Origin of the sequence: Streptomyces sp. NPDC006372 (assembly GCF_040612515.1) — a bacterium.
GTDB lineage: Bacteria > Actinomycetota > Actinomycetes > Streptomycetales > Streptomycetaceae > Streptomyces.
This window is the reverse complement of record NZ_JBEXQJ010000007.1, coordinates 228754-272812: the sequence shown is the minus strand read 5'-3', so window position 1 is coordinate 272812 and position 44059 is coordinate 228754. Positions and strand designations below refer to the sequence as shown.

Sequence of the window (44059 nt, the reverse complement as noted above, 5' to 3'; positions counted from 1 at the left end):
AGGACGGACACCCCCCGGCGCGGCCCCGACCCACCGCACCCCGGAAGGCGCTACGCGCACCCCCACCGAAGCAGCCACAGGCCGCCGCAGGCATCAGCGCCAGCGATGCCCGTGCTGCTGCTGCCGCCTCCGCAACACCCCGACAGCCACCACCGCAGCCCCCGCGGCCGCCCCGGCGACCAGCACCGGCCCCGGATGCCGCATCCCGGCCCGCACGGCACCCCGCACCGGCCGAGGCCCCGCATGCGTCGCCTTGTCCTGCACCGTGTGCCCGGCCTGCGCCGCGTTGCTCCGCAACTGCACCGTCATCGCCCCGGCCTTGTCCCGGAGATCGGCCGCCCGGGCCCGCGCACGCCCCTTCACATCAGCTTTCCCCGCCAACTCCTCCACCGTGTCCCCGAGTTCACTCCGAGTCCGCTCGATCTGCTGCCGCAGCTCGTCGGGCCCCTTGGCCCCACCCGTCGCTTCCGTCATCGATGCGCCCTTCCCTTGATCTCCTCCACGTCCGCCCTGACACTGCCGAGAGCCTCCTCAGGCGTGGGAGGCGTGGCCCGCCGCAGCTGTCCCCGGCCGACCGCGGCCAGCACACCCGCGATCACGAACAGCACCCCCGTCACGATGAGCGCCGCGGCCCAGACGGACAGCACGAGCGAGAGCGCGGCGATGCCCGTACCGGCCAGCGCGAGGAACCCGGCGTAGGCGACCGCACCCGCCGCGCCGAGCAACCCACCGCCACGCCCCGCACGCCGCCCCTTCTCGGCCAGCTCCTCCTTGGCAAGAGCCACTTCCTGCCGCACGAGCCGGGAGAGCTGCTCCGCGGCTTGTGAGACGAGCTCGCCCACGGAGTGGTGCTCGTCGCGCACGGCCCGTTGATCCATGGTCCCGGTCACGGTGTTCCGCCTCCTCTCGACGTAGGGACCCCCGAGTACCCGGCCCACCCCCTGCTACCCCTGCGGCGCTCCGCCGTCCCCCCGCTCCCCCAGCCGGGCCAGCTGAGCCTGAAACCAGTCAAGCCGCGCCTGCAACAACGCAGCCTCAGCGACAAGTTCGGACACCCCCACCCCGGCCCCCTCCAACCCGGCCAGGGCCACACCACCCGCACCCACACCCCCGGCCATGTCCCAGGCCCCGGCCCCGGCCACAGCCCCGGCCCCGGCCCCAACCCGCACCCCACCCCCCGCCAACCGAGCGAACCCGGCGAGCGACAGAGCCGGCCGCCGCCCCCGCCCACACCCCCGACAGCACGGCACGAGCCCCCGCCACCCCGGCCGCCCCCACCCGGCCTCGGTCAACGCGTCCGCCAAGGCCCCGCACGCACAGGCCCCCACGGTCACGACCCGCACCCGCTGCCGGGCATAACGGAACCCGCGCTCGAACCTGATGTAGGCCCCGAGGACGGAGACCTCCAGCAGCACGGCCGTCCGGTGCTCGGCGGTGCACAGCAACGCCTCGGCCGCGGCCCGGTCGTGCACACAGTGGAACCCGCAGTCACAGCGACGATGCGGCGCCCGGTGCCGCAGCCCGTACACACAGGACGCTTCGGCCAGCACCCCGTACGGCAGCGCCCCGCCCAGCGACACACCGGTGAACCCGGCCCGGGTGCCGTCCTGGGACAGCATCGGCTGGGCGATCTTGTATCCGGTCGGCGGCTCCGCCGGACGCTCCGCCGGAAGCCGCATCCTCATCGTGTGACCGGAGCTTCCGCCTCTTCCAGGGCAGCCTCCTCGGCCTCCTGGAGGTCGGGAAGTTCGATCTCCTCGTCCCGGTTCTGCGGCAGTTCCTCCGCGACCCCGGTGGCCAGTGCCTTGCCGAGTTTCATGACGCCTCCCTCAGATGCCTGAGATGTAGGGCACTCCACCACGGAAACCCGGAAGCACCCCCGCGGCAACCTGAGCAGGGAGGAGCGGAAACCCGAAAGCATCGCTTACACATACCGAGAAGGAAAATTAACTAGAGCTACACTGTCGTCCCGCCGACACTACTCAGCATGACGACCCCCTTCGGCCGCGCCCTGTGCGCCATGGTCACCCCGTTCACCCGCTCCGGCGCACTGGACCTCGACGGCGCTCAGCACCTGGCCGCCCACCTGGTCACACAGGGCTGCGACGGCTTCGTCCTGTCCGGCACCACGGGCGAGTCACCGACCACCACGGACGCCGAGAAGTCGGCCCTGATCACGGCCGTCCGGGAGGCCGTCGCCGACCGCGCGTCGATCGTCGCGGGCGTCGGCACCGCAGACACCCGGCACACCGTGGACCTCGCCAGGGAGGCCGAGAAGGCGGGCGCGGACGGCCTGCTGGTGACGGCGCCGTACTACAGCAGGCCCCCGCAGGACGCGATCGAGGCCCACCTCCGCGAGATCGCGGACGCGACCGAGCTCCCGCTCATGCTCTACGACATCCCGGTCCGCACCGGCGTCCGCATCGAACCCGAGACGATCCTCCGCCTCTCCGAACACCGCGCGGTCGTCGCGGTCAAGGACTGCTCCAACGACTTCCTCGCCGCCCAGAAGGTGCTGGCCCGCACGGACCTGGCGTACTACGCGGGCTGCGACGAGCACAACCTCGCCCTGTACGCGGTGGGCGGGGCGGGTTACGTCAGCACGGTCGCGAACGTGATCCCGAGCCACCTGCGAGAGGTCCTGGCCGCCTTCGACGCGGGCGACACGACCCGGGCCGCCCGCCTCCAGCAACAGGCCACCCCCCTCATCGAGGCGATCATGTCGGCGGGACTGCCGGGCACCGTCACGACGAAGGCACTGCTGAACACCCTGAGCCTCCCCGCGGGCCCGGTCCGCGCACCCCTGCGACCCGCGGACCGCGGAACGACCCTCGCGCTGCACTCCCTCCACGAGGACCTGACCACCTGATCCACCCGCCTCGGCCGACGGGCCGGCAGGAACGGGCCGGGGCCGTACCGCACCCACGTGCGGCACGTGCGGCACGGCCCCCGGGCGAACCCGCCGTCAGCTCACCTCAGTTCCAGGCGTACCCGTCCCCGAACAGCAGCGTGTGCTCCAGCACGTCCTCCGCCGGGTCGTCGATCTGGCCGACGTGGACGTTGAACAGACCGAACCGGTGACCGTTGTGGGAGCCCGTGCTGGTCTCGTCGGCGTGCGCGGCCCCCGCCGGAAGCCAGCACACCGCCAGTGCCGCGACCACCCCGGCCAGACAGCGCGCCACGGCCCGCCTCCGCTCGTTCCTCATGTCCCGCTCCTCGTTTCGTCGGTTCGGCGTCTGATCGGACACTGCGTCCACCCGTTCATCTGCCGAGGCGGCCGAGAGGTCACGCCGGACAACTCGTACGTGGCCGGTTCGAGCAGAAGGCGTGAAGGGTCAGCGCCCCTTCCCGGCCTCGGGTGACGTGATGCCCTGGCTGGCACGAAGCATGGCCTGGTAGAGGGCGGCGTCCTCCGGCGGGTCCGGAAGCGGGCCACGGGCGGGGGCCCGGAAGGACTGGATCATCCACGCGACGAGGCGGCGCCAGGCGTCGGGGGCGGCGTCGCCGGTGGCGTTGACGACGCCGGCGTTGGCCATGAGCAGCAGCACCAGGTCCCGGCTCGTGAAGTCGTCACGCAGGTGCCCGCTGTCCTGGGCCCGGGCGATGAGGTCGAGGAAGCCGCTGTACGCCTCGGCGCGGCGCGCCTCCAGAGCCTCGGCGGCGGGGAAGGTCATGGTCAGGATGTCCGCGAAGCCGCGGTCGGCGGCCTGCATCGCGCAGACCGTCTCGATGTAGCCGGTGAAGCCGCGCCAGGGGTCCGGATCGGCGAGGGCTTCGGCGGTGGCCCGCGCATAGGCGTCCATCCGGTCCGCGAAGACGGCGGCGACCAGGTCCTCCTTGGTGGGGAAGCGTCGGAACATCGTGGCGATTCCCACCCCCGCCTCCCGCGCGACCGAGGCCATCGACGCGTTCAGTCCGTCGCGCCCGAACACCGTACGTGCGGCGGCGATGATCCGTGCCCTGTTGCGCTCCGCATCGCTGCGCAGTGGCTGTGCCTGGGAGTTCATGCCACCAAGCTAGCAAACTGGAACACCCTATCCAGTTCCCGTGTTACGCTCACCATAACCGGATAGGCCTTTCCGGATCAGAATCGGAAAGCCCTATCCACATCAGTCACCGACCATCGACCACCAACCACCACGAAGGGTTCCCCATGTCCTCCATCGCCATCGTCGGAGCCGGCCCCCAACTGGGCCTGGCCATCGCGCGCACGTTCGGCTCCCGCGGCTACGACGTCGCCCTGATCGCCCGCGACCGGGCCAAGCTCGACGACCTGGTCGGCAAGCTGGCCGCGGACGGCGTCACCGCCGCAGCCTTCCCCGCCGACGTACTGGACCGCGACGCGCTCACCGCGGCGCTCCAGGACGCCGCCACGCATTTCGGTGGCATCGACGTCCTGGAGTACTCACCGGTCGGCTCTTTCCAGTCGACCGTCCTCACCACGCCGGCCACGACCGACCCGTCACATGTGCAGCACGAGATGGAGTTCCACGGCGATCGCCGCCACACAGGCGGTGCTGCCGGCGATGCGCGCGGCCGGCGCGGGCACCCTGCTGTACACCACCGGGGCAGGATCCATCGACCCCGTGCCGCAGGTCGGCAACGTCAACGCAGCCGCCGCGGCATTGCGCAACTGGGCGGTCAACCTGCACAAGGAACTGGCAGGCACCGGCATCCAGGCCGCCCACGTCGGCATCGACGTCTCCATCGGCATGTCGGTCGTCCCCGGATTCCCGACGGCCGAGCCCGAGCAGATCTCCCCCGTCTACTGGGAACTGCACACCACCCACCGCGACGAGGCCGAGCGCGTTTTCAGCCTCTGACACGACACCTGTGGCTCGCCGACGAACACCGAAAGCGCCCTTCCCGGACCTGCTTCGGGAAGGGCGCTCAGATGACCACGGGACATGGCCGCCGATGATCAGTTGTGGCTGTGCAGGACCTCGTTCAGCCCACCCCAGACAGCGTTGTTCGGCCGGGCCTCGACCGCGCCGGTGACCGAGTTGCGGCGGAAGAGGATGTTGGACGCGCCGGAGAGCTCGCGGGCCTTGACGATCTGGCCGTCGGGCATGGTGACGCGGGTGCCGGCGGTGACGTAGAGACCGGCCTCGACCACGCACTCGTCGCCGAGGGCGATGCCGACGCCCGCCTCGGCGCCGATCAGGCAGCGCTCGCCGATGGAGATGATGACGTTGCCGCCGCCGGACAGGGTGCCCATCGTCGAGGCGCCGCCGCCGATGTCCGAGCCGTCGCCGATCACGACACCCGCGGAGATGCGGCCCTCGACCATCGACGTGCCGAGCGTGCCGGCGTTGAAGTTGACGAAGCCCTCGTGCATCACGGTGGTGCCCTCGGAGAGGTGCGCACCGAGGCGGACCCGGTCGGCGTCGGCGATGCGGACGCCCTTCGGGGCCACGTAGTCCGTCATGCGCGGGAACTTGTCGACGGAGGTCACCTGGAGGTGCAGGCCCTCGGCGCGCGCGTTCAGCCGCACCTTCTCGATGTCGTCGACGGCGACCGGGCCGAGCGAGGTCCAGGCGACGTTGGCGAGGAAGCCGAAGATGCCGTCCAGGCTCTGGCCGTGCGGCTTGACCAGACGGTGAGAGAGCAGGTGCAGGCGCAGGTAGACGTCGTGCGCGTCGATCGGCTTCTCGTCGAGCGAGGCGATGACCGTGCGGACCGCGACCACCTCGACGCCGCGGCGGGCGTCCGGGCCGATCGCCGCGGTGGCGCCACCGCCGAGCAGTTCCGCGGCCTGTTCGGCGGAGAGCCGCTCGGTGCCGGACGGGCCGGGCTCGCCCGCCAGTTCGGGCGCGGGGAACCAGGTGTCGAGGACGGTGCCGTCGGCGGCGATCGTGGCGAGGCCGGCGGCCACGGCGCCGGTGGTGCGAGGAGCAGTCGTGTCGGTCATACCGGCAACCTAACCGGCGGACACCGGTCGATGCGAACCGGTGCGGGGGCGTCTCACGGGACGGGCGGTATTCGCCCCACCGAGGCGCCCCTCAACAGCGCGAACGGCCTCACCACAGGCCTCCCGTCGGGTCCCGCCCCAGCAGCACGGACGCCTCACCACAAGCGCCGCATCGGGTCCGCCCAGCAACGCGGACGACCTCACCACAGGCCTCCCCTCGGGCCCCGTCGGCATCACTCCGGGGCCCCGGCGAGTACCCGTTCCAGCACCTCCCGCGCATACGCCTCGTCGTACGGCACGCCCGTAAGAAGCACCTGGAGACAGATGCCGTCCACGACCGCCACCAGCGCCCGCGCGGTCACCGGATCCGTGCGCCGGGACAGCAGCTCGGCGACCCCCTCGGCCCACTCGGCGGCGACCGGCCGCAGGGCGGGCCGGCGCAGGGCGGCGAGGTACAGCTCGTACTCCAGCTCGACCCCCGTACGGTCACCCGCGAGCCACTCCCCCATCCATCCGGCGAGTTCGGCCGCCAGGTCGGTCCGGGGATCCTCCAGACCGCCCCGCGAGGCGACCACCTTGGCGAAGCCTTCGTTGGCCTGCCGCAGCGCGGCCACCAGCAGCTCGTCGAGGGTCTTGAAGTGGTACGTCGTCGAGCCGAGCGGCACGTCGGCCTCGGCGGCGGCGGTGCGGTGGCTCAGCCCTGCGATGCCTTTCGCCCCGACGACCCTGATCGCCGCGTCGATGATCCGCTGCCGCCGCTCGGGGTCGTGGCGCCGGGGCATCAGTGGGCACCCCCCAGGTTCAGCACCACGACCCCGACGATGATCAGCGCGATACCGGCGGCCTTGGCGGCGTTCATCCCCTCTCCCATGAAGACGATCCCGATCGTCGCGATGGCGGCGGTGCCGACACCGGCCCAGATCGCGTAGGCCGTGCCGACGGAGACGGTCTTCAGTGTCTGGGCGAGCAGCGCGAAGGAGACGAGGTACCCGAGGAGCGTGAGCACCGAGGGCCCGAGCCGGCTGAAGCCCTCGCTGTACTTCATGGCGGTGGTCGCGCCCACTTCGGCGGCGATGGCCGCGGAGAGCAGCAGATAACCCATATGTACAAGCGTACTCAACATCTGTACATGCGTACACAACGGAAGTCCGGAAACCGCTCTCTCCAAACGGCTCCCAGAGATCCACGACCTCCACTACGGTGTCACCGATCACACACCGGGCCACCACAACTGCGCCGCCGTCAAGGGTGCCCGTCGGAGGAAAACAGCGCATGTCAGAAGAGAAGTCCCGGCCCCCGCAGGACCGCCCGTGGGAGAACGGCTGGGCCCCGGACACCACCCGGGCACCGGGAACCCGTCGGCTGTGGCTGGCGGGAGCCCTCGCGGTGGCCACCGTCACCGCGTGCGTGACGGCGATCACGGTGATGGACAGCCGGCCGGGCGAGCCGACCCCAGCGGCGGCGCAGCCGTCGACCCTCAGCAGCTCGGCCCCGGGCGGCCTGATCTCGTTCGCGACGCCCTCCGAGAAGGGCACGGACAAGCCCCGCAAGGAGCACGGCCGCCCGTCGCCGACGCCCACGACGAGCGCGCCGCCCAGCCCTGACGCCAAGCCCGAGCACCATGAGAAGAAGCCCTCGTCGCCGGCGCCCGGCCGCACGTCGAAGCCGCCGAAGCCCCCGGCCACGCACGGGACGTCCATACGCTCGGTCAACTACCCCGACCGCTACTGGCAGATCAGCGGCGGCTACGTCACCCTCGCCGCGCCCGGCTCGGCCTCGGACCGCGGCGACGCCACCTTCGAGCGGGTGGCGGGCCTGGCCGACTCCTCCTGCTACTCCTTCACCACGGCCGACGGCGGCTACCTCCGCCACCGCAACTTCGTCCTGCGCGCGGAACGCAGCGACGGCTCCTCCCTGTTCGGCAAGGACGCCACGTTCTGCCCCCGCCCGGCGTCCCACTCCGGCGCGGTCATGCTGGAGTCGGTGAACTACCCGGGCCGCTTCCTGCGCCACCGCAACTTCCAGCTCCGTCTGGAGCCGTACCAGCACGACGGCCTGTACCGCGCGGACTCGGCGTTCCGGCTGGTGGCCGGCCTCGGCTGAGCATGGACAAAGGGGCGGCACCCGGGAGGGTGCCGCCCCTTTCGTCCGTCGGTGATCTCAGACGTTGAAGCCGAGAGCCCGAAGCTGCTCCCGCCCGTCGTCCGTGATCTTGTCGGGGCCCCACGGCGGCATCCAGACCCAGTTGATGCGCAGTTCGCTGACGAGGCCGTCCGTGGCGGACTTGGCCTGGTCCTCGATGACGTCCGTCAGCGGGCAGGCCGCCGACGTCAGGGTCATGTCGACGGTCGCGATGTTCGACTCGTCGACGTGGATGCCGTAGATGAGGCCGAGATTGACGACGTCGATGCCCAGCTCGGGGTCGACGACGTCCATCAGGGCCTCACGGAGTTCCTCCTCCGAGGCCGGCTTCATCTCCACGGTCTCGCTCATGCCGTCGTCTCCTTCTCGGCGTCGGCTCCGCCCAGCACCTGGGCCGTCGCGTCCTTCCAGGCCATCCAGCTCAGCAGGGCACACTTGACCCGGGCCGGGTACTTGGACACCCCGGCGAACGCGACCGCGTCCTCCAGGATCTCCTCCATCGCGTCGTCGGGCTCCAGCTTCCCCTTGGACTGCATCAGCTCCAGGAAGGTCTCCTGGATCTTCCGCGCGTCCGAGAGGTCCTTGCCGACGAGGAGGTCGTTCAGGACGGACGCGCTCGCCTGGCTGATCGAGCAGCCCTGGCCCTCGTACGAGACGTCCTCGATCGTCGTGCCGTCGTACTTCACGCGCAGCGTGATCTCGTCACCGCACGTCGGGTTGACGTGGTGCACCTCGGCGTCGCCATCCCGCAAGCCCCGGCCGTGCGGGTGCTTGTAGTGGTCCAGGATGACTTCCTGGTACATCGAATCCAGCTTCACGGTTTCCGCACGCCTCTCAGCCGAAGAAGTTCCGTACGTGCTCCAGGCCGTCGACCAGTGCGTCGATCTCGGCCGGCGTGGAGTACAGATAGAACGACGCTCGCGTGGTCGCAGGAATTCCGTAGCGCAGGCAGACCGGCCGCGCGCAGTGGTGACCGACCCGGACCGCGATGCCCTGCTCGTCGAGGACCTGGCCCACGTCGTGCGGGTGGATGTCCCCGAGGGTGAAGGAGATCGCCGCGCCGCGCTCCTCGGCCGTCGTGGGGCCGATGATCCTGAGGTCCGGGACCTCCAGCAGCCGCTTCACCGCGTACTCGGTGAGCGCGTGCTCGTGAGCGAGGACCTTGTCCATGCCGATCGAGTTGAGGTAGTCGATCGCCGCGCCGAGCCCGACCGCCTGGGCGATCGGCGGCGTGCCCGCCTCGAACTTGTGGGGGGCCGGGGCGTAGGTCGAGGAGTGCATCGACACCGTCTCGATCATCTCGCCGCCGCCGAGGAAGGGGGGCAGGTCCTCCAGGAGCTCCTGGCGGCCCCAGAGGACGCCTATGCCGGTCGGGCCACACATCTTGTGGCCGGTGAAGGCCACGAAGTCGGCCTGGAGGGCCTGCACGTCCAGCGGCATGTGCGGCGCGGCCTGGGAGGCGTCGACGCAGACCAGGGCGCCGACCTCCTGGGCGCGGCGCACGATCGCCTCGACCGGGTTCTGGGTGCCCAGGATGTTGGAGACCAGCACGAAGGAGACGATCTTCGTCTTCTCGGTGATGACCTGGTCGATGTTCGACAGGTCCAGGCGGCCGTCGTCGGTCAGGCCGAACCACTTCAGCTTCGCGCCCGTGCGCTGCGCGAGCAGCTGCCACGGCACGATGTTGGAGTGGTGCTCCATCTCCGTGATGACGATCTCGGTCTCGGAGTCCACGCGGTAGGGCTCGTCGGCCCAGCCCAGCATGTTCGCCACGAGGTTCAGCGACTCCGAGGCGTTCTTGGTGAAGATCACCTCGTCACGGCTGGGCGCGTTGATGAAATCCGCGACCTTGTCGCGCGCGCCCTCGTACAGCGCCGTGGCCTCCTCGGCGAGCACATGCACACCGCGGTGGACGTTGGCGTTGTAGCGCTCGTAGTACTCGCTCAGGGCGTCCAGTACCTGGCGCGGCTTCTGGCTGGTCGCCGCGTTGTCCAGGTACACGAGCTTCTGACCGTCGTGGACCTGGCGGTCCAGGATGGGGAAGTCCTTGCGGATCGCCTCGGTGTCGAGGAGGCCCGGCAGCTGTGTCACGCGGATGCGCCACCCTTCTGGTATGCCTCGTAGCCCTCGTTCTCCAGCTTGTCGGCGAGCTCGGCGCCGCCGGACTCGACGATCCGGCCGCCGGAGAAGACGTGCACGTGGTCGGGCTTGATGTAGCGGAGGATGCGCGTGTAGTGGGTGATCAGCAGGGTGCCGACCTCGCCCGTCTCGCGGACGCGGTTCACACCCTCCGACACGACGCGCAGGGCGTCGACGTCCAGACCGGAGTCGGTCTCGTCGAGGATGGCGACCTTCGGCTTGAGCAGCTCCAGCTGGAGGATCTCGTGGCGCTTCTTCTCACCGCCGGAGAAGCCCTCGTTGACGTTGCGCTCGGCGAAGGCCGGGTCCATGTTGAGGCGCTGCATGGCCTCCTTGACCTCCTTCACCCAGGTGCGCAGCTTGGGGGCCTCGCCGCGGACGGCGGTGGCGGAGGTGCGCAGGAAGTTGGAGACGGAGACGCCGGGGACCTCGACCGGGTACTGCATGGCGAGGAACAGGCCGGCGCGGGCGCGCTCGTCGACGGACATCTCCAGGACGTCCTCGCCGTCGAGGGTGACGGTGCCGCCGGTGATCGTGTACTTCGGGTGACCCGCGAGGGAGTAGGCGAGGGTCGACTTGCCCGAGCCGTTGGGGCCCATGATGGCGTGCGTCTCGCCCTGCTTCACGGTGAGGTCGACGCCCTTGAGGATCTCCTTCGTGGCGTTGTCGGCCTCGACGGTGACGTGCAGGTCTCGGATTTCAAGCGTTGCCATGGGTGCCTCAGGACTCCTGGGTGAGGGAGACGAGCACGTCGTCCCCTTCGATCTTTACGGGGTATACGGGGACGGGGCGCGTCGCCGGAAGGGCGTCGGGCTTGCCGGAGCGGAGGTCGAAGCGCGAGCCGTGCAGCCAGCACTCGATGTGGCAGTCGTCGACCTCGCCCTCCGCCAGGGAGACGTTCGCGTGCGAGCAGATGTCGTGGATCGCGAACACCTCGCCCTCGGTCTGCACGATGGACAGGGGCGTGCCGTCGAGTTCCACCCGCTTCGGGGTGTCCTCCTCCAGTTCGCCCAGCCCACAGACGCGTACGAATGCGGTCATCCGACCGACGCCTCCAGCTCCTCCTCGATCTTGGCGATCAGGCGCTCCTCGATGTCGGGGAGGCCGATCTGCTGGACCAGCTCGGCGAAGAAGCCGCGGACCACCAGTCGGCGGGCCTCGAACTCCGGGATGCCGCGGGCCATGAGGTAGAAGAGCTGCTCGTCGTCGAAGCGGCCGGTCGCCGAGGCGTGGCCGGCGCCGACGATCTCGCCGGTCTCGATCTCGAGGTTCGGTACGGAGTCCACGCGCGCGCCGTCCGTGAGGACCAGGTTGCGGTTCATCTCGTACGTGTCGGTGCCCTCGGCCGCGGCCTCGATGAGCACGTCGCCGATCCACACCGCGTGCGCGTCGTCGCCCTGGAGCGCGCCCTTGTAGACGACGTTCGACTTGCAGTGCGGGACGTTGTGGTCGACCAGGAGGCGGTGCTCCTGGTGCTGGCCCTGGTCGGTGAAGTACAGGCCGAACAGCTCGGCCTCGCCGCCGGGGCCGGCGTACTGCACGCGCGGGTGCAGCCGGACGACGTCGCCGCCGAAGGTGACGACGACCGACTTGAAGGAGGCGTCGCGGCCGACGAGGGCGTTGTGCTGGGCGATGTGGACGGCCTTGTCGTCCCAGTCCTGGACGGAGACGACGGTGAGCTTGGCGCCGTCGCCCAGGAGGTAGTCGACGTTGGCGGCGAGCACCGCGTCACCGGTGTGGTCGATGACCACGACGGCCTCGGCGAAGGCGCCCAGCTCGATCACCTGGTGGCCGAAGGCGGTGCCGCCCTCGCCGTGCACCGAGATGCGGATCGGCTCGGTGAGGACGGTCTCCTTGGGGACGGTCACGACCCCGGCCTTCTCGAACGCCGAGTAGGCCTGGGCGGCGACGCGGTCCACCGGGGTGCCCGCCTTGCCGATCCGCGCGTCGTCACGGCCGACGGTCTGGACGGTGACGCCCTCGGGGGCCTGGACGTCGACCTTCACGCCGTTGCCGCCCGCGACGGCGGTGCCGTCGTGCAGCCCGCGCAGGCGCTCCAGCGGGGTGAACCGCCATTCCTCCTCCCGGCCGTGCGGGACGGGGAAGTCCGCGACGTCGAAGGAGGGCGGGGCGCTCATGCGTGTGGCGACGGTCGACTCGGCCGCCACCGCGATCGAGCCGGTGGTGGTGGAGCCCACCGGGGTGTTCTGGGCCTCAGCCATGGCTGTCGTAGTGCTCGCTTTCCGTTGCGTAAGGGGCTTGATGGGGCTGCGGACCGGAATTAACCGACCGCGCCTTCCATCTGCAGCTCGATCAGCCGGTTGAGCTCCAGCGCGTACTCCATGGGGAGTTCCTTGGCGATGGGCTCGACGAAGCCGCGCACGATCATCGCCATGGCCTCGTCAACGCTCAGGCCGCGGCTCATCAGGTAGAAGAGCTGATCCTCGGAGACCTTGGAGACGGTCGCCTCGTGGCCCATGGACACGTCGTCCTCGCGGACGTCCACGTAGGGGTAGGTGTCCGAGCGGGAGATGGTGTCCACCAGCAGCGCGTCGCACAGCACGTTCGACTTGGAGCCCGGGGCGCCCTCGCCGATCTCGATGAGACCGCGGTAGGAGGTGCGGCCGCCGCCTCGCGCCACCGACTTGGAGACGATGTTCGAGGACGTGTTGGGGGCCATGTGGACCATCTTGGCGCCCGCGTCCTGGTGCTGGCCCTCGCCGGCGAAGGCGATGGACAGGGTCTCGCCCTTGGCGTGCTCGCCCATCAGGTAGACGGCCGGGTACTTCATCGTCACCTTGGAGCCGATGTTGCCGTCGACCCACTCCATGGTCGCGCCCTCGTAGGCCACGGCGCGCTTGGTGACCAGGTTGTAGACGTTGTTCGACCAGTTCTGGATGGTCGTGTAGCGGCAGCGGGCGTTCTTCTTGACGATGATCTCGACGACCGCGGAGTGCAGCGAGTCCGACTTGTAGATCGGGGCGGTGCAGCCCTCGACGTAGTGCACGTAGGCACCCTCGTCGACGATGATCAGGGTCCGCTCGAACTGGCCCATGTTCTCCGTGTTGATGCGGAAGTAGGCCTGGAGCGGGATCTCCACGTGGACGCCCGGCGGCACGTAGATGAAGGAGCCGCCCGACCACACGGCGGAGTTCAGCGACGCGAACTTGTTGTCGCCGACGGGGATGACGGTCCCGAAGTACTCCTTGAAGAGCTCCGGGTGCTCCTTCAGGGCCGTGTCGGTGTCGAGGAAGATGACGCCCTGCTCCTCCAGGTCCTCGCGGATCTGGTGGTAGACGACCTCGGACTCGTACTGGGCGGCGACACCGGCGACGAGGCGCTGCTTCTCCGCCTCGGGGATGCCGAGCTTGTCGTACGTGGCCTTGATGTCCTCGGGCAGGTCCTCCCAGGACGCCGCCTGCTTCTCCGTGGAGCGCACGAAGTACTTGATGTTGTCGAAGTCGATCCCCGACAGGTCCGAGCCCCAGTTCGGCATGGGCTTCTTCTCGAAGAGGCGCAGGCCCTTGAGGCGGAGCTTGGTCATCCACTCCGGCTCGCTCTTCTTGTCGGAGATGTCCCGGACGACGTCCTCGTTGATGCCGCGCTTCGCGGAGGCGCCGGCCGTGTCGGAGTCGGCCCAGCCGTACTCGTACTTGCCCAGGCCCTCGAGCTCAGGGTGGGCAGTCTCCGTGGGGAGAGTCATGCGGGGTTCCTCCCGGCCGTGCTTGCAGATGCGTTGTGGGAAATCTTGGGGATGAACGTCGTGCAGACGCCGTCGCCGTGCGCGATGGTGGCGAGCCGCTGTACATGCGTACCGAGCAGCTCGGCGAAAAATTCCGTCTCCGCCTCGCACAGCTGGGGGAACTGCTCGGCGACATGGGCGACCGGGCAGTGGTGCTGGCAGAGCTGCTCACCCTTCTGGGGGTGGGGCGCGCTGCGCGCCGTAGCAGCGTACCCGTCCGCGCTCAGGGCCTTGGCCAGCGCTTCGGTCCGCTCTTCGGGCGTGGCGGCCTCGACCGCCTTGCGGTACGCGCCGGCCTGCGCGGCGATCCTGGCGCGGGCGAAGGCGGCGATCGCCTCGTTGCCTCCCTCGCGGTCGGCGATCCAGCGCAGGGCGTCCGCGGCGAGCTTGTCGTACGACTGGTCGAAGGCGTCCCGGCCGCAGTCCGTCAGGGCGAACACCTTGGCCGGGCGGCCGCGGGTGCGCGCGCCGTAGACCCTTCGCTCGCGTGCCTCGACGACACCGTCGCCCGCGAGGGCGTCGAGGTGCCGGCGTACGGCCGCCTGGGTGAGACCCAGGCGCTCGGCGAGCTCGGCGACGGTCGACGGGCCGTGGTCCAGGATGGACCGCGCGACTCGGTTGCGGGTGGACCGCTCCCCGGTCGCGAGCTCCTCCTGCGGGGTCCCCGTGGGGGTCTCCCGAGCCTCGCCGACGTTTTTCACAACGCCATTGTTGCGTAATTCTTCGGGGACGGGCAAGCCACGTCCGTCCGGCTCGACGGTGCCCTACGTCACTTAGGTATACCTAATCTGACCTGCGGAAACGATCTCTGATCGATCAAACGGGTGGCATGCCGAGGTCACTTCGGGGAGACTCCCGAACCATGTCCACACCCCCTCCGACCGGCCCACTTGTCACTCGGGACACGCTGCGCACGCAGCTGTGCGAGCTGGGCGTGCGGCCCGGTGAGACCCTCCTCGTGCACTCCTCGCTCAGCTCGCTCGGCTGGGTCAACGGCGGGGCCGTCGCGGTGGTGCGAGGACTGCTCGACGCGGTCGGCCCGGAGGGCACGCTGGTGGTTCCGACCCAGACCGGCGACCTGTCGGACCCGGCGCTGTGGAGCAATCCGCCCGTGCCCCCGCAGTGGTGGCCGGCGATCCGCGCCACGATGCCCGCCTACGACCCGCGCACCACGCCCTCCCGCGGGGTCGGCGTCGTCCCCGAGACCGTGCGCACCTGGCCCGGCGCGGTGCGCAGCGCGCACCCGCAGACCTCGTTCGCGGCGCTCGGCCGGCGTGCGGCGGAGGTCGTCGACGGGCACGCCTCGGACTGCCGGCTCGGCGAGCGCAGCCCGCTCGCGAAGCTGGAGGCGATGGGCGCCCGGGTGCTGCTGCTCGGTGCCGGCTACGCCTCCTGCACCAGCTTCCACCTCGCCGAGTACCGGATACCGTCCCCGCGCGTCGCCGTCGGCAGGCCGGGCCCCGAGGGCTGGGAGACCGTGGTCGAGGTGTCCATCAGCTCCGACCGCTTCGACGAGCTGGGCTACGACTTCGAACGGGACCGGCCGGTCGTCCGCGGGAAGGTGGGGGCCGCCGAGGCGCGCCTCTTCCCGGTGACGGACGCCGTGGCCTACGCCGAACGGTGGCTGGCGGTCCACCGCCCCCGCGAGGAGGAGTTCCAGCACCCCCCGGTCTGAGGCCCGTCCGGCCTACCTAGACTCTGGACTCATGCGAAGTGAGCCCGTGGTCCAGGTCCAGGCCCTGGTGAAGCGGTACGGCACGAAGACCGCGGTGGACGGGCTCGACCTGGTGGCCCGGGAGGGCGTGACCGCCGTGCTCGGCCCCAACGGGGCGGGCAAGACGACCACGGTCGAGACCTGCGAGGGGTACCGGAAGCCGGACTCCGGCACGGTGCGCGTCCTGGGCCTCGACCCGGTCAGACAGTCCCGGGACCTGCGGCCCCGCGTCGGCGTGATGCTCCAGTCCGGCGGCGTCTACTCGGGCTCCCGTGCCGACGAGATGCTCCGCCACGTGGCCAGGCTGCACGCGCACCCGCTGGACGTGGACGCGCTGATCGAGCGCCTGGGCCTCGGCTCCTGCGGCCGTACGGCGTACCGGCGGCTGTCGGGCGGGCAGCAGCAGCGGCTCGCCCTCGGGATGGCCGTGGTCGGACGCCCCGAGCTGGTGTTCCTGGACGAGCCGACCGCCGGCCTCGACCCGCAGGCCCGCCACGCCACCTGGGACCTGGTCCGGGACCTGCGCGCCGACGGCGTCTCGGTCATCCTCACCACCCACTACATGGACGAGGCGGAGCAGCTCGCCGACGACGTGGCGATCATCGACGCGGGCCGGGTCATCGCCCAGGGGTCGCCGGAGGAGCTGTGCCGCGGCGGCGCCGAGAACACGCTCCGCTTCTCCGGCCGCCCCGGACTGGACGTCGGCTCGCTGCTGAAGGCCCTCCCCGCCGACTGCTCGGCCGCGGAGCTGACCCCGGGTTCGTACCGGGTGATCGGCAAGGTCGACCCCCAGCTGCTCGCGACCGTCACCTCCTGGTGCGCCCAGCACGGGGTGATGCCGGAGAAGATCTCGGTGGAACGGCACACCTTGGAAGACGTCTTCTTGGAGCTCACGGGTAAGGAGCTGCGTTCGTGACCGCCACCGGCACCTATGCGCCGAAGCCGGGGGCCGCGCCCCTCCCCCGCATGATCGCAGCGCAGGCCGCGCTCGAGACGAAGATGCTGCTGCGCAACGGCGAGCAGCTGCTGCTGACCGTCGTCATCCCGACCCTGCTCCTGGTGCTCTTCAGCACCGTGGACATCGTCGACACGGGTGCGGGTGAGGCGGTCGACTTTCTCGCGCCCGGCATCCTCGCGCTCGCGGTGATGTCGACCGCCTTCACCGGGCAGGCGATCGCGACCGGTTTCGAGCGCCGCTACGGCGTCCTGAAGCGGCTCGCCTCCTCGCCCCTGCCCCGCTGGGGCCTGATGACGGCGAAGACGCTGTCCGTCCTGGTCACCGAGGTGCTCCAGGTGGTGCTGCTGACGGTGATCGCCTTCGCACTCGGATGGGAGCCGCACGGCAACCCGTTCGCCGTCCTGCTGCTCCTGGTCCTCGGCACGGCCGCCTTCTCGGGCCTCGGCCTGCTGATGGCCGGGACACTGAAGGCCGAGGCGACGCTCGCCGCCGCCAACCTGGTGTTCCTGCTGCTGCTCGTGGGCGGCGGGGTCGTCGTCCCGCTCGACAAGTTCCCCTCCGGCGCGCAGGACGTGCTCGGCCTGCTGCCCGTCTCCGCGCTCTCCGACGGCCTGCGGGACGTCCTCCAGCACGGCGCCGCCATGCCCTGGGGCGACGTGGGGATCCTCGGCGTCTGGGCAGTCCTGGGACTGGCTGCGGCCGGCCGGTTCTTCCGCTGGGAGTGAGCCCATGACCGACCCTCGTGAAAGCGTGCACAAGCGGCGTCCTACGATGGGACGCGTGCCAAAAGTGACCCGCGCCGACGCCAGGGCGGCCGTGCGCAACCCGCTCGCCTTCATCGCCGACCGCTGGACCCCGGAACCCCGGACGGTCCAGCGCGCGGCTCTGTCCGCCATCATGATGTCGGTGCTCATCGTGGTCACCGGCGGTGCCGTCCGGCTGACCGGCTCGGGCCTCGGCTGCCCGACCTGGCCCAAGTGCACCACCGACTCGCTCACCACCACGAGCGCGATGGGCTTCCACGGCGCCCTCGAGTTCGGCAACCGCATGCTGACGTACGTGCTGTGCGCCGCGGTCGGCTGGGCGATCATCGCCGCGCGTTCGCAGAAGCCGTACCGGCGCGGCCTGGTCCGGCTGGGCTGGGCGCAGTTCTGGATCGTGATGAGCAACGCGGTGCTCGGCGGCATCGTGGTGCTGGTCGGTCTCAACCCGTACACGGTCGCGGCCCACTTCGTGGCGACCTCGGCGCTGATCGCGGTGGCGACGGTGATGTGGCAGCGCGTCCGGGAGGGCGATGCCCCGCCGCGCCCGCTGGTCGGCAAGGCCGTGCAGCAGCTGGTCTGGTTCCTGGTCGCGGCGGCCGTCCTGCTCATCCTGGTCGGCACGGTGGTCACCGGGGCGGGCCCGCACGCCGGTGACTCCAGCGAGGTCGAGCGGATGCCGGTCGACTGGGAGACGGTGAGCAAGCTGCACGCCGTGCTGGCGTGGATCGTGGTGACGCTGACGTTCGCCCTGTGGTTCGTCCTCAAGGCGGTCGACGCGCCGCGCGGCCCGCTCCACCGCACCCGTGAGCTGTTCCTGGTCCTGCTCGCACAGGGCGTCATCGGCTACGTCCAGTACTTCACGGACCTGCCCGAGGTCCTGGTCGGCCTGCACATGCTGGGCTCGGCCGTGATGTGGATCTGGGTGCTGCGGGTGGTGCTGTCGCTGCGCGAACGGCCGGAGACCGTGGCCGACCTCCCCGGCCCCGCCACCGAGGCGACCCTCACCAAGGCCTAGTCAAGCCCGTACACCCGGCGCGCGTTCCCCGACGCCAGCATCCGCGCGACCCGCTGCGCGTCGGAGAGTGACCAGGCGCCCTCGGCGACCCAGGTGCCGAGCACCCGGCCGAGAGCCTCGCGGAACAGCCGGGCGCCCACCACATGGAGCTCGGGCAAGCCCTGGGCGCCGCTGGAGAAGAGGATCTTGCCGAACGGCGCCAGCTCCAGGATCTCCCCGAGGACGGTCGCGGCCCGGGCGCCGGTGCGGACCAGGGCGGCTCCGCAGTCGACGTAGACGTGCGGGAAGACACCGGCGAGATGGGCCGCGTGCCGGTGGTACGGGTAGCCGTGCAGCAGGACCAGGTCGGTACCGAGACCGGCCGTGGCCCGCACGAAGTCGGTCAGCAGCACCGGATCCGTACGGTCGATCCGCAGGCCCGGCGCGCCGAGCCCCGCGTGCAGCTGCAGCGGCAGCCCCGAGGCGACGGCGCTCCACAGCAGGTGCCGCAGCAGCACGGGATCACTCAGCTCCCCGCCGACCCGGCGCCCCGCGAGCCAGCGGCCGGCAGCCCCCCGCACCTCCCCCGGCCCGGGCGGTTCCGGCGCGAGCGCGAGGCCGTGCCGTACGCCCGCGACGGAGGTGAAGGCGACGGCGTTCGCGGCGGCGACGTGCACGGACTCGGCGAGGTTGGCGAGGAAGGAGTCGACGGTCCCCGAGGTGTCGGCGACCTGCTCGGCGAGCAGTTCCAGGCGCACGATCTCGTGGGCCTCGGCGGCTCCGGCGGAGGCCAGCTCGCGGGGCTCTGTGAGGTCGCCGGGCAGGCCGGTGTCGACGAGGTACGTCGTGATGCCGCTGCCGCGCAGGAGCCGGCGGCCGGACTCCAGGACGCCCAGTTCGCGGCGGCGGGCCAGGTAGCGGGCGGGTGTGCAGTGCGGTTCGAGGCCGAGCAGGGGTGGGCACCAGCGCCGCACGGCGAAGCCCGTCTGGGTGTCGAAGAGGGTGGTGCCGGGGGCGGGTGGGCCCTCGGTGCGGCTGAGGTGGGCCTCGAAGGTGCCGAGGCCCAGCTCTGTGCGGAGTACTCCGTGGCAGTACTGGTCCACCAGTGACGGCGTTTCGATCATCCGGGCCTCCCGGTGTGGACCCTGTTGTTCTCAAGGGTCCTAACGGGTGAACCAGGTTCGAGGTCGCGGTCCCGGAGGGGGGTGCGGGTGATTCGGCGGCTGCGGGCGGAGTGTGGCGTGTCGCGCAGTTCCCCGCGCCCCTGAAAAGGTCAGTCGTTCCTGGGGCCGCCGACCTGGATGCCCGCCATGCGGGACCACTCGTAGCGGCCCGTCTTGACCTTGGCCGCGAAGTCGCCGTCGAAGGACTCGTGGGCCGTGATGCCCGACTTCTCCACGGCCTTCTCGGCGATCTCGTACGACGGGGCCACCAGGTCGCCCCAGTTGCCGTCCTCGCCGACCAGGACGATGCGGGCGCCGCGCTCGCCGAGGTAGGCGACCTGGCCCTCGGCGCCGCCGTGGGCCTTGGAGAAGGAGGTGATCTGCTGGGCGAGCCGGGCGACCTTGCGCTCGGCCTTCGGGTCAACCTGCTGCGTGTCTGCCATGACCAGGATGCTACTCACGAGTAGATCGACTGGCGAGGGCAGGGCCCTGTGACGTACACCCGTGCGTCAGCGCAGGAAGGGGTCGACCGCGACCGCCACGAACAGCAGCGAGACGTAGGTGATCGACCAGTGGAACAGGCGCATCTCCTTCAGCTTCGCGCCCGTGATCTCCGCCTTGGCGCGGTTCTGCAGGCCGTGTGCCTCCCAGAGCCAGAAGCCACCGGCCAGGAGGGCGACCGCCGTGTAGAACCAGCCCGTGTAGCCGAGCGGGGTGAGCAGGAGGGAGACGCCGACCATGACCCAGCTGTAGATCACGATCTGCTTGGCGACCACCTTGTTGGAGGCGACCACCGGCAGCATCGGCACGCCCACGCGGGCGTAGTCCTCCTTGACCTTCATGGACAGCGGCCAGTAGTGCGGCGGCGTCCAGAAGAACATGACGAGGAACAGGATGACCGGCGCCCAGGACATGGAGTTGGTGACCGAGGACCAGCCGATCAGCACGGGCAGACAGCCCGCGATCCCGCCCCACACGATGTTCTGCGAGGTACGGCGCTTGAGGATCATCGTGTAGACGACGACGTAGAAGAGGAGTGCGCCGAGCGAGAGCCACGCCGAGAGCCAGTTCACCGCGAGGCCGAACAGCAGGGTGGAGACGATCGCCAGGGTGATCCCGAAGGCGAGGCACTCGCGCGGGCTGACCATGCCGGTGACCAGCGGACGCTGCGAGGTGCGGTCCATGAGCGCGTCGATGTCGCGGTCGATGTACATGTTGAGCGCGTTGGCGCCGCCCGCCGACAGGTAGCCGCCGACACAGGTCAGCAGCACCAGCGTCAGGTCGGGCACCCCCTGCTCGGCCAGGAACATCACCGGCACGGTGGTGATCAGGAGGAGCTCGATGATCCGCGGCTTGGTGAGAGCCACGAACGCCTTGACACGGGCCCCGAACGGCCGGTGGGCCGGGCTCTGGTCCGCCCCTAGCATCCCCGCTGGACGGGATTCAACGGCCGTCACGCACACCCCTACAGAGACATCCCAGCAAGCCTCACCCGTGTGAAGTCCCGGTAAAGGCTCGCGCGTACCACGCCACTTTAGACGTTGCCCAGAGTCGGACATTCGCGGGGGTCGGGTCGTGTTGGCAGGGGGCTCCCGAAGGGCGCGTGGAAGCTCGATTGAGCACCCGGATGAGCGGCTCCGTATTCACCTGTCGAATGCGGTACGGCCCAGTCAGGAGGCGGATCGGGACGAGCCCCGGCACTCTTGAGTGACTCGAAAGAACGCACGTCCCGCGGGGGTAGGCTCGACTGCGGCCGGTGGGCGCCCCGATACACCGGCATCCGACATGTGGAGAGGAGCCCTGACCCAGGGTGAGCACCAAGCCGACCACCACAGACCTCGAGTGGACCGAGTTGGACCAGCGGTCCGTCGACACCGCGCGTGTCCTGGCCGCCGATGCCGTACAGAAGGTCGGTAACGGCCATCCGGGTACGGCGATGAGCCTGGCGCCTGCCGCCTACACCCTCTTCCAGAAGGTGATGCGGCACGACCCGGCGGACGCCGACTGGGTCGGACGTGACCGCTTCGTGCTGTCCGCCGGCCACTCGTCCCTGACCCTCTACACCCAGCTGTACCTGGCCGGCTTCGGCCTGGAGCTGGACGACCTGAAGTCCTTCCGCACCTGGGGTTCGAAGACCCCCGGCCACCCCGAGTACGGGCACACCACCGGTGTGGAGACCACGACGGGCCCGCTCGGGCAGGGTGTGGCGAACGCGGTGGGCATGGCGATGGCCGCCCGCTACGAGCGCGGCCTGTTCGACCCGGAGGCCGCCGAGGGCGAGTCGCCGTTCGACCACTTCGTCTACTGCATCGCCGGTGACGGCTGCCTCCAGGAGGGCATCTCCTCCGAGGCCTCCTCGCTCGCGGGCCACCAGAAGCTCGGCAACCTGATCCTGCTGTGGGACGACAACCACATCTCGATCGAGGGCGACACCGAGACCGCTGTCTCCGAGGACACCGTCAAGCGGTACGAGGCCTACGGCTGGCACGTGCAGCGGGTGGAGCCGAAGGCCGACGGCGACCTGGACCCGGCCGCGATCTTCGAGGCGATCCAGAAGGCCAAGGCCGTCACGGACAAGCCGTCGTTCATCGCGATGCGCTCGATCATCGCCTGGCCGGCCCCGAACGCCCAGAACACCGAGGCGGCGCACGGCTCGGCGCTCGGCGACGACGAGGTCGCGGCGACCAAGCGGGTCCTGGGCTTCGACCCGGAGCAGAGCTTCGAGGTGGCCGACGAGGTCATCACGCACACCCGCAAGGCGCTGGAGCGGGGCCAGGCCGCGCGTGCGGTGTGGGAGAAGGCGTACCAGCAGTGGCGGGACAACAACCCCGAGCGCGCAGCCGAGTACGACCGGATCGCCAAGGGTGAGCTGCCCAAGGGCTGGGAGGAGAAGATCCCGGTCTTCGAGGTCGGCAAGGGCGTGGCCACGCGTGCCGCCTCCGGCAAGGTCCTCCAGGCCCTCGGCGCGGTCGTCCCCGAGCTGTGGGGCGGCTCGGCGGACCTGGCGGGCTCCAACAACACCACGATCGACAAGACCAGTTCCTTCCTCCCGGCGGACAACCCGCTGCCGGAGGCGGACCCGTACGGCCGCACGATCCACTTCGGTATCCGCGAGCACGCGATGGCCGCCGAGATGAACGGCATCGCGCTGCACGGCAACACGCGGATCTACGGCGGCACGTTCCTGGTCTTCTCCGACTACATGCGCAACGCGGTGCGGCTGTCGGCGCTGATGCACCTGCCGGTGACGTACGTGTGGACGCACGACTCCATCGGTCTGGGCGAGGACGGCCCGACGCACCAGCCGATCGAGCACCTGGCGTCGCTGCGGGCGATCCCGGGCCTGAACGTCGTGCGCCCGGCGGACGCCAACGAGACCGCGATCGCCTGGCGCGAGATCCTCCGGCGCTGGACGAAGGAGTTCGGCAAGGGCCAGCCGCACGGTCTGGCGCTGACCCGGCAGGGTGTGCCGACCTACGAGCCCAACGAGGACGCCGCCAAGGGCGGTTACGTCCTGTTCGAGGCTGACGGCGGCGAGCCCGAGCTGATCCTCATCGCCACCGGCTCGGAGGTGCACGTCGCCGTCGAGGCGCGCGAGCAGCTCCAGAGCGCCGGCGTGCCCACGCGCGTGGTGTCCATGCCGTCGGTGGAGTGGTTCGAGCAGCAGGACCAGGGGTACCGGGACAGCGTCCTGCCGCCGTCCGTCCGGGCCCGTGTCGCGGTGGAGGCCGGTATCGGTCTCACCTGGCACAAGTACGTGGGGGACGCCGGCCGCATCGTTTCCCTGGAGCACTTCGGTGCTTCGGCCGACGGCAAGGTCCTCTTCCGCGAGTTCGGCTTCACTCCCGAGAACGTGGCCGCCGCCGCGCGGGAATCGATCGCCGCAGCTCAGCGCTGACGCTTATACACGACACGTAGGAGATGGAATTTCCATGACAGACGCACTGAAGCGCCTCTCCGAGGAAGGCGTGGCGATCTGGCTGGACGACCTGTCGCGCAAGCGGATCACGTCCGGCAACCTCGCCGAGCTGATCGACCAGCAGCACGTCGTGGGCGTCACCACCAACCCGTCGATCTTCCAGAAGGCGATCTCACAGGGCGACGGCTACGACACGCAGCTGACCGACCTCGCCGCCCGCAAGGTCACCGTCGAAGAGGCCATCCGCATGATCACGACGGCGGACGTCCGTGACGCCGCCGACATCCTGCGCCCGGTCTTCGACGCCACCGGCGGCCAGGACGGCCGGGTCTCGATCGAGGTCGACCCGCGCCTGGCGCACAACACGCGGGCCACGGTCGCCGAGGCCAAGCAGCTCGCCTGGCTGGTGGACCGGCCCAACACCCTCATCAAGATCCCGGCGACCGAGGCGGGCATCCCGGCCATCGCCGAGACCATCGGCCTGGGCATCAGCGTCAATGTCACGCTGATCTTCTCCCTGGAGCGCTACCGCCTGGTCATGGACGCGTTCCTGACCGGCCTGGAGAAGGCCAAGGAGCGCGGCCTGGACCTGTCGCAGATCCACTCCGTGGCGTCGTTCTTCGTGTCCCGCGTGGACACCGAGATCGACAAGCGGATCGACGCGCTGGGCACCGACGAGGCCAAGGCCGCGCGCGGCAAGGCCGGTGTCGCCAACGCCCGGCTGGCCTACCAGGCGTACGAGGAGGTCTTCTCCTCGGACCGCTGGAGCGCCCTGGAGAAGGCGGGCGCCAACAAGCAGCGTCCGCTGTGGGCGTCCACCGGCGTGAAGGACAAGGCGTACAAGCCCACCCTCTACGTCGACGAGCTGGTCGCGCCCAACACGGTGAACACCATGCCGGAGGCGACCCTGTTCGCCACGGAGGAGCAGGGCGAGATCCGCGGCAACGCCGTCGCCGGCACGTACGAGCAGGCCCGCGCCGACCTCGACGCGGTCGAGAAGCTCGGGATCAAGTACGACGACGTGGTGCGGCTGCTGGAGGAGGAGGGCGTCGAGAAGTTCGAGGCGTCCTGGACCGATCTGCTGAAGTCGACCGAGGCCGAGCTTCAGCGCCTCGCCCCCTCGGAGGGCTGAACAGGTGTCGAGCAGCAACCCGCTGCGTGACCCCGCGGACCGACGGCTCCCGCGTATCGCGGGGCCGTCGGGCCTGGTCATCTTCGGCGTAACGGGCGACCTCTCCCGTAAGAAGCTCATGCCCGCCGTGTACGACCTCGCCAACCGGGGTCTGCTGCCGCCGGGCTTCTCACTGGTCGGCTTCGCGCGCCGCGAGTGGGCGCACGAGGACTTCGCCCAGGAGGTCCACGACGCGGTCAAGGAACACGCCCGCACGCCCTTCCGCGAGGAGGTCTGGCAGCAGCTCATCCAGGGCATGCGCTTCGTGCAGGGCACGTTCGACGACGACGACGCGTTCGAGCGGCTGCGCTCCACGATCGAGGAGCTGGACAAGGCGCAGGGCACGGGCGGCAACTTCGCCTTCTACCTCTCGGTGCCGCCGAAGTCCTTCCCGGTGGTCATCCAGCAGCTGAAGAAGCACCAGCTGGCCGACCAGACGGGCGGTTCCTGGCGGCGTGCGGTCATCGAGAAGCCGTTCGGTCACAACCTGGAGTCGGCCGAGGAGCTCAACAAGGTCGTCCACGAGGTCTTCGCCCCGGACCAGGTCTTCCGCATCGACCACTACCTGGGCAAGGAGACCGTCCAGAACATCCTGGCGCTGCGCTTCGCCAACACGATGTTCGAGCCGATCTGGAACCGGTCCCTGGTGGACCACGTGCAGATCACCATGGCCGAGGACATCGGCATCGGCGGCCGGGCCGGGTACTACGACGGCATCGGCGCCGCCCGTGACGTCATCCAGAACCACCTGCTCCAGCTCATGGCCCTGACCGCCATGGAGGAGCCGGCCTCCTTCGACGCGGACGCGCTGGCCGCCGAGAAGACCAAGGTGCTCGGCGCCGTGCGGCTCCCCAAGGACATGGGCCGGGACACCGTGCGCGCCCAGTACGCGGCGGGCTGGCAGGGCGGCACCAAGGTGCGCGGCTACCTGGAGGAGGACGGCATCAACGGCTCCTCCAAGACCGACACCTACGCCGCGATCAAGCTGGAGATCGACAACCGCCGCTGGGCGGGCGTCCCCTTCTACCTGCGCACCGGCAAGCGGCTGGGCCGCCGGGTCACCGAGATCGCGGTGGTGTTCCAGCGGGCCCCGCACTCCCCCTTCGACTCGACGGCCACCGAGGAGCTCGGCTCCAACGCGATCGTCATCCGCGTCCAGCCGGACGAGGGCGTGACGGTCCGCTTCGGCTCGAAGGTGCCCGGGACGTCGATGGAGATCCGGGACGTGTCCATGGACTTCGCCTACGGCGAGTCCTTCACGGAGTCCAGCCCGGAGGCGTACGAGCGTCTCATCCTGGACGTTCTCCTCGGTGACTCGAACCTCTTCCCGCGCACCGAGGAGGTCGAGCTGTCCTGGAAGATCCTCGACCCGATCGAGGAGTACTGGGACAAGAACGGCAAGCCCGCGCAGTACCCGGCCGGTACCTGGGGGCCCGTCGAGGCGGACGAAATGCTCGAGCGACACGGACGGAGCTGGCGCCGGCCATGAAGACAGACCTCACGGACACCACCGCCAGCAAGATCAACAAGGCGCTGGTGCAGGGCCGCCGGGCGATCGGCACCCCGGCGGTCGGCATGGTGCTCACGCTGGTCATCGTGACGGACGAGGAGAACGCCTACGACGCGCTGAAGGCCGCGAGCGACGCCGCGCACGAGCATCCCTCGCGCACGCTGGTGGTCATCAGGCGGGTCTCCCGCTCGCCCCGCGAGCGTACGCAGTCCCGCCTGGACGCGGAGGTGCGGGTCGGCGCGGACGCCGGGACGGGCGAGACCGTGGTGCTCCGGCTGTACGGCGAGGTGGCCGACCACGCCCAGTCGGTGGTGCTGCCGCTGCTGCTGCCGGACGCCCCGGTGGTGGTGTGGTGGCCGGTGAACGCGCCGCTCGACCCGGCGAAGGACCCCCTGGGCGCCCTCGCACAGCGCCGTGTCACCGACACGTACGCCTCCGAGCAGCCGGTACGGGACCTGGCCGCCCGGTCCGGTACCTACACCCCCGGCGACACGGACCTGTCCTGGACCCGCATCACGCCCTGGCGCTCGATGCTGGCGGCGGCGCTCGACCAGGTCGCCTGCGAGGTCAGGGCCGTCGAGGTGGAGGGCGAGGAATTCAACCCGAGCTGTGAGCTGCTGGCGATGTGGCTCGCGGACCGGCTGGACGTCCCCGTGAAGCGTTCGCTGTCCGGCGGCCCGGGCCTGACGGCGGTCCGCATGGACACCGACTGCGGCCCGATCACCCTGGACCGCCCGGACGGGTCCCTGGCCACCCTCTCCATCGACGGCCAGCCGGACCGTGGAGTGGCCCTGAAGCGCCGGGAGACGGCCGAGCTGATCGCGGAGGAGCTGCGGCGGCTGGACCCGGACGACACGTACGCGTCGGCGCTGCGGTACGGGGTGGACCGGCTGAAGTCCTCCTGGTCGGCTCCGGCACCGAGGGTCTCCGAGGAGTCGGTGGAATCGCTGGCCAAAGGAGAGCGAGGCGAGCCCAAAAGTGACGGGACGGGACGACTCGCCCTCCCCGCGCCGGTCGAAAGGGCTGCGAAAGCACCCGCTGCGGAAGCGACGGCGCAGGCACCGCTGAAGCAGGAACCGCCGAAGCTGGAACCGGTACGGAAGGCGACGAAGTGAGTACGGCACCGCAGCTGGTCGTGCACCGCGACAAGGAGCTGATGGCGCAGGCCGCGGCGGCCCGGCTGATCACCAGGATCGTGGACGCGCAGGCCTCCCGGGGGTCGGCGTCCGTGGTCCTGACGGGCGGCCGCAACGGCAACGGCCTGCTGGCCGCGCTGGCCGCGGCGCCCGCCCGGGACGCGATCGACTGGAGCCGGCTCGACCTCTGGTGGGGCGACGAGCGGTTCCTGCCCGAGGGTGACCCGGAGCGCAACGTCACTCAGGCGAGGGAGGCGCTGCTGGACTCGGTGCCGCTCGATCCGAAGCGGGTGCACGCGATGCCCGCGTCGGACGGCCCCCACGGTGACGACGTGGACGCGGCGGCTGCCGCGTACGCGGAGGAGCTGGCGGGGGCGGCGGGTCCGGAGAACCACGGGCCGGTGCCGGCGTTCGACGTCCTGATGCTCGGGGTCGGGCCGGACACGCATGTCGCTTCGCTGTTCCCGGAGCTGCCTGCGGTGCGCGAGACCGACCGTACGGTCGTCGGTGTCCACGGCGCGCCGAAGCCGCCGCCGACCCGGGTGACGCTGACGTTGCCGGCGATTCGGTCGGCCCGGGAGGTGTGGCTGCTCGCGGCCGGGGAGGACAAGGCGCAGGCGGCGGCGATCGCGTTGTCCGGGGCGGGTGAGATCCAGGCACCGGCGGCGGGCGCCTACGGCCGGTCCCGGACGCTGTGGCTGCTGGACGCGGCGGCGGCCTCGCAACTGCCGCGCTCGCTGTATCCGCCCGCGTCGGCCTGACGGCACGAGCGCCGATCGGCCCGTTTCACCGGAGCGGCCGGAACCCCTGAGCGCGGGGCTCCGGCCGCTTTGGTGTTCCCGTGCGACCACGAGCACGCCAGGAGCATCCGGGAAGAGGGCGTCATCCGGACCGCGACGGGCGACGGGCGGGTGGCCTTCGTGGACGCCGACGACATCGCCGCCGTCGCCGTGCACGCACTGACCGCCGACCGTGACGTGGGAGGCGATCTGGTCCTCACCGGCCGCCCACCGCGCAGCCTGCGCGCTCATGTGGAGCGCGCCATGACGGCGGTGGACGGCTGGGGAGGGCGAGACGGTGGGCCGGAGCGGCGGACTACTTGACCGACCCCGCCATCACACCCTGCACGAAGTGCTTCTGGAACGCGAAGAACACGACGACGGGCACGACCAGGGACACGAACGCCCCGGGCGCCAGGACATCGATGTTGCTACCGAACTGCCGTATCTGCGACTGCAGTTCCACGGTCAGCGGCTGCGAGGAACTGTCCGCGAACAGCAACGCCACCAGCATGTCGTTCCACACCCACAGGAACTGGAAGATGGCCAGGGACGCGATCGCCGGCCGCCCCACCGGCAGCACGAGCCGCGTGAAGATACGCCACTCACTGCCCCCGTCCATCCGCGCGGCCTCCAGCATCTCCTTCGGCATCTCGGAGAAGTAGTTCCGCAGCAGGAACACGGCGAAGGGCAGACCATAGGCCACGTGGAAGAGCACGACACCGGGGATCGTGCCGAACAGCCCCAGCTGCCCGAAGAGTTTGGCGACCGGCAGCAGCCCGATCTGCACCGGCACCACCAGCAGTGCGACCACGAGCAGGAAGATCGCCTCCCGCCCGGGGAAGTCCAGCCACGCGAAGGCGTACCCCGCGAGTGCCGCGATCACCACGACCAGCACCGTCGTCGGCACCGATATCAGCACCGTGTTCCAGAACGCCTGCGTGATCCCGGCGTTGCCCAGCAGCTCCGAGTAGTTGTCGAAGGACAGCTGCCCGGGGCTGGAGAACACCGTCCACCAGCCGCCCTTCGCCGTGTCCTCGGCGGACCGCAGCGAGGACAGGAACAGCCCGGCCAGCGGCGTCATCCACACCAGGCCCACCACGACGAGGAAGGCCTGGACGACCCCGTTGCCCAACCCGCGCCGCACCGCGTTCATCGCTGACTCCTTCGGAAACGGCGGACGTTGAACACCATGGCCGGGACCACCAGCAGCAGGAGCAGCACACCGAGCGCACTGCCGAGCCCCTGGTTGTTGCCGCCGCCGAACGACACCAGCCACATCTGCGTCGCGAGCACGGTCGCGTCCTCCTGCACGGGCCCGGGCGCGATGATGTAGACGAGGTCGAAGACCTTCATCACGTTGATCACCAACGTCACGAAGACGACCGTCAGTACCGGGGCCAGCAACGGCACCGTGATCCGCCGGAAGATCTGCCACTCGTTCGCGCCGTCCATCCGCGCCGCCTCCAGCGCGTCCCGCGGCAGCGTCGACAGGCCCGCGCCGATCAGCACCATGGCGAAGCCGGTCCAGATCCACAGGTACGCGCCGATGATCGCCGGCGTGACGAGGGCCGGGCCGAGCCAGGAGACTCCCTCGTAGGGCTGGGCGAAGTTGGACGACGGCAGTTTCACCTGGTAGGAGCCCGCTTCGAGACCCTCGAAGCGGAAGGAGCCGTCGGACGCGGTGGTCGCCGTGGCGACCTGCTTGCCGTCGCGCACCGCCTCGACCTTCATCTGCGGCAGTCCGTTCTCCCGCCGGTCGACCTTGCCCTGCTCACCTCCCCCACCGGGGGTGAAGTCCAGGTACACCACTCCGCGCAGTTCGTCGGGACCGGCCTTCTGTCCGGCCGCCGCGTACGCGGGCTCGGTGCCGCCCGGCAGGTCCTCGGGGAGCACGCCGACCAGGCCGAGCGTCACCGCGTCCCCCGGGGAGACGCTCGTACTCGTGCGGTACGACCCGTCCTTCTCCTTCGTCAGGCCCTGCCCGTCACGGGCCCGGGCCGTCGGGTACGAGGACTCCGCCTTGAACGCGTCGTGGACGGAGACCACGGCGGCGTTCAGCACGCCCTTGTCCGGATCCTCGTCGTAGGCGAGCCGGAAGATGATGCCGGCGGCGAGGAAGGAGACCGCCATCGGCATGAAGAGGAGCAGCTTGAAGGCCGTGGCCCAGCGGACCTTCTCCACCAGCACGGCCAGGATCAGCCCGAGCCCGGTCAGCAGGGCCGGTGCCACGACGACCCAGATGGCCGTGTTGCGCACGGCGTTGAGGGTCGCCGGGTCGCGGAACATCTCGGCGTAGTTGTCGCCGCCCACGAAGGTCGTTCCAGAGGCGTCGAAGAAGCTGCGGCCGACGCTGAACAGCACGGGGTAGACGACGAGCGCCCCGAGCAGCAGCAGCGCGGGCAGCACGAACAGCAGGGCGACGATCTTCCCGCGCCGCCGCAGTCGCCGGGTGCGGTCGGCGACCGGGGTGGGCGGCGGGGAACCCGTCTCTTTCACAAGGGTCGCTGTCATGGCGTATCAGTCCTGGTACGCCTTGGCCGCCGCGGCCTCCAGCTTGGCGGCGGTGCCCTTCGGGTCGGACGGGTCGCGCAGGAAGTCCTGGAGCAGCTTCCACTCGCCGGTGCCCTTCGTGCCGCCGAAGGCCGCGGGCGCCTGGTCGGACATGTCGAAGCGGACCGAGTCTCCGGCCTTCACGAGGGACTCGGCGGTGGCGCGGGTGACGTCGTCGCCGTACTTGGCGAGGTCGAGTTCCTTGTTCGGGGAGAGGAAGCCGCCGGCCTCGGCCCACACGGCCGCGGCCTCGGGGGTGGCCAGGTACTCCAGGAGGGCCTGGGCGGCCTTCTGGTTCTTGCCGTCCTTGAGGACGACGGCGGCGTCACCGCCGCTGACGACCGGTGCCTCGCCGCCGCCGACGGCCGGGAACGGGAAGAAGTTCGCGTCCTCGCCGATCGACTTGCCGAACTGGTCCTTGGCGACGCCGGCGACGAAGTCGCCCTCGTAGACCATGCCTGCCTCGGGCTTCGGTCCGAACACCTTCTCCACCGAGCCGGGGAAGTCGGTGTTCAGGGCGCCCTTCTGGCCGCCCGCGATGAGCTGCTTGTCCTTGTAGAGCTTGCCGAGCGTGGTGAGGGCGTCGACGACCGAGGCGTCGGTCCACTTCAGCTTGTGGGCGGCGAGGGCGTCGTACTTCTCGGGTCCCGCCTGGGAGAGGTAGACGTTCTCGAACCAGTCGGTGAGGGTCCAGCCGTCCTGCCCGGCGACGGAGAACGCGGCGAGACCGGAGTCGGACACGGTCTTCCCGGCCTTGAGCATCTCGTCGTAGGTCTTCGGCGGCTTCACACCGGCCTGGGCGAGGGCGTCGGGGCTGTACCAGACGGTCGACTTGTGCGCGGCCTTGAAGTAGAGGCCGTAGAGGGTGCCGTCGACGGTGCCGTAGTTCTTCCAGACGTCGGCGAAGTTGGCGTCGACGGACGCCTGCGTCTTCTTGGAGAGGGGCTTGAGCCAGCCCTTGCCGGCGAACTGCTTGAGCACGCCGACCTGCGGGACCATCACGACGTCGGGGGCGTTGCCGCCCTCGATCTTGCTGCCGACGACGGTGGAGACGTTGTCGCCGGTGGAGACGAACTGCGTCTTGGCGCCGGTCTTCTCGGTGAAGGCGTCCAGCACCTTCTGGAAGTTCTTCTGCTCGGTGCCGGACCAGACGCCGGCCACGGTGATCGACTGGCCGCTGAGCGCCTTGTCGCCGCCGCCCGCCGCGACGGGGCCGCCGCCGCAGGCGGTCGCGCCGAGCGCGAGGGTGAGGGCGGTGCAGCTGGTGAGCAGGGTGGTACGTCGTCGCATCATCGTTGATGTCCCTTCGGAGGGTTCTCTTGCGGGAAGTTCGCTTGCGGGTGAATCGCTTTCGGGGAGTTGACGTGCGGGGCGGTCAGGTGCGGATCCACCAGGCCGCCGTGGAGCCGGACAGCACGCCGGGCGGGCAGGGCCCGCTGGCCAGCAGCGGGGTGCCGGAGACCGGCGCGGGTGTGGGGGCCGTACCGAAGTTCACGGCGCACACCAGGTCGTCGCCGCGGGTGAAGGCCAGGACGCCGGGCGGGGCGTCCAGCCAGCGCAGCGTGCCCTCGCCCAACTGGGGCAGCGCGGCGCGCAGTTGCAGGCCGTCGCGGTACAGGTGCCAGAAGGAGCGGGTGTCGGCGAGGGCCCTGTCGGTGGCGTACTCGGCGAAGTACTCGGGCTGCGGCAGCCACGGCTTGGCGCTCTCCGCGCCGGGGGTGAAGCCGAACGGCGAGGCCTGCCCGGACCAGGGCAGCGGCACCCTGCAGCCGTCGCGGATGCGGGCCCGGCTGCCGGTGCGGCGGAAGATCGGGTCGGTGAGCACGTCGTCGGGCAGGTCCACGACCTCGGGCAGGCCGAGCTCCTCGCCCTGGTAGATGTACGCGGCTCCGGGCAGGGCCAGCATCAGCAGCGCGGCGGCGCGGGCCCGGGCGGCACCGAGACCGCTGCCCTCGGTGGCGGGTTCGCCGTAGCGGGTGACCGTGCGGACCTGGTCGTGGTTGTTGAGGACCCAGGTGACCGTCGAGCCGGTGCCTGCGATGTCCTGCATGGCCTCGGAGATGACCTTCTGGAACACGTCGGCGTCCCAGGAGGCGCTGAGCAGGTCGAAGAAGAAGGCCTGGTGGAGCTCGTCGGAGCGGACGTACCGCGCGTGCTCGCGGGCGGTCGGGACGGAGACCTCGCCGACGAGCAGGCGCTCGCAGCCGTCGCGCTCGGTGTACTCCTCGCATATGGAGCGCCAGCGCCGCCACACGTCGTGCACCTCGGGCTGGTTCCAGGCGAGCGGGTTGACCGAGTCGCGGGTGCGGGCGTCGGCCTCCGGGTCGTCGGAGTCGGGCAGTTCCGGATGCTTGAAGAGGCCGGCGGCGACGTCGATGCGGAAGCCGTCGACGCCCCGGTCCAGCCAGAAGCGCAGCACCCGGTCGAACTCGGCGGCGACCTCCGGCTCGCGCCAGTTCCAGTCGGGCTGCTCGGGCGTGAACATGTGCAGGTACCACTGGCCGGGTCGCCCGTCCGCCTCGGTCACCCGGCTCCACGCCGGGCCGCCGAACATCGCGTGCCAGTTGTTGGGCGGCTCGTCACCGTCCGGGCCGCGGCCGTCGGCGAAGTGGAAGCGGGCCCGGGCCGGGCTGCCCGGGCCGTCCCGGAGGGCCTCGCGGAACCAGGGGTGCTCGCTGGAGCAGTGGTTGGGGACGATGTCGAGCAGCACCTTGACGCCGAGCCGGCGCGCGGCGCCGACCAACAGGTCGAACTCGGCGAGGTCACCGAAGAGCGGGTCGACGTCGCAGTAGTCGGCCACGTCGTAGCCGTGGTCGTGCTGCGGCGAGGGATAGAAGGGGCTCAGCCAGATCCCGTCGACGCCGAGCTTCTTCAGGTAGGGCAGTCCGGCCCGGACGCCGGCGAGATCGCCGATGCCGTCGCCGGTGCTGTCCAGGAAGCTGCGGACGTACACCTGATAGATCACTGCGTCACGCCACCAGTGGTGCCTGTTCAACCCATCGACCTGTCTCTGAGGAGGGCAGCGGTTATGCATGCATGTTAAGTAGGCGTGTCGAGAGGGTGTCAATGAAAAGCACAGGGGTTCATGACGGATTGGGGGTACCAATGCGGACACGCTGGGGCATCTCGAACTCAGATGAGACGTCCGCGTTACCTAACAAGTAACTAGAGAGCTTGGGGAAGGTCTAGCGACGGGAGATCGCGGCGAGCTCGCGCGCCAGTCGCCGCACCGCGGCCGAGGGCGTCTGGTGCCCGGCCATCGCGTCGTGCACGACCGCCTGCACGACCAGGCTGACCTGGTCGTAGCGCGGGCTCTTGGGGCGCGGCTCGGCGGAGAGCACGCTCTCGCGCAGGGTCGGCAGGTACGGGAACCTGCGGATGAGCGCCGGATCCTGGTAGAGATCGGCGCGGACGGGCGGCAGCGCGCCGCGGGTGAGGACCTGGCGCTGGACGTCCTCGCCGGTGAGGTAGGCGAGCAGACGGGCGGCCGAGTCGGGATGCCGGGTGTGGGTGCTGACGGCGAGGTTGGAGCCGCCGAGGACGCTCTTGCCCGGTCCGTCCGGTCCCGGCAGCGGTACCGCGCCGACCTTCCCGGCGACCTTCGACCCTTGCGCGGAGGCGCCGACGTACGCGTACGGCCAGTTCCGCAGGAAGAGCAGCCGGCCGTCCTGGAAGGCCTGCTTGGACTCCTCCTCCTTGTAGCTCAGCGCTTCCTTCGGGATCCAGCCCTCGCGCACACCGCGGGCCAGGAATCCGATGCCCTCGCGGGCCGCCGCCGAGTCGACGGTGACGCGCTCGCCCTCGTCGCCGAGGATCGAGCCGCCCGCCGAGTAGACGGCCTCGGCCGCGTTGACCGTGAGGCCCTCGTAGGGCAGGAACTGCCCGGCGTAGCCGTCGAGGCCGTGCTTGGGCGCGAGGGTCTTCGCGTACCGCTCCAGCTCCGCCCAGGTGCGCGGCGGCGGGACGCCCTCCTCGGCGAGGACGTCCTTGCGGTAGAGGAGCAGGCCCGCGTTGGTGACGTACGGGACGGCGTAGAGCTGTCCGTCGTAGGTCGCCGTGTCCACGACCGGCTGGAGGAAGCTCTTCAGGGGGAAACGGTCGCGCGGCAGGGGCCGGATCCAGCCGGCCGCGGCGAACTCCGGGGTCCAGTTGACGTCGATGTTGAGCACGTCGAACCGGCTGCGGTCGCCGTCGCGCAGGTCGGTGACCATCTGCGCCTGGGTCTCGTCGGCCGAGTCGGGCAGCTCGACGAGGGTGACTTTCTCGCCGGGGTGGGTGCGGTTCCAGCCTTCCAGCAGGGGGCCGAGGTAGCCGGTGAGGTCGCCGGCGGTGGCCAGCGTGAGGGGGCCGCGACCGCCTCCCGAGGACTCGCCCGCCTGGGCCCCGGCGGCGACATAGCCGGTCAGGACCACGACGAGAACGAGGAGGCCCCTACCCGCGGCATGGATCCACCGCATAGGTTCCTCCCTGTACACCGGCGACGGGCACCCTTGCCCGGAATCAGAGGCCATGTATACCTGTTAGGTATGGGCGATACTAGGGCCTGGAGCACATTGGACCGGACAACAGGAGGACTGCACGCGTGCGCCTGCCCCTCCTGGCACTCCTCGCCCGCGGCCCCGCCCACGGCTACGAGCTCAAGCAGGACCTTGAGCAACTGCTGGGCTCCGCGTACCCTCAGCCGAATGTCGGCCAGATCTATGTGACCCTCGGCCGCCTCGAGAAGTCGGGACTGATCGAGGGCGAGGACGTGACGCAGTCCAGCCGGCCCAACAAAAAGGTCTACCACCTCACCGAAGCCGGTCGCGAGGCGCTGCGCGTCTGGTTCGAGGAGCCCGAGGACGAGCCGCGGGTACGGGACGAGTTCTTCATGAAGCTGGCGCTCGCCCCGCAGACCGGGCTCGCCGACCAGATCTCCCTGATCAACCAGCAGCGGCGCCAGTACCTGAACACGATGCGGCAGCTGTCCAGGCTGGCCGCCGCCGAAGACCGCGACAACCGCGTCGCCCACCTGCTGATAGAGGGCGCGATGCTGCACCTGCAGGCCGACCTCGACTGGCTGGAACGGTGCCAGGAAGAGCTGGAGGAGTCGGAGTGAGCGACGAGCGTCCCACTCCTGTGCTGCGCGCCGAGGGACTGGTGAAGACGCACCACGGCGAGGGTGCCCCCGCCCATGCCGTGCGCGGGGTCGACCTGTGCGTACGGCCCGGCGAGTTCGTGGCGATCACCGGCCCGTCCGGAGCCGGGAAGTCGACGCTGCTGCATCTGCTCGGCGGGCTCCAGCGGCCGGACGCGGGCAGCATCTGGCTCGACGGCGAGTGCACGGACACCTACGGCGAGGCCCGCTGGGCGGTGGAGCGCCGCAAGCGGATCGGGATCGTCTTCCAGTTCTTCAACCTCGTCTCCAACCTGTCCGTCGCCGACAACGTGGAGCTGCCCGCGCTGCTGGCCGGGGCCGCGCCGAAGCAGGCGCGGGCCGAGCGGGAGCAGCTGCTGGCCGAGCTGGGCCTGACGGGCAAGGAGCGCAGCATGCCGGGCGAACTGTCCGGTGGCGAACAGCAGCGGGTCGCCCTCGCCCGGGCCCTGGTCAACCATCCCCCGCTGCTGCTGGCCGACGAGCCGGCGGGCAGCCTGGACAGCAAGGGCACCCGCGAGGTGATGCGGCTGCTGTCCCGCTTCCACCAGCGCGGCCAGACGATCCTCCTGGTCACCCATGACGCGCGGCTGGCGAGTGCCGCGGACCGGGTGATCAGCTTCTTCGACGGGCGGATCGCGGACGACGCGGAACTCGACGGCGGCACACCACCGCGCCGGTCCGGCATCTCCGGCGTGCTGGAACTCAAGGACTGACATGCGGGTGTACGACCACCGCGCCCGCCGCGGGCCGAGGGACTGAGGCCCGTGCGAGCCACCCTGCGCTGGGCGCACTCCGATCTGCGCACGCACCGCGGCGAGGCGCTGTTCCTCGTCCTCGCCACCGCGGGCATCGTCGCCTCACTGCTGCTGGCCACGGCCCTGTTCGGATACGCCACCAACCCCTGGCAGCGGGTGTTCACGCAGTCGCACGGCGCGCACGTGTGGCTGCACACCGACACCGCGGCGGACACCGGCGAGCTGGCCGGCCTGGACGGCGTCGACTCCGTCGCCGGCCCCTACCCCACCGCCGCCACCACGGTCTCCTCGCGCGGCAGCCGCGCCGCCGTGGAGCTGCGCGGCACACCGGAACGGCCGTCCGTCGGCCGCCCGCCGATCGTCTCCGGCCACTGGCTGGACCGCTCCACCCCGAACGGTGTGGTCCTGGAGAGCCGTCTCGCCCGCGCGCTGCTGGCGGAGCCCGGCGACACCCTCACCGTCCCCGGCACCGCCCGGCGGCTGACCGTCGTGGGCCTGGCCGACAGCGCCGAACCGCGCTACCGGCCCGGTGAGCAGCCGGGGCTGGTGTGGGCGCTGCCGTCGGCCGTGCCGGATCCCGGCGGCCAGGTGATCGGACTGCGGCTGACCGATCCCGGTGACACGTCCTACGTCGTCCAGCGTGCCGTGACCGTGCTGGGGGCCGGAGCCATCGGGGAGGTGTCCACCTGGCAGCAGGCGCGTGCCGAGGCCCAGGGCGACAACCGGCTCCTCGGCCAGGTGCTGGGCCTGTTCGGGCTGGGCGCGCTGGTGGCCGCCGGGCTCGCCGTGCACGGGGCGATCAGCACCCGTATCCGCGGGCATCTGCGGGACCTCTCCGTGCTGAAGGCGATCGGCTTCACCCCCGGCCAGGTGGTCCGTGTCTTCCTGCTCCAGCACCTCGCCTACGCCCTGCTGGGCGCGGTGGCCGCCGCCGGACTCGCCGAGGTCCTGGGCAGCCGGATCCCGGGACGGCTCGGCGACGCGGTCGGGGTGTGGCAGGGGCTGCCCGGACACACCCTGGCGCTGGTCGTGATACCGGCCGGCGCGGTGCTGTTCATCGGCGCGACCACCGGGCTGGCCGCATGGCGGGCGGGGCGGGTGCCTCCGGTCCCGGTGCAGAGGCCCACCACGGCACGGAGCGGGCGGTTGTCCGCTGCGACCGGCCGGATCCTGCAACGGCGGCCCGTGACCGCTCCGCACGGGGGACGGCCGGCGAGCGGCGCGCGTCGGCTCTTCGGACTGCCGCCCGCGGCTCGCCGGTCCGGACAGCTCTCCGGCACGGCACGCCGCGCCCTCGGCGCGCGCGTTCCGCCGGCGCTGGTGCTGGGCTGGCACAGGGCGTTCACCCGCCGCCCGCGGTCCCTCGCCACCGTCGCCCGCCTCACGCTGCCGTTGCTGCTGATCGTCGTGGCGATGAGCGCGTGGACGACCATCGACCGCTTCCACAGCAGGCCCGAGCAGATCGGCCTGCCGACCGCGCTCAGCGTCCGCGCCGACACCGGCCTCGGGGAGCGGCAGACCCGTGCGCTGCTGGAACGCGACCCGGAGGTGGCCGCCGCCTACCCCGGCGTCGAGACGGCCGCCCTGGTCCCGGGCCAGACGGCGACGATCGCCCTGCGCGGCCTCGGTACCGAGCAGGACCCCTACCCGTACACCCTCGCCGAGGGCCGCCCGGCCCGGGGCGCGGACGAGGCCGTGGCCGGTCAGGGGCTGCTCGACCTGCTGGACGTGCGGGTCGGCGACTGGGTGCGGATGACCGTCGGGGACCAGCCGCAGATCCTGCACATCGTGGGCCGCAGCATCGAGCCGGAGAACGCCGGCCGGGTCATCTCCACGTCCCTCGACACCCTCCGGGCGAACGACCCCGGGCTGCGCCCCACCCTCTACGAGCTGCGCCTGGATCCCGGTGCCGAGCCCCGGGCCGTCGCCGACCGGCTGGCCACGGCCGGGCGCGGGCACCTGGACGTGCACACCGTGGCCAACCCGGCCGACGGGCTCTCCCCACTGCGCGCCGTCGTCGCCGGGCTGATCGCCGTTCTTGCCCTGATCGGGCTCATCGAGCTGCTGACCGCGATCGGCGGGACCGTCCGCGAGAGCGAACGGGACCTGCTGGCGCTGAAGGCCATCGGCCTGTCCCCTCGGCAGATCACGGCGATCACGGTCACGGCCACCGGCTTGACGGCGCTGGCGGCCGTCCTGGCCGCCACGGCACTGGGTCTGCCCCTCGCCCACTGGCTGATCGACGCCCAGGGCAGGTGGAGCGGTATCGGCGCGGGCATCGCGCAGGGCCCGTCCGCCCTCCTCATGCTGCTGCTCGGTGCGGCGGCGGTGCTGTGCGCGGCGGCCCTGGCGGCGGTGCCGTCGGCCCGGGCGGCACGGCGGCGGCTGGCGGACACGCTGAGCGCGGTGGCCTGACGACTCCGTCACCAGCACCCCAGCACCTGTGAGTTCGGTGATCAACCCCCGTACGGGGGCTGCGGGTTGTACGGCGGCTGCGGGGCGTACGGGTTGCCGCCCCCGTACGGCGGCTGCGGGGCGCCGTACGGATGGCCGTACGGGTTCCCCTGCGGCGGCAGGTACGGCGCCCCGGCCGGCGGCATGCCCGGGGGCATCGGCGGCACTGGTCCGGGGACGGGCCCGGGAACCGGTGCCAGGGTCGCCGGGTGTGCCTTCAGCCGGATCCCGTACCGCCGCTTCAGCCGCCCCATCTCCAGCAGCGCGATCCCGGTGACCGTCACAGGGGCGCCCAGGATGAAGACGATGCCCAGCGTGAGGCTGAGGCCGTGCAGATCACCGGTGACCAGGTCCGGGACGGCCACCAGCCAGCTGGTCACCATGGCGAGCAGCGGCGGCAGACAGCGGTGCACGGCAGCCGTGCCGAAGAAGTTGCCGGAGACCCGCACGGCTCCGGACGCCGTGAAGACGAGCATCCACATCATCGTCCCGCCGACCCCGATGATCACGGCCGGGTTGCCCGTCGCGTTCGTCGTCCGCACCAGCATCAGCAGGGCGGCGACACACCCCACGAACAGCAGCAACAGCTTGAGGGAGTTGAGGAGCGGCACCCGCAACTGCCCCACGGTGCCGGTGCGCCGCCAGACGTACAGCATCGCCCCGACGGTCAGCGGCGTGAGGAAGAGCAGGACGACCGAGGCGGTCATCGCGTTCTCCAGCAGCTCCGTGAGGTCGAAGCCGCCCTCGATGAAGGTGTATACGCCGAGGGACGCGACCGCCCCGGCGATGACCCGGAACTTCTTGAGCTGCTCCACGGACGGGTCGAGCGGCTGCGGTATCCACGCCGGGTGGAACACGGCCCGAGCCACGTCCTGGGGCTTCAACAGGGACCGGACCGTCAGGGTGCCGCCCGTCCAACTTCCGCGTGTGCGTGCCACTTCGCGCTCCCCCGAGCACTCGCTGTCATGATCGCCCGGAGTCTACGGGACGCGGACGGCATCCCGCCGTCCGCGTCCGTCGTCCGGAAGCCGTCACTCCCGGCCGCGCAGCTCCCGGTAGGTCGCGACCAGCGCCTTGGTCGAAGCGTCCAGGCCCTCGACCTCGGCGCCCTCGGTCAGCGCGGGCTCGACCCGCTTGGCGAGGACCTTGCCGAGCTCCACGCCCCACTGGTCGAAGGAGTCGATGTTCCACACCGCGCCCTGCACGAACACCTTGTGCTCGTAGAGCGCGACCAGCTGGCCCAGGACCGACGGGGTCAGCTCCGGCGCCAGGATCGTGGTCGTCGGGTGGTTGCCCTGGAACGTCTTGTGCGGCACCAGCTCCTCCGGGACGCCCTCGGCCCGCACCTCCTCGGGGGTCTTCCCGAAGGCGAGCGCCTGCGTCTGGGCGAAGAAGTTGGCCATCAGCAGGTCGTGCTGCGCCTTGAGTTCGTCGCTCAGCTCGGCGACCGGCCGGGCGAAGCCGATGAAGTCGGCCGGGATGAGCTTGGTGCCCTGGTGGATGAGCTGGTAGTAGGCGTGCTGCCCGTTGGTGCCCGGCGTGCCCCACACCACCGGCCCGGTCTGCCACTCCACCTCGCGCCCGTCCCGGCCGACGTACTTGCCGTTGGACTCCATGTCGAGCTGCTGGAGGTAGGCGGTGAACTTCGACAGGTAGTGGCTGTACGGCAGCACCGCGTGCGACTGGGCGTCGTGGAAGTTGCCGTACCAGATGCCCAGCAGACCCAGCAGCAGTGGCACGTTGGCCTCGGCGGGCGCGGTCCGGAAGTGCTCGTCGACGATGCGGAACCCGTCCAGCATCTGCTGGAAGCGGTCCGGGCCGATGGCGATCATCAGGGACAGGCCGATCGCGGAGTCGTAGGAGTAGCGCCCGCCGACCCAGTCCCAGAACTCGAACATGTTGGCCGTGTCGATGCCGAACGCGGCGACCTTCTCGGCGTTCGTCGACAGGGCGACGAAGTGCTTGGCTACGGCGGCCTCGTCACCGAGCGCGGCGAGCAGCCAGCCGCGCGCGGACGTGGCGTTGGTGACCGTCTCGATGGTGGTGAAGGTCTTGGAGGCGACGATGAACAGCGTCTCCGCCGGATCCAGGTCGCGGACCGCCTCGTGCAGGTCGGAGCCGTCCACGTTCGACACGAAGCGGAACGTCATCGAGCGGTCCGTGTAGGCGCGCAGCACCTCGTACGCCATCGCGGGCCCGAGGTCGGAGCCGCCGATGCCGATGTTGACGACGTTGCGGATGCGCTTGCCGGTGTGGCCGGTCCACTCGCCCGAACGCACCCGGTCGGAGAATGCGGCCATCTTGTCGAGCACGGCGTGCACGCCCGGCACCACGTTCTCCCCGTCGACCTCGACCACCGCGTCCCGCGGCGCCCGCAGGGCGGTGTGCAGCACCGCCCGGTCCTCGGTGGTGTTGATCCTCTCACCGCGGAACATGGCGTCCCGGAGCCCGAACACATCGGTGGCCGCGGCCAGTTCGCGCAGCAGCCGGAGGGTGTCGTCGGTGACGAGGTGCTTGGAGTAATCGACGTACAGGTCACCGACCCGGAGGGTGTACCCGCTGCCGCGGCCGGAGTCGGCGGCGAACAGCTCGCGCAGCTGGACATCGCCCAGCTCCTCGCGGTGCTTGGCCAGTGCCGTCCACTCGGACGTCTGGTTGAGCCTGGTACGGCCGTCTGCGTTCATCTGGGGATTCAGCCTTCTTCCTTGCCTGTACTGCTGCGTACCTGCCCCGCTGCCGGTCCCAACCTAATGGAGCAGCGGGTGCCGTGAACTGTCGTCGCTCCGTCCTCCGGCGCAACAACAGGTACGTCCGGCCGGCGCGCGGGTATCAGCGCGGTGACGGACAGGGCGAAGAATGCCGCGGCGAGGAGTGCCGGGGTGTTGTCGCCCCAGACGGTGGCGACGGCTCCGCCCAGCAACGCGCCCACGGGCGCGCCCGCGACGGCGAGTGTCCGGAAGGCGGAGCTGACCCGGCCGAGCACCCCGGCCGGGCTGCGTTGCTGCATCAGCGTCGTGGTGTTCACGTTCCACACCATCCCCATGAACCCGAAGACGGCCAGCGCGGCGACCAGCACGGCCAGGCTGCGCACCGCCCCCATGACGACGAGCGCCCCGGTCTGCACCACGCCGGCGACCAGCACCGCGCGCATCCGGCCGACGCGGTCGACGAGCCGGCCGCCCAAGGCTCCCCCGGCCAGACTGCCGACGGTGTACGCGGTCATGGCCGCCGCGTATCCCGCGTTGCCGGCGTCCAGCCAACCGGTCACCAGGACGACGAGGGTGGCGACGAGGGCGCCCATGCCGATGTTGCACAGGGCGGTGGCGGTGCACAGCGCGCGCAGCGCCCGGTCCCGGACCAGGGCGCGCAGTCCCTCGGCGATCTCCCGGCGCAGGGTGCTGCCCGCCGGTCGCGGGGTCCGCTCGGGCGGCGGCGTCCGCAGGGAGGCCACGAGTGCGGCGGCCGCCAGGAAGGTCACGGCGTCGGCCGCGAAAGGCACGGCGGCCCCGGCCACCAGGAGCAGCGGCACGACGGGGCCGCCCAGCAGCCCGCCGGCGATGCGCTGTCCGGTCATCAGCCGGGCGTTGGCGCTGCCGAGGGCGTCCCGGTCGACCAGGGCGGGCAGCAGCGCCGTGGCGGCGTTGTCGAAGAGGGTCTGGAGCGCGGTCAGCGCGAAGGCCAGCGCGATCAGCAGGCCGATCGAGGCGTGGCCGAGCGCCACGGCCACCGCGAAGGCCGCGACCAGCAGACCGCGCAGGGCATCGACCATCCACATGGCGCGCCGCTGGTCCACGCGGTCGGCGACGGCCCCGCCGAGCAGTCCGAAGACGATCCAGGGCAGATAGCCGCAGGCCGTGACGGAGGCGACGAGCAGCGGATCATCGGTCAGTGTGACGGCCAGCAGGGGCAGCGCGGCCGTACGCAGCGCGTCCCCGAAGCTGGACAGCACGGCGGCGCTCCACAGCCGTCCGAAACCGCCGCGCCACGCGGGCGCGCGCACGTCCCCCACCTCGGCCGTCGACACTGTCTCCCCCTCACGGTCCACCCGATGCACAAACCGTAGAGGGCACCACTGACAATCGGTCCGTGAGCGGGCGTCACACCCATGGGGAGAGCAGTTCCGGCCGGGCACCTGCTGGTGCCCGGCCGGTCTCGGCTTCTAGATCTCGCCCCGCAGTTTGGCGAGCGCCTCGGCGAGGATCGCCTCGCCGTCCGCGTCGCTGCGCCGCTCCCGTACGTACGCCAGGTGCGTCTTGTAGGGCTCGGTGCGCGGCGGGTCCGGGGGGTTGTCCCGGTCCTGGCCTGCCGGAAAGCCGCAGCGGGGACAGTCCCAGGTTTCGGGCACCTGCGCGTCGCTGGCGAAGCTCGGCTGGGTCTCGTGTCCGTTGGAGCACCAGAAGGAGATGCGCAGCCGCGGCGCGGACTCGCCGCGCTCGGCCTCGCCCATCGGCCCCGCCCCGACCCGGCTTCCCCGGATCGCGTTGCCACTTGCCACGGTCGTAACTCCCTGCGTGATGGTGCCGCGAAGCGAGTCGGCGTTCCGCTTCGCTGCGAGCGCCTCAGTCTACGTAAGGCCCAACGCGCGTCCAGTGGTTGGAGTTACAACCCTCACACCTGGACGCAAGCCCCATGATAGGCCGCGCTCAGCTGCGCGTACCCACCATGGGGCCTTACGTACAGGTCCGTGCGGATGGCGGCTCGGTCAGTTGTTCACCTTCATCAGGATGCCGAGCACGACAATGCACGCGAACCACAGCAGACCGACCACGACCGTGATCCGGTCGAGGTTGCGTTCGGCGACCGAGGAGCCGCCGACGGAGGACTGCATGCCGCCACCGAACATGTCGGAGAGGCCGCCGCCCTTCCCCTTGTGCATCAGCACCAGCAGCATCAGCAGCAGGCTGAAGACGATCAGGGCGATCGAGAACCCCAAAACCACGGCTGGACCAACTTCCTCGGATTCGGATGGACGACGCGGGGCCCAGCACAGCGCTGGACCCCGCAAGGGTACGACGGATCGCCGCTACCGCATACTCACTGGTCGCGGAAGCGCACGATCTTGACGAACTCGTCGGCGTCCAGCGAGGCGCCCCCGACCAGGGCACCGTCGATGTCGGC

The 44059-nt window shown here is 70.7% G+C and carries 47 protein-coding genes and 1 pseudogene (1 of these 48 cut by a window edge); 17 read left to right on the top strand and 31 right to left on the bottom strand.

Translation table 11 applies throughout. The features are described from left to right. Positions 1-93: 93 nt before the first annotated feature. From ABZ016_RS15350 to ABZ016_RS15335, 4 genes are read right to left on the bottom strand one after another with little or no spacing between them, the layout of a single operon-like run. Positions 94-474: a DUF3618 domain-containing protein gene (locus ABZ016_RS15350; RefSeq protein ID WP_356917076.1), complete on the bottom strand. Its 381-nt coding sequence runs from the start codon at positions 472-474 to the stop codon at positions 94-96. Next, positions 471-890 (bottom strand): phage holin family protein, encoded by a 420-nt coding sequence (locus ABZ016_RS15345; protein WP_356917075.1) that lies wholly within the window; start codon positions 888-890, stop codon positions 471-473. The genes ABZ016_RS15350 and ABZ016_RS15345 overlap by 4 nt, the downstream gene beginning before the upstream one ends. Before the next feature lie 54 nt (positions 891-944). Continuing rightward, positions 945-1685 (bottom strand): hypothetical protein, encoded by a 741-nt coding sequence (locus ABZ016_RS15340; RefSeq protein WP_356917074.1) that lies wholly within the window; start codon positions 1683-1685, stop codon positions 945-947. Then, positions 1682-1819 (bottom strand): hypothetical protein, encoded by a 138-nt coding sequence (locus ABZ016_RS15335; RefSeq protein ID WP_356917073.1) that lies wholly within the window; start codon positions 1817-1819, stop codon positions 1682-1684. The genes ABZ016_RS15340 and ABZ016_RS15335 overlap by 4 nt, the downstream gene beginning before the upstream one ends. 168 nt (positions 1820-1987) lie before the next feature. On the opposite strand from ABZ016_RS15335, the gene dapA reads away from it, so the two are divergent. Further along, positions 1988-2869, top strand: coding sequence for a 4-hydroxy-tetrahydrodipicolinate synthase (gene dapA, locus ABZ016_RS15330; RefSeq protein ID WP_356917072.1), 882 nt, complete (start codon positions 1988-1990; stop codon positions 2867-2869). Positions 2870-2975: 106 nt separating this feature from the next. On the opposite strand, the gene ABZ016_RS15325 is transcribed toward dapA, so the two are convergent. Then, positions 2976-3206, bottom strand: coding sequence for a hypothetical protein (locus ABZ016_RS15325; RefSeq protein ID WP_356917071.1), 231 nt, complete (start codon positions 3204-3206; stop codon positions 2976-2978). A 129-nt stretch (positions 3207-3335) separates the two neighbouring features. Beyond that, positions 3336-4007, bottom strand: a complete 672-nt coding sequence (locus ABZ016_RS15320; RefSeq protein WP_356917070.1) for a helix-turn-helix domain-containing protein — start codon at positions 4005-4007, stop codon at positions 3336-3338. Positions 4008-4153: 146 nt separating this feature from the next. Here ABZ016_RS15320 and ABZ016_RS15315 point away from each other — a divergent pair. Then, positions 4154-4339, top strand: a pseudogene (locus tag ABZ016_RS15315) (SDR family NAD(P)-dependent oxidoreductase); the annotation flags it as partial. 127 nt (positions 4340-4466) lie between these two features. After that, entirely contained in the window at positions 4467-4823 is a 357-nt protein-coding gene (locus ABZ016_RS15310; protein ID WP_356917090.1) for a hypothetical protein, read from the top strand. Between the two features lie 98 nt (positions 4824-4921). Here ABZ016_RS15310 and dapD read toward each other — a convergent pair whose 3' ends face one another. The 3 genes from dapD to ABZ016_RS15295 form a co-directional block, all read right to left on the bottom strand. Next, a complete protein-coding gene (dapD, locus tag ABZ016_RS15305) occupies positions 4922-5911 on the bottom strand; it encodes a 2,3,4,5-tetrahydropyridine-2,6-dicarboxylate N-succinyltransferase (protein WP_356917069.1) in 990 nt (329 codons plus the stop codon). Between the two features lie 233 nt (positions 5912-6144). Then, a complete protein-coding gene (locus ABZ016_RS15300; RefSeq protein WP_356917068.1) occupies positions 6145-6693 on the bottom strand; it encodes a TetR family transcriptional regulator in 549 nt (182 codons plus the stop codon). Next, positions 6693-7013: a multidrug efflux SMR transporter gene (locus ABZ016_RS15295; protein WP_356917067.1), complete on the bottom strand. Its 321-nt coding sequence runs from the start codon at positions 7011-7013 to the stop codon at positions 6693-6695. The genes ABZ016_RS15300 and ABZ016_RS15295 overlap by 1 nt, the downstream gene beginning before the upstream one ends. A gap of 170 nt (positions 7014-7183) precedes the next feature. Between ABZ016_RS15295 and ABZ016_RS15290 the strand changes: the two genes are divergently transcribed. Then, a complete protein-coding gene (locus ABZ016_RS15290; RefSeq protein WP_356917066.1) occupies positions 7184-8014 on the top strand; it encodes an AbfB domain-containing protein in 831 nt (276 codons plus the stop codon). Between the two features lie 57 nt (positions 8015-8071). Here ABZ016_RS15290 and ABZ016_RS15285 read toward each other — a convergent pair whose 3' ends face one another. From ABZ016_RS15285 to ABZ016_RS15250, 8 genes are read right to left on the bottom strand one after another with little or no spacing between them, the layout of a single operon-like run. Then, on the bottom strand, positions 8072-8404 hold the full coding sequence (locus ABZ016_RS15285; protein WP_003989431.1) for a metal-sulfur cluster assembly factor: 333 nt from the start codon (positions 8402-8404) through the stop codon (positions 8072-8074). After that, positions 8401-8871, bottom strand: coding sequence for a Fe-S cluster assembly sulfur transfer protein SufU (gene sufU / locus ABZ016_RS15280; protein WP_345665501.1), 471 nt, complete (start codon positions 8869-8871; stop codon positions 8401-8403). The genes ABZ016_RS15285 and sufU overlap by 4 nt, the downstream gene beginning before the upstream one ends. 16 nt (positions 8872-8887) lie before the next feature. Continuing rightward, the gene (locus tag ABZ016_RS15275) at positions 8888-10144 is read right to left on the bottom strand and encodes a cysteine desulfurase (protein WP_356917065.1); all 1257 of its coding nucleotides are present in this window, start codon (positions 10142-10144) and stop codon (positions 8888-8890) included. Continuing rightward, the gene (gene sufC / locus ABZ016_RS15270; protein ID WP_356917064.1) at positions 10141-10905 is read right to left on the bottom strand and encodes a Fe-S cluster assembly ATPase SufC; all 765 of its coding nucleotides are present in this window, start codon (positions 10903-10905) and stop codon (positions 10141-10143) included. Before sufC ends, ABZ016_RS15275 begins: the two co-directional genes overlap by 4 nt. A 7-nt stretch (positions 10906-10912) precedes the next feature. Beyond that, positions 10913-11233: a non-heme iron oxygenase ferredoxin subunit gene (locus ABZ016_RS15265; RefSeq protein WP_356917063.1), complete on the bottom strand. Its 321-nt coding sequence runs from the start codon at positions 11231-11233 to the stop codon at positions 10913-10915. Continuing rightward, a complete protein-coding gene (gene sufD / locus ABZ016_RS15260; protein WP_356917062.1) occupies positions 11230-12414 on the bottom strand; it encodes a Fe-S cluster assembly protein SufD in 1185 nt (394 codons plus the stop codon). Before sufD ends, ABZ016_RS15265 begins: the two co-directional genes overlap by 4 nt. A gap of 59 nt (positions 12415-12473) precedes the next feature. Continuing rightward, complete coding sequence (sufB, locus tag ABZ016_RS15255; protein ID WP_356917061.1) at positions 12474-13895, bottom strand: Fe-S cluster assembly protein SufB; 1422 nt, start codon at positions 13893-13895, stop codon at positions 12474-12476. After that, complete coding sequence (locus tag ABZ016_RS15250; protein ID WP_356917060.1) at positions 13892-14635, bottom strand: ArsR family transcriptional regulator; 744 nt, start codon at positions 14633-14635, stop codon at positions 13892-13894. Before ABZ016_RS15250 ends, sufB begins: the two co-directional genes overlap by 4 nt. A gap of 161 nt (positions 14636-14796) precedes the next feature. On the opposite strand from ABZ016_RS15250, the gene ABZ016_RS15245 reads away from it, so the two are divergent. Genes ABZ016_RS15245 through ABZ016_RS15230 form a run of 4 tightly spaced genes read left to right on the top strand, consistent with a single transcriptional unit; the run spans position 14797 to position 18385 of the window. Continuing rightward, positions 14797-15609, top strand: coding sequence for an AAC(3) family N-acetyltransferase (locus tag ABZ016_RS15245; protein WP_356917059.1), 813 nt, complete (start codon positions 14797-14799; stop codon positions 15607-15609). Between the two features lie 31 nt (positions 15610-15640). Then, positions 15641-16564 (top strand): ABC transporter ATP-binding protein, encoded by a 924-nt coding sequence (locus ABZ016_RS15240; protein ID WP_356917058.1) that lies wholly within the window; start codon positions 15641-15643, stop codon positions 16562-16564. A 50-nt stretch (positions 16565-16614) separates the two neighbouring features. Continuing rightward, positions 16615-17331 carry an ABC transporter permease gene (locus tag ABZ016_RS15235; protein ID WP_356917088.1) on the top strand — a complete coding sequence of 239 codons (717 nt, stop codon included), beginning with the start codon at positions 16615-16617 and terminating at the stop codon, positions 17329-17331. 46 nt (positions 17332-17377) lie between these two features. Beyond that, the gene (locus tag ABZ016_RS15230; protein ID WP_356917057.1) at positions 17378-18385 is read left to right on the top strand and encodes a COX15/CtaA family protein; all 1008 of its coding nucleotides are present in this window, start codon (positions 17378-17380) and stop codon (positions 18383-18385) included. Here the strand turns inward: ABZ016_RS15230 and ABZ016_RS15225 are convergent. The 3 genes from ABZ016_RS15225 to ABZ016_RS15215 all read right to left on the bottom strand — a co-directional run bounded on the left by ABZ016_RS15225 (position 18382) and on the right by ABZ016_RS15215 (position 20954). Continuing rightward, entirely contained in the window at positions 18382-19488 is a 1107-nt protein-coding gene (locus ABZ016_RS15225; protein WP_356917056.1) for an amidohydrolase family protein, read from the bottom strand. The genes ABZ016_RS15230 and ABZ016_RS15225 overlap by 4 nt on opposite strands. A gap of 149 nt (positions 19489-19637) precedes the next feature. Further along, entirely contained in the window at positions 19638-19970 is a 333-nt protein-coding gene (locus ABZ016_RS15220; RefSeq protein ID WP_356917055.1) for a hypothetical protein, read from the bottom strand. Between the two features lie 66 nt (positions 19971-20036). After that, on the bottom strand, positions 20037-20954 hold the full coding sequence (locus ABZ016_RS15215; RefSeq protein ID WP_356917054.1) for a heme o synthase: 918 nt from the start codon (positions 20952-20954) through the stop codon (positions 20037-20039). A 383-nt stretch (positions 20955-21337) separates the two neighbouring features. Between ABZ016_RS15215 and tkt the strand changes: the two genes are divergently transcribed. The 6 genes from tkt (at position 21338) to ABZ016_RS15185 (ending at position 28366) form a co-directional block, all read left to right on the top strand. Further along, positions 21338-23425 (top strand): transketolase, encoded by a 2088-nt coding sequence (tkt, locus tag ABZ016_RS15210; RefSeq protein ID WP_356917053.1) that lies wholly within the window; start codon positions 21338-21340, stop codon positions 23423-23425. 34 nt (positions 23426-23459) lie between these two features. Continuing rightward, positions 23460-24578 carry a transaldolase gene (gene tal / locus ABZ016_RS15205; RefSeq protein ID WP_356917052.1) on the top strand — a complete coding sequence of 373 codons (1119 nt, stop codon included), beginning with the start codon at positions 23460-23462 and terminating at the stop codon, positions 24576-24578. 4 nt (positions 24579-24582) lie between these two features. Then, the gene (gene zwf, locus ABZ016_RS15200) at positions 24583-26106 is read left to right on the top strand and encodes a glucose-6-phosphate dehydrogenase (RefSeq protein WP_356917051.1); all 1524 of its coding nucleotides are present in this window, start codon (positions 24583-24585) and stop codon (positions 26104-26106) included. After that, entirely contained in the window at positions 26103-27242 is a 1140-nt protein-coding gene (opcA, locus tag ABZ016_RS15195; RefSeq protein ID WP_356917050.1) for a glucose-6-phosphate dehydrogenase assembly protein OpcA, read from the top strand. Before zwf ends, opcA begins: the two co-directional genes overlap by 4 nt. Further along, positions 27239-28024: a 6-phosphogluconolactonase gene (gene pgl, locus ABZ016_RS15190; protein ID WP_356917049.1), complete on the top strand. Its 786-nt coding sequence runs from the start codon at positions 27239-27241 to the stop codon at positions 28022-28024. Before opcA ends, pgl begins: the two co-directional genes overlap by 4 nt. 69 nt (positions 28025-28093) lie before the next feature. Beyond that, positions 28094-28366, top strand: coding sequence for a hypothetical protein (locus ABZ016_RS15185; protein ID WP_356917089.1), 273 nt, complete (start codon positions 28094-28096; stop codon positions 28364-28366). On the opposite strand, the gene ABZ016_RS15180 is transcribed toward ABZ016_RS15185, so the two are convergent. The 5 genes from ABZ016_RS15180 to ABZ016_RS15160 form a co-directional block, all read right to left on the bottom strand. Continuing rightward, complete coding sequence (locus tag ABZ016_RS15180) at positions 28359-29198, bottom strand: carbohydrate ABC transporter permease (protein ID WP_356917048.1); 840 nt, start codon at positions 29196-29198, stop codon at positions 28359-28361. The genes ABZ016_RS15185 and ABZ016_RS15180 overlap by 8 nt on opposite strands. Further along, on the bottom strand, positions 29195-30556 hold the full coding sequence (locus tag ABZ016_RS15175) for an ABC transporter permease subunit (RefSeq protein WP_356917047.1): 1362 nt from the start codon (positions 30554-30556) through the stop codon (positions 29195-29197). The genes ABZ016_RS15180 and ABZ016_RS15175 overlap by 4 nt, the downstream gene beginning before the upstream one ends. Before the next feature lie 6 nt (positions 30557-30562). After that, positions 30563-31888, bottom strand: a complete 1326-nt coding sequence (locus ABZ016_RS15170) for an ABC transporter substrate-binding protein (protein ID WP_356917046.1) — start codon at positions 31886-31888, stop codon at positions 30563-30565. Between the two features lie 82 nt (positions 31889-31970). Then, the gene (locus ABZ016_RS15165) at positions 31971-33629 is read right to left on the bottom strand and encodes a glycoside hydrolase family 13 protein (RefSeq protein WP_356917045.1); all 1659 of its coding nucleotides are present in this window, start codon (positions 33627-33629) and stop codon (positions 31971-31973) included. Between the two features lie 151 nt (positions 33630-33780). After that, entirely contained in the window at positions 33781-35052 is a 1272-nt protein-coding gene (locus ABZ016_RS15160) for an ABC transporter substrate-binding protein (RefSeq protein WP_356917044.1), read from the bottom strand. A 125-nt stretch (positions 35053-35177) separates the two neighbouring features. On the opposite strand from ABZ016_RS15160, the gene ABZ016_RS15155 reads away from it, so the two are divergent. From ABZ016_RS15155 to ABZ016_RS15145, 3 genes are read left to right on the top strand one after another with little or no spacing between them, the layout of a single operon-like run. Continuing rightward, positions 35178-35693 (top strand): PadR family transcriptional regulator, encoded by a 516-nt coding sequence (locus ABZ016_RS15155; protein WP_356917043.1) that lies wholly within the window; start codon positions 35178-35180, stop codon positions 35691-35693. Beyond that, positions 35690-36445 (top strand): ABC transporter ATP-binding protein, encoded by a 756-nt coding sequence (locus ABZ016_RS15150; RefSeq protein WP_356917042.1) that lies wholly within the window; start codon positions 35690-35692, stop codon positions 36443-36445. Before ABZ016_RS15155 ends, ABZ016_RS15150 begins: the two co-directional genes overlap by 4 nt. A gap of 51 nt (positions 36446-36496) precedes the next feature. Then, positions 36497-38902, top strand: coding sequence for an FtsX-like permease family protein (locus ABZ016_RS15145; RefSeq protein WP_356917041.1), 2406 nt, complete (start codon positions 36497-36499; stop codon positions 38900-38902). A gap of 41 nt (positions 38903-38943) precedes the next feature. Here ABZ016_RS15145 and ABZ016_RS15140 read toward each other — a convergent pair whose 3' ends face one another. From ABZ016_RS15140 to tpiA, 6 genes are all read right to left on the bottom strand, one after another. Continuing rightward, entirely contained in the window at positions 38944-39879 is a 936-nt protein-coding gene (locus tag ABZ016_RS15140) for a hypothetical protein (protein WP_356917040.1), read from the bottom strand. Between the two features lie 93 nt (positions 39880-39972). Beyond that, positions 39973-41625 (bottom strand): glucose-6-phosphate isomerase, encoded by a 1653-nt coding sequence (pgi, locus tag ABZ016_RS15135; protein ID WP_356917038.1) that lies wholly within the window; start codon positions 41623-41625, stop codon positions 39973-39975. 8 nt (positions 41626-41633) lie between these two features. Then, positions 41634-42965: an MFS transporter gene (locus ABZ016_RS15130; protein WP_356917036.1), complete on the bottom strand. Its 1332-nt coding sequence runs from the start codon at positions 42963-42965 to the stop codon at positions 41634-41636. A gap of 135 nt (positions 42966-43100) precedes the next feature. After that, the gene (locus tag ABZ016_RS15125; RefSeq protein WP_003976875.1) at positions 43101-43436 is read right to left on the bottom strand and encodes an RNA polymerase-binding protein RbpA; all 336 of its coding nucleotides are present in this window, start codon (positions 43434-43436) and stop codon (positions 43101-43103) included. Positions 43437-43643: 207 nt separating this feature from the next. Beyond that, the gene (gene secG, locus ABZ016_RS15120) at positions 43644-43874 is read right to left on the bottom strand and encodes a preprotein translocase subunit SecG (RefSeq protein WP_009300451.1); all 231 of its coding nucleotides are present in this window, start codon (positions 43872-43874) and stop codon (positions 43644-43646) included. Between the two features lie 101 nt (positions 43875-43975). Then, on the bottom strand, positions 43976-44059 hold the final stretch of the coding sequence (gene tpiA, locus ABZ016_RS15115; RefSeq protein ID WP_356917087.1) for a triose-phosphate isomerase. The gene runs 672 nt beyond the window's last position; 84 of the gene's 756 nt are visible here — the last part of the coding sequence; its start codon lies beyond the right edge, outside the window; the stop codon is at positions 43976-43978.

Coding starts and splice junctions, on each gene's coding strand:
- sufD (WP_356917062.1), bottom strand. CDS start 12,414: ATGGCTGAGGCCCAGAACACCCCGGTGGGCTCCACCACCACCGGCTCG.
- ABZ016_RS15175 (WP_356917047.1), bottom strand. CDS start 30,556: ATGACAGCGACCCTTGTGAAAGAGACGGGTTCCCCGCCGCCCACCCCG.
- dapA (WP_356917072.1), top strand. CDS start 1,988: ATGACGACCCCCTTCGGCCGCGCCCTGTGCGCCATGGTCACCCCGTTC.
- ABZ016_RS15160 (WP_356917044.1), bottom strand. CDS start 35,052: ATGCGGTGGATCCATGCCGCGGGTAGGGGCCTCCTCGTTCTCGTCGTG.
- dapD (WP_356917069.1), bottom strand. CDS start 5,911: ATGACCGACACGACTGCTCCTCGCACCACCGGCGCCGTGGCCGCCGGC.
- ABZ016_RS15245 (WP_356917059.1), top strand. CDS start 14,797: ATGTCCACACCCCCTCCGACCGGCCCACTTGTCACTCGGGACACGCTG.
- ABZ016_RS15180 (WP_356917048.1), bottom strand. CDS start 29,198: ATGAACGCGGTGCGGCGCGGGTTGGGCAACGGGGTCGTCCAGGCCTTC.
- sufC (WP_356917064.1), bottom strand. CDS start 10,905: ATGGCAACGCTTGAAATCCGAGACCTGCACGTCACCGTCGAGGCCGAC.
- ABZ016_RS15300 (WP_356917068.1), bottom strand. CDS start 6,693: ATGCCCCGGCGCCACGACCCCGAGCGGCGGCAGCGGATCATCGACGCG.
- tal (WP_356917052.1), top strand. CDS start 23,460: ATGACAGACGCACTGAAGCGCCTCTCCGAGGAAGGCGTGGCGATCTGG.
- ABZ016_RS15220 (WP_356917055.1), bottom strand. CDS start 19,970: ATGGCAGACACGCAGCAGGTTGACCCGAAGGCCGAGCGCAAGGTCGCC.
- ABZ016_RS15295 (WP_356917067.1), bottom strand. CDS start 7,013: ATGGGTTATCTGCTGCTCTCCGCGGCCATCGCCGCCGAAGTGGGCGCG.
- ABZ016_RS15350 (WP_356917076.1), bottom strand. CDS start 474: ATGACGGAAGCGACGGGTGGGGCCAAGGGGCCCGACGAGCTGCGGCAG.
- ABZ016_RS15170 (WP_356917046.1), bottom strand. CDS start 31,888: ATGATGCGACGACGTACCACCCTGCTCACCAGCTGCACCGCCCTCACC.
- ABZ016_RS15215 (WP_356917054.1), bottom strand. CDS start 20,954: ATGCTAGGGGCGGACCAGAGCCCGGCCCACCGGCCGTTCGGGGCCCGT.
- ABZ016_RS15240 (WP_356917058.1), top strand. CDS start 15,641: ATGCGAAGTGAGCCCGTGGTCCAGGTCCAGGCCCTGGTGAAGCGGTAC.
- ABZ016_RS15225 (WP_356917056.1), bottom strand. CDS start 19,488: ATGATCGAAACGCCGTCACTGGTGGACCAGTACTGCCACGGAGTACTC.
- opcA (WP_356917050.1), top strand. CDS start 26,103: ATGAAGACAGACCTCACGGACACCACCGCCAGCAAGATCAACAAGGCG.
- ABZ016_RS15230 (WP_356917057.1), top strand. CDS start 17,378: ATGGGACGCGTGCCAAAAGTGACCCGCGCCGACGCCAGGGCGGCCGTG.
- ABZ016_RS15165 (WP_356917045.1), bottom strand. CDS start 33,629: ATGCATAACCGCTGCCCTCCTCAGAGACAGGTCGATGGGTTGAACAGG.
- ABZ016_RS15235 (WP_356917088.1), top strand. CDS start 16,615: ATGATCGCAGCGCAGGCCGCGCTCGAGACGAAGATGCTGCTGCGCAAC.
- ABZ016_RS15325 (WP_356917071.1), bottom strand. CDS start 3,206: ATGAGGAACGAGCGGAGGCGGGCCGTGGCGCGCTGTCTGGCCGGGGTG.
- sufB (WP_356917061.1), bottom strand. CDS start 13,895: ATGACTCTCCCCACGGAGACTGCCCACCCTGAGCTCGAGGGCCTGGGC.
- pgi (WP_356917038.1), bottom strand. CDS start 41,625: ATGAACGCAGACGGCCGTACCAGGCTCAACCAGACGTCCGAGTGGACG.
- ABZ016_RS15340 (WP_356917074.1), bottom strand. CDS start 1,685: ATGAGGATGCGGCTTCCGGCGGAGCGTCCGGCGGAGCCGCCGACCGGA.
- ABZ016_RS15285 (WP_003989431.1), bottom strand. CDS start 8,404: ATGAGCGAGACCGTGGAGATGAAGCCGGCCTCGGAGGAGGAACTCCGT.
- ABZ016_RS15335 (WP_356917073.1), bottom strand. CDS start 1,819: ATGAAACTCGGCAAGGCACTGGCCACCGGGGTCGCGGAGGAACTGCCG.
- ABZ016_RS15265 (WP_356917063.1), bottom strand. CDS start 11,233: ATGACCGCATTCGTACGCGTCTGTGGGCTGGGCGAACTGGAGGAGGAC.
- ABZ016_RS15290 (WP_356917066.1), top strand. CDS start 7,184: ATGTCAGAAGAGAAGTCCCGGCCCCCGCAGGACCGCCCGTGGGAGAAC.
- ABZ016_RS15320 (WP_356917070.1), bottom strand. CDS start 4,007: ATGAACTCCCAGGCACAGCCACTGCGCAGCGATGCGGAGCGCAACAGG.
- ABZ016_RS15310 (WP_356917090.1), top strand. CDS start 4,467: ATGTGCAGCACGAGATGGAGTTCCACGGCGATCGCCGCCACACAGGCG.